The following is a 51,898-nucleotide window of genomic DNA, read 5'->3' on the forward strand; positions in this document are numbered from 1 at the left end:
GGTGATCCCCGGGGGTGGCGACACCCCGACGCTCGCCGGCCTGCACGACTACCTGGAAGCCGAGGGCGTCGCACGGGTGCTCTGGCCGGACCGGCTCCAGTTCGTCCGCATCCTGCCCAAGAACGCGCTCGGCAAGCCGCTGCGGCATCCGCTGCGCCAGCGCCTGGAGATCGCGGCGTCGGCGCGGAGCTGACCGGTGCGCTTCCGGATCCTCGGACCCCTCGAGATCTCCGGCGCCGGGCACACTCTGACGGTCACCGCGGCACGCCAGCGGGTGGTGCTCGGCACGCTGCTGCTCGACGCGAACTGCGTGGTCTCCACCGCGCAGCTCGCCGACGCGCTGTGGGACGACGCCCCGCCGAGCACCGCCCGTGGTCAGGTGCAGATCTGCGTGTCGGCGCTGCGCAAGACGCTCACCCGGCTCGGCCTGCCGGACCGGATCGTCACCCGCCCGCCCGGCTACCTGATCGAGGTGACCGACGGCGAGATGGACCTGCACTACTTCGACCGGCTGGTGCTGGCCGGGCAGCAGGCGCTGGCCGGGTCGCGGCTCGACGACGCCGCGGAAGCTTTCAGCGCGGCCCTCGCGCTGTGGCGTGGGTCTGCGCTGGCCGGCGTGGAGAGCCCGGCGGTGCGAGCCGCCGCGACCCGGCTCGACGAGCGGCGGCTCGCCGTCACCGAGGACTGGCTCGACGTCGAGTTGCACCGTGGGCGGCATCAGCACGTGGTCGGTGAGCTGCGGGAACTTCTCGCTGCCCATCCGCTGCGGGAACGGCTGCACGCGCAGCACATGCGGGCGCTCTCCGGCGCGGGTCGGCAGGCCGAGGCGCTGGCCGCGTACCGGTCGGCCCGGCGGACGTTCCTCGACGAGCTGGGATTGGAGCCCGGCGGCGAGCTGCGTCGCCTGGAGCGGGCCATCCTCACCGACGGCCGGGCCGACGAACCGGCCGACGACGCGCCCACGCCGCCGGCGGTGCCCCGGCTGCTCCCCGCCGACCCCGCCGAACTCATCGGGCGGGACGAGCCCCTGGGGGTGGTCTGTGCGGCGCTGGGCGACGGCGGCGGCACGTCGGTGCCGGTGGTGGCGATCTCCGGCCCGGTCGGCGTCGGGAAGTCGACGGTCGCGGTCCGCGCCGCGCACGCGCTCGCGCCGGCGTACCCGGATGGTCAGCTGTACCTGCGGCTGCTCGACGCCGACGGTCGTCCGGTGCCGCCGGAGGCCGCCCTGGCGCGGTTCCTGCGCGCGCTCGGCCTGCCGGGCGCCACCGTGCCGGCCGGCCTCGACGAACGTGCCGAGCTGTACCGGAACCGGATCGCCGGACGGCGGGTGCTCGTCGTGCTGGACGACGTGACCCACGAGCGGCAGGTTCTGCCCCTGCTGCCGGGCACCGGCGGCGCCGGTGTGCTCGTCACCAGCCGACGACGGCTCACCGGCCTGACCGGCGCCCGGTCGGTGCACCTGGACCCGCTCGGCGTCGAGGACTCGGTGCGGCTGCTGGCCTCCGCGCTGGGCTTGCCCCGGCTGACCGCCGACCCGGCCGGGTCGGCGACGCTGGCCGGGCTGTGTGACAACCTGCCGTTGGCGCTGCGGATCGCCGCCGCCCGACTCGCCGCCCGCCCGCACTGGACGGTGGCGCAGCTCGCTGGCCGGCTGCGTCATCCGAGCCGCCGCCTCGACGAGCTGAGCTTCGGCGGGTTGGACGTCCGGACCCGGCTGGCCACCAGCTACGCGGCGCTCGCTCCGGCCGCGCGGCTGCTGTTCCGGTCACTGGGCGCGCTGCCCGACGCGGACCTGCCGACCCCGCTCACCACCTGGCTGCCGGGCGCTCGGGAGGCGGATGTCGAGGACGCCCTGGAGGAGCTGGTTGACGCGCAGCTGGTCGAGGTCGGGGTCGGCCCGACCCGGTACCGGCTGTCCGGCCTGGCGCGGCTCTACGCGGCCGAACGGCTGGCGAGCGACGAGCCGACCGGACACGCCCCCGCCGAGTCCGCCTGAGGTCCGTTCGGCCGCCGGTCCCGCCCGGGCGCTGGTGCACGACAACCCGACGCGTTCGCGCCCGTCAGGGACTTGTCAGACGGGCGGGTGTCGGGTGGCGGGCCAGCACCGCGTCGGCAAGCACCTCGGTCACGTCGACCAGCGGCAGCGGCCCGGCCCCGCCGAGCGGCGCGATCACCGGCAGCTCCGTGCAGGCCAGGACCACGCAGTCGGCGTCGCCCGGCCACGGCCCGGCCGCGATCAGATCGGCCAGGCCGGCGCGCAGCGTCTCGACCGGCGCACCCCGCTTCACCCCGTCGATCAACCCGTCGAGGCGGCGCTGCGCCGCTGCCGTCGGGTACAGCGGCCGGGTCCCGGTGGTCAGGTGCGGCTCGTACAGCCGTAGCCGGGCGGTCGGTGCGGTGGCCAGGAAGACCGGCCGGCGCAGTCCCCGCCCGGCCAGTGCCGCGCCCACCTCGGCCAGCAGGTCCAGCACCGGTACGGCCACCGCCCGGGCCACGTCGTCCCGGAAGGCGTGCGTGGTCGCCGACGGGATGACCACCGCGTCCACTCCGGCGGCCTCCAGGTGCTTGGCCGCCCGCAGCAGCGCCGGCACCGGGCTGGGCCCGACACCGCGCAGGTACGCGATGCGGCTCGGCACCCGCTCCGCGACGAGCACCACCTCCAGGTGCTCGTCGTCCTCCACGGCCGGGGTGAGCTGGATGAGGCGCTGGTAGAAGTAAGCGACGGCCAGCGGGCCGACCCCTCCCACCACGCCTAGACGGCGGATGTCCAACCCCGCTCCCGCAACACGTCGGAGATCCGGGCCGCCAGCACGGCCGCGTGTGGCGCGTACACCAGGTCGTGGTGGTTTCCCGGCACCGGCACCACGTAGACCGGCCCACGGGTGCGCGTCCGCCAGCTCGCCGGGTTGACCGGTGGGTTCGTCAGCGTGGGATGCCTCTCGGTGGCCGTGAACAGGTGGATCGGGGCGCGGATCGGCGCGCGGGGCGCGTACCGGTCGGCGGCCCGGCCGTTCGCGGTGAACACCGCCACCATCCGGCGCAGCGTGGCGGTGTCCGCGCCGCGCGGCACCCGACCCCGCCTCTGCGCGTCGCGCAGCAGGATGGCCAGCGCCTCCTGCTCCTCGGCGGCGGCCAGCTCGGCGACCTGCGCCGGGTCCAGTTCGGCGATCAACCCGTAGCGTTCCAGCTCGCTGCGCCCGGTGAACCAGGGCTCCAACTCCTCCCGCCCGAACGCCCGCGCGTCCAGGACACCGAGGAAGTCGACACGCTCGCCGGCCGCCTCCAGAAGGGACGCCATCTCGAAGGCCACGTTGCCGCCGAAGGACCAACCGGCCAGTCGGTACGGCCCATCCGGCACCGCCGCCCGCATCTCGTCGACGTACCGCCGGGCCATCTCCTCGATGGCCACCAACGGCTGATCGTCGGTGTTGTAGCCGACCGCCTCGATGCCCTGCACCGCGCACACGCCGGCCAGATCCCGGGCGAGCTGCGCGTAACAGGCCACGTCGCCGCCCTGCGGATGGACCAGGAACAGCGGCGGCTGCGTGGTCGGCCCGTCGGCCAGCGTGACGAGCAACCGGTCGGTGGTGGCCGATGCGCTGCCCAGCACCGCGGCGAGCCGTTCCACGGTGGGGTGGGTGAAGACCACGCTGAGCGGCACGGCGACGTCCAACTCGCCGCGGATCGCCTCGACGAGGTCCACCGCCCGCAGCGAGTGGCCGCCGACGGCGAAGAAGTCGTCGCGTACGCCGATCGGGCCGTGACCCAGGACCCGTTCCCAGATCCGCACCAGGGCCAGCTCCAGGATGTCGCGTGGGGGCAGCGCGTCGGCGCGGGCCACCGGAGCCGGTGCCGGGAGCCGGGAGCGGTCCAGCTTGCCGTGCGGGGTCAGCGGCAGCGCGTCCAGCGCGGTCAGGCGGGCCGGCACCGACTGCTCGGGCAGCGTGTCGGCGAGCTGGTCGCGCAACCCGCCCAGGTCGACGTCGGGGCCGGCCACGACGTAGCCGGCCAGCTCCCCGTCGTGTACGGCCGCCGCCGCGGCGTGGACACCCGGGCAGGCGGCCAGCGCGGCCTCGACCTCGCCCAGCTCCACGCGCACGCCGCGGATCTTCACCTGCTGGTCGCGACGGCCGTGGAAGACCAGCCGGCCGTCGGAACGCCAGCGGACCAGGTCGCCGGTGCGGAACAGCCGGCCACCGGGCGGCCCGACCGGGTCTGGGACGAAGCGCTGCGCGGTCAACCCGGGGGCCCGCTGGTAGCCCCGGGCCAGCCCCGGCGAGCCCAGGTACAGCTCGCCCAGCGCGCCCGGAGGCAGCAGCTCACCGCGCGGACCGAGGACATAGCAGCGCACGTACGGAATGGGCCGTCCGATCGGCACCGCGCCGGCCTCGTCACCCACCTCGTGGTACGTCGAGATCATCGTGGCCTCGGTCGGGCCGTACTGGTTGACGAGCGCGATGCTCGGGGAGAGCTGCCGGGCGGCGCGGACGTGCTGGACGCCCAGCGCCTCGCCGCTGACCAGGCCGAGACGCACCGATCCCGCCGCATCCGGCCTGCCGGCGGCGGCGGTGGCCAGCGCGGTCAGCATCGGCGGCACCAGCGTCAACAGCGCAGTCACCCGGTGCCGCTCGATCGCGGCCAGCAGGGCGTACGGGTCGCGAGCCGCGCTGTCCGGCGGCAGCACCACCCGCCCGCCGACCACCAGCGGACCGAAGATGTCCCGGATGGACGCGTCGAACGAGATCGCCGCCAGTTGCAGCACCACCTCCCGGTCGGTCAACCCGATCGGCCCGCTCAGGTACGCCAGGAAGTTCGCGATGCCCCGGTGCGGGGTCGGTACGCCCTTCGGCGCCCCTGTCGACCCGGAGGTGTAGTAGATCGCGGCCCGGTCGTCGGGGTGCGGCGCGTGCTGAGGATCGGTGGCCGGTTCGGCGAGCACGGCAGGCCACTCCTCGTCCAGGAGGTGGACCGGTACGCCCTCGGTGGCGGCGGCCGGCCCGCGTCGGGCCAGCGCGTCGCGGCAGGTCAGGATCAGCCGGGGCGCGCTGTCCGCCACGAGGTGGGTGAGCCGCCCGGATGGGGCGGTCGGATCCAGCGCGACGTACGCGCCACCCGAGCGCAGCACCCCGAGCAGCGCCACCACGAGGTCGATCGAGCGGGGCAGCGCCACGCCGACCACGACGTCCGGGCCGACGCCGCGTCGACGCAGCCAGTGGGCCAGCCGGTTGGCCCGCCCGTCCAGCTCGGCGTAGGTCAGCTCCCGCGCCGTGGTGGGCGCGTCGTCGGGGGGCGCGGCCAGGCACACCGCGACGGCGTCCGGGGTGCGCGCCGCCTGCCGCGCCACCAGTTCCGGCAGCGACGGCCGCTCCGGCGCCGGTTCGCCGATCCCGCTCCACTGGGCGAGGAGTCGCCACTCGTCGGCCGTCGGGCCCAGTTCGGACAGTCGCCGGTCCGGCTCGGCCACCACCGCCTCGACCGTCCGCGCGTACGCGGCGGCGAACGCCTCGACGGTCGCCGCGTCGTACAGGTCGGTGGCGTACTCCACGGTGCCGCGCAGCCCCTCCGGGGTGTCGAGCACCGACACGTTCAGGTCGTACTTCGCGCCGCCCGGGCCGAGGTCCATCGTGTCCACGGTGACCCCGGGCAGCCGCAGCGCCGCACCGCCGCGCTCCTCCGGACGAAAGCCCACCTGGAACAGTGGGTTGCGCGACGGGTCCCGGGCGACCCGAAGCTCCTCGACCAGCCGCTCGAACGGCACGTCGCGGTGGGAGAAGTCGGTGGCGGCGGCGAGGCGCACCCGATCCAGCAGCCCGGCGAAGGTCGGGTCACCGCCGACGTCGCCGCGCAGCACCAGGGTGTTCACGAAGCAGCCGACCACCGGCTCCAGTTCGGCGTCGTCCCGGCCGGCCACCGGCGTGCCCACCACCACGTCGTCCTGCCCGGTGAAGCGGGCGAGCACGACCTGGAAAGCGGCGAGCAGCGCCATGAAGGTCGTCGCGCCGCAGCGCCGGGCCAGCTCCCGTACCGCCCGCGCGGTCTCGCCGGAGAGCGCGAAGTCCACCCGGTCACCCCGCCCCGACCAGGTGGCGGACCGGGGCCGGTCGGTGGGCAGGGAGCATCGCGGCAGGTCGGCGAGTCGGACCCGCCAGTGCTCGAGCTGGTCGGCGAACGCCGCCGGGCCGCGCTGCTGCTGCCAGTAGGCGTGGTCGGCGTACGTCAGCGGCAGCTCCGGCAGCTCCGGCGTCCGGCCGGCGACGAGGGCCGCGTACGCCGTGCCGACCTCCCGCCACAGCACACCGAGCGACCAGCCGTCCACCGCCGCGTGGTGCAGCACCAGCACCACCGTGTGGTCGTCGTCGGCGACCCGCACGATCCGCGCACGGGCCTGCGGGCCGCTCGCCAGGTCGAACGGTCGGGTGGCGTCCTCGCTGGCGAGCCGGAACACGGTGGAGTCCTCGACGCCGGGCAGGTCGGTGCGGACCACCTCGCACGGCGGGCCGGGGACCTGCCGGTCACCCACGCCGTCCGCGACGAACCGGGCGTTCACCGCGTCGTGCCGGGCCAGCACCGTGTGCAGCGCTCCGGCCAGCGCCGACGTCGACAGCGGTCCGCGCAGGCGCAGCACACTCGGCACCAGATAGCTGCCGTCGCCGGGGTTGAGGCGGTCGAGGAACCACAGCCGGCGCTGCGCGTACGACAGCGGGGCGACCGCCCCGGCCGGCCGGACGGTCAGCGGCGGACGGTCGGCGGTGGCCGCGGTGGCCCCGGCCTGATCGCCGCTGAGCGTGGTGCCCCCGGCAGTCAGCGCGGCGGCCAGGTCGGCCGGGGTCGGGTGGGCGAACAGGGTCCGCAGGGACACGTCCACGCCGGTCGCCGCACGGAGCCGGGACGCCACCTGCAACGCCCGCAGCGAATGCCCGCCGAGCTGGAAGAAGTCGTCGCGTACGCCGATCCCGTCCCGGCCGAGCACCGCCGTCCAGGTGTCCACCACGAGACGTTCCAGGTCGGTCCGTGGCGCGAGGTGCCCGGGCCCCGCCGGGCGTACGTCCGGTGGGGGCAGGGCGGCACGGTCCACCTTGCAGTTGGGGCTGAGCGGCAGCTCCAGCAGCTCGACCAGCAGGCTGGGCACGAACGCGTCGGGCAGGGTGCCGCGCAGGTACGCCCGCAGTGTCGCCACCTCCAGCGGCGCGGCGCGCCACACCACGTACCCGACGAGCTGCCGGTCGGCGTCCTCGCCCCAGGTGGTCACCGCCGCGCCGGCCACCGCCGGGTGGGCGGACAGCGCGGCCTCCACCTCGCCCAGCTCGATCCGGTTGCCGCGCACCTTGACCTGCGTGTCCGCCCGCCCGACGAACTCGATCGTCCCGTCCGGGCGCAGTCGGGCCAGGTCGCCGCTGCGGTAGAGCCGGCCGCCGGAGCCGAACGGGTCCGGTAGGTACCGCTCGGCGGTCAGCCGGGGTTGCCCGGCGTACCCGCGACCGACCCCCACCCCGCCGACGTACACCTCGCCGATGACTCCGACCGGGACCGGACGCAGGGCCGGGTCCAGCACGTACACCGTGTTGTTGGGCAGTGGCCGACCGATCGGCATCGGTCGGTCCGGTCGTACGGCGTGCACCTCGTACGCCGTGCACCACACCGTCGTCTCGGTCGGCCCGTACAGGCACCAGAACCGGGACACCCGGCCGAGCATCGCGGCGGCCAGCGCGCTCGGCACCGTTTCGCCGGACGCGCCAGCGCGCAGGTCCCCGCCGGTCCAGCCGGCGTCGACGAGCATCCGCCACATCGTCGCAGTGGTCTGCATGACGGTGGCCCCGCCGTCGGCCAGCAGCGCGCCGAGCGCCACGCCGTCGGTGACCGTCCGGCGCGACGCGAGCAGCACCGTAGCGCCGACGGTGAGCGGACTGAGCAGTTCCGGCAGCGACAGGTCGAAGGCGTGCGAGGCGACGGCGGCGACCACGTCGGCCTCGGTGACCTCGAAGAGCCGCACGAACGCCACCGTCAGGTTGACGATGGCCCGGTGCGGCACCATCACGCCCTTGGGCCGCCCGGTGGAGCCCGACGTGTAGATCAGGTAGGCCAGGTCGTCGGCGGTCGTGGCGGTGGCCGGTGGTGTGTCGGGCAGCCCGGCGAGCCGGTCGTCCGCCCGGTCCAGGCGCAGCAGCCGCGGGCCGGGCGGGGTGCCGAGGCGGTCCCACACGTCGCCGGTGGTCACCAGCAGCCGGGCTGAGCTGTCGGTGAGGACGTGCCGGACCCGGTCGGCCGGATGGTCCGGATCGACCGGCACGTACGCGCCGCCGGCCTTGAGGACGGCGACCAGCGTGACCACCAGCTCGGGCGTGCGGTCCAGGCAGACGCCCACCGTGACGTCGGGCCCGACGCCGTGGTCGACGAGCAGGTGCGCCAGGCGGTTGGCGCGGCGCTCCAGCTCGCCGTAGGTCAGCGCGGCGTCGTCGCAGCGGACGGCGACCGCGTCCGGAGTTCGTCGGGCCTGCTCGCCGATCAGGTCGGAGAGCAGCTCGTCGTACGGGTACGCGGCGGCGGTGTCGTTCCACTCGCCGACGATCCGGGCGTGCTCGGCGGACGGCAACACCGTGAGTGCGGCGACGGGGCTGCCCGGGTGGGCCACCGCGTCGGCGAGCAGGCACAGGTAGCTGTCGACCAGACGCGTCACGGTGGCCGGCTCGAACACGTCGGTGGCGTACTCGACGAAACCGGCGAGCCGGCCGTCGCGGCGGGTCAGCACCAGCTCGACGTCGAACTTGACCGTGCCGGTGCCGACCGGTACCGGCTCGACCACGCAGCCGGGCAGCTCGAACGGGGCGGTCTCCTCGTCCTGCACGGTGAACATGGCCTGGAACAGCGGATTGCGGGACAGGTCCCGGGCCGGGCGCAGCTCCTCGACCAGCCGCTCGAAGGGCACGTCCCGGTGCTCGTGGGCGTCGACGACGGCGTCGCGGACGTCGTGCAGCAGGGACGTGAACGGCCGGTCCGGGCGCACCCGGTTGCGGATCACCACGGTGGTGCCGAAAAACCCGACGACCGACTCCAGCTCGGGGTGCTCCCGGTCGGCGAAAAGGGTGCCCACCGCGAGGTCGGTACGACCGCTGAACCGGTGCAGCACGGCGGTGAAACCGGCCAGCAGCGTGTGGAACAGCGTGACACCGTGGCGGGTGGCCAGCTCGCGGACACCGTCGGCGAGCGCGTCGGGCACCGCGAAGTCGTACCGGTCGCCCCGGCCCGTGAACACCGGCGGTCGGGGATGGTCGGCCGGCAGCTCCAACGGCGACAACCCGGCCAGCCGCTGACGCCAGTAGTCGAGCTGCCGGGCCAGTCGTCCGCCGCGCAGCTGTTCGCGTTGGTGGTACGCGTGGTCGACGTACCGCACGGGCAGCTCCGGCAGGGCCGGCACGACACCCGCCAACAGAGCCCGGTACGCGGCGGCCAGCTCCGCCCAGAGCAGCGCCATCGACCAGCCGTCGACCGCGATGTGGTGGACCACCAGCACGACGTACCACTCGGTCTCGTCGGCGGTCAGCAACTCGGCGCGCAGTGGCAGGCCCGTCGCGAGGTCGAAGGGCTGCCGGACCAGTTCCCGGGCTCGGGCCAACGGGTCCTCGACCGTGCGGACGGCGACCGGCATCTCGCCCAGCTCGTGCGGCACCGGCCGGGGCCGACCGGCAACCTCCGGGTAGCTGGTGCGCAGCACCTCGTGGCGCTCCATCACGATGCCGAACGCGAGCCGCAGCGCGGCGGCGTCGAGCGGGCCGTGGACCCGCAGCACCTCGGCCACGTTGTAGTCCGGTGCGCCGTCGAGGAACCGGTCGGCCAGCCACACCGACTCCTGGGCGGGCGAGGTGACGAGCTGGTCGTCGGGGCAGCGGGGCAGGGCGGGCGACGGCGCGGCCCGGCTCGCCTCGCGGGCCGCGCGTAGCCGTTGGGCCAGCAGCTCCGCCGTGCTCGACACGTCAGGCCACGTCGTCCGGCGAGCCGTCCAGGTGCCGGCGCAGGCTCGCCGGGCGCATGTCCACCCAGACCCGCTCGACGTGGTCGAGGCACTCCTCGCGGCTGCCGGTGGTGCCCTCGGCCCGCCAACCCGCCGGCACCGGCCGTTCGGCCGGCCAGATCGAGTACTGCTCCTCGTGGTTGACCACGATGCTGTACGACAGCTCGTCGATGTCGCTCGTCACCGCGCTGCTCCCTCCAGGTCCGCCAGCACGAGCCGTTCCAGCTCGGCCGCGGACGCCGCGATCGTCGGGTGGTCGAAGATCAGCCGCAGCGGGATGTCCAGGCCGAAGGCCTGGCGCAACCGGCTGAGGACGCGCACGGCGAGCAGCGAGTGCCCACCGGCGGCGAAGAAGTCCGTGTCGACGCCGATCCGGTCGACGCCGAGCACCGCGCACCAGATCTCCGCGACGGTCTCCTCGGTGACCGTCCGGGGCGCCAGCAACGCGCCCTCGTCACCACCGGGCGCTGGCAGTGCCGCCAGCGCGGCCCGGTCGACCTTGCCGTTGGGGCGCAGCGGCAGCCGGTCGAGCACGGTGAGGTGGGTGGGCACGGCGTAGCTGGTCAGCACCGTCCGCAGGTGGGCGCGCACGTCGTCCACCGAGAGGCCGTCGGCCCGTCGGGGCACCAGGTAGGCGGCGAGGTGTTTCGTGCCGGTGCCGAGTGCGAGCACCACCGCGTCGGCGACCTCCGGATGGCCGCGCAGCGCCGTCTCCACCTCGCCCAGCTCGATCCGTACACCTCTGATCTTGACCTGGTGGTCGACCCGGTCGACGAACGTCAGCGTCCCGTCCGGACGTTGTGCCCCGCGGTCGCCGGTGCGGTACATCCGCGCGCCGAAGCCGTCCGGGTCGGGCACGAAGGCCGCGGCGGTGCGCCGTGGGTCACCCTGGTAGCCGCGGGCCAGGCCGACCCCGCCGATGCACAGCTCGCCGACGTCGCCGGCGCGGACCGGCTGGTGCCGGGCGTCGCGCACGGTGACCCGGTTGCCGGTCATGGGCTGGCCGACGGGCACGCTCGCGCCGTCCGCGCGGCCGTCGGCCGGCCGGCAGATGTGGTACGTCGAGTCGATCGACACCTCGGTGGCACCCCAGGTGTTGTCGAGCGAGACGCCGTCGGAGAACCGCGCGAAGAACCGTCGTACCAGCTCCGGACGCAGCGCCTCGCCGCTGCACAGGACACTGCGCAGGCGGCTCAGCCCGGCCACGTCGGCGTCGGTGAGCGTCTCCAGGAAGAGGTCGAACACGCTCGGCACGAACTGGAGGTGCACGACCTCGTGCCGGATCGCCGCGTCGATGATGGCCCGCGGGTCGCGGTGCGCGCCCGGGGCGAGCATGGCGACCCGACCGCCGACGAGCAGCGGCCAGAGCAGCTCGACCGCCGCGTCGTCGAAGGTCAGCGTGGTCTTCTGCAACACGGTCTCGCCGGGCTGGAGGTGGTGCCGCTCCTGCATCCAGCGCATCCGGTTGGCCCAGCCGCCGTGGGTGCAGGCGACGCCCTTGGGTCGGCCGGTGGAGCCGGAGGTGTAGTAGATCGCGCAGAGCTGGTCCGGGTGCGGCGACGTCGGTTCCAGCGGGACGCGGCCGGTGGGGGTGGCGTCGGGGACCACCGCGGTCCGGCCGGTTGCCCGTACCTCGTCGACCAGGGCCGGGCCCACCACGCAGACGGTCGCGGCGGCGTCGGTCAGGATCGCCTCCCGGCGGGCGGCGGGCGTCTCCGGCTCGATCGGCACGTACGCGCCGCCCGCGCGCAGCACGGCCAGCACGCCGGCCACCATGTGCGCCGACCGGTCCAGGATGAGCCCGACGGGTCGGTCGGCACGGACACCGGCGTCACGTAGTGCGGCTGCCAGGTCGCCCACCCGCCTGTCCAGCGTCGCGTAGTCGAGCGTCCCGTCGTCGTCCACCACGGCCGTCGCCGACGGTGTCCGGTGGGCCTGTCGCGCGAACATCTCGTCCAGTGACGTCACGGCACCTCCTCGCCGCCAGCCACCGTGCCAGAGTCCGCTATCGATGCGCTTTCGCCGCGGTATGTCGCGGACCGGCGAATATCGACAGGGGTTGTCACGTCGCTGCGGGCCTGGGTATGTTTCTGCGGCCGGCGCAACGGGGAGGCCGATCGTGAATACCAGCGCGCCGTCCGGTCTGACCGGGCGGATCGACGAGCCACCCGACCGGCTGCTCCACGACGAGGTGCTGGCGCCGCAGTTCCACTTCGAGGTCGAGCACCTGCTGCCGTCGTACGTGGCGGTCGAGAAGGTCCTGGCGCTGGAATACCAGCGGATGGGGCTCCTCACCGCCGACCAGGCGACAGCCGTGGCGGCCGGCCTGGACAGCGCCGGCCCGACCGCGCTCACCGCCGACCCGGTGGCCAACCTGTCGGATCTCGCGTTCGCCCTGGAACGGCACGTCGAGGCGGCGCTGACCGAGCCGCTGCCGCTCTGGCACGTCGACCGCAGCCGCAACGATCTCCAGGCCACCGCGCAGCTGCTCTTCGGCCGGCAGCAGGTGGTCGGGGTGGCGCAGGCGCTGCTCGGGCTGGGGGCCGCCCTGCACCGCCGGGCCGGCGCGTACACCACGACGCCGATGCCCGGCTACACCCACTTCCAGGCCGCGCAGGTGATCACGCCGGGCTTCCACCTGGCCGCGTTCTCCGGGCACGTGCTGCACACCCTGCGCCGGCTGCTGAGCACGTACGACGGGATCGACGCCTGCCCGCTCGGCGCGGGCGCGATGGCCGGTCAGGACCTCCCGTGGGACCGGGACCGGATGGCCCGGCTGCTCGGCTTCCGGGTGGCCCAGCCGCACGCGCTGACCGCGGTGGCGTCCCGGCGCTGGGTGCTGGAGGTCACCGCCGAGCTGTCCCTGTTCGGCGCGGAGACCAGCCGGTTCGTCACCGACCTGATCACCTGGGGTGGCAGCGACCTGGGCTTCCTGGACCTGCCCGACGAGTTGAGCGGCATCTCCTCGGCCATGCCGCAGAAGAAGAACTTCCCGATCCTGGAACGAATCCGGGGCCGTTCGGCACACCTGGGCGCCTTCCACACCGACGCGCTGCTCGGGCAGCGCAACACCCCGTACGCCAATCTGGTCGAGGTGTCCAAGGAGGCCGGCACCCACCTGCACTCCGCGATCGTCGCCACCCGGTCGCTGCTACGGCTGTTGACCGCCGTGGTGGACGGTCTGCGCCTGCGCCCCGAGAAGATGCTGGCCGCCTGCGAGCGCGAGTTCCTGGGCGGGTTCGCGCTGGCCAACCTGCTGACCCTGCGCGAGGGCGTGCCGTGGCGGCGGGCCCAGGTGCTCGCCGGCCGGTACGTGGTGGCCGTGGCGTCGGCCGGTCGGGCACCCCGGGACACCGACCCCGAGCTGCTGGCGGCGACCACCGCCGCCGAGGGTTACCGGCTGGTCGACCCGGCGACGTTGCTGCGCGAGGCGTTCGACGTGCACGCGGGTCTGGCGGCTCGGCGCACCACCGGCTCGACCCGCCCGTCGGCAGTGGTCGACCTGCTGTCGACGCAGGCGCACGAGTACGACGAGCTGCGGTCGCAGTGGGAGCGGCGGGCCGCGACCGACCGGGCGGCGATCGAGGAGACCGACCGGCTGCTGGGGCTGGCCCCGGCCGGCGTGGGCCACGGGATCGGCTGACGACATGGGCGAGGGGGCGTGCACGGCCGATCGGGACGCGCTGCTGGCGGCCACCGGCCGGCTCGGCGTCGGTACGGCGTTCGGCACCTTCGGCGAGCTGTTGCAGGGCGTCCTGCCCGACGCCGACCGGGACTTCCTGGTGACGTTCCCGATGGCCCAGTGGGCGACCGCCACCTTCTGGCCGACGAACGACCTCGACCACATCCGCGTCTTCCCCCGGCACAAGCGCAAGTCGGCCCGGCTGGCGGGCACCATCATGGAGCTGTTCGGCCTGTCCGGCGGCGGTGTGCTGGAGCTGGGCGGCGAGCTGGCCGAGGGCAAGGGCTTCGCCAGCTCGTCGGCGGACCTGGTGGCCACCGCGCGGGCGGTCGGGGACGCGTTCGGCATGCCGCTGAGCGAGCGCACCATCGAGTCGCTGCTGCGCCAGATCGAGCCCTCCGACGGCGTGATGTACGACGGGATCGTCGCCTTCTACCACCGGGAGGTGCGGCTGCGGGAGAGGATCGGCGTCCTGCCCCCGCTCACCGTGGTGGCGCACGACGAGGGCGGCGCGGTCGACACCATCCGCTTCAACCGCATCCCCAAGCCGTTCGACGACGCCGACAAGCAGGAGTACGCCCACCTGCTCACCGCCCTCACCGCGGCGGTACGCGCCGGTGACCTGCCCGCCGTCGGCCGGGTCGCCACCCGCAGCGCCGTCCTGAACGGCAAGCTGCGTCCGCGCCGGCACTTCGACGTGGTGCACCGGCTCTGCCGCGACGTCGAGGGTTACGGCCTGGTCATCGCGCACAGCGGCACCGCCCTCGGCGTCCTGCTCGCCGAGGACGACCCGGAACGCGCCGCGAAGATCGACCACGTACGCCTGGCCTGCGCCGCGCTGCCCGGCCAGGTGACCGTGCACCGGTCGCTCGGCGCCGACGAACTTCCCGGGAGCGGCTGATGCGCTTCGATGCGATCCGCGACGCCATCGGCCACACCCCGCTGGTCCGTCTGCGGATGCCCGACACGCCGGCCGTCGAGGTGTACGCGAAGCTGGAGCTGCAGAACCTGTACGGGATGAAGGACCGGGTCGCCCGCGCGATGATCATCGAGGCGCGTCGGCTCGGTGTGCTCGCCGACGGTGACCCGGTGGTGGAGAGCTCGTCGGGCACCATGGCCCTCGGCGTGGCCCTGGTCGGCCGCTCGCTCGGGCACCCGGTGCACATCGTCACCGACCCCCGGATCGACCGGGTGACCCTGGCGAAGCTGCGCGCCCTCGGCTGCGAGGTGCACGTCGTGTCGGCGATGACCTCGCACGGGTGGCAGAGCGCCCGGATCGAGCGGCTGCAGGAACTGCTGGCCGGGCTGCCCGGGGCGTTCTGGCCACAGCAGTACACCAACCCGGACAATCCCGGTGCGTACCGGTGGCTGGCCGACGAGGTGCTCGCCGACCTCGGCCCGTTCGACGTGCTGGTCGGCTCGGTGGGCAGCGGCGGGTCGCTCTGCGGCAGTTCCCGGGCGCTGCGCCGACGCCTGCCCGAGCTGTGGGTCGTCGGGGTGGACTGCGTGGGCAGCATGCTGTTCGGTCAGCCGGACCAGCCGGGCCGCCTCCAGAGCGGTCTGGGCAACAGCCTCCTGCCAGCGAACCTGGACCGCCGGCTGATCGACGAGGTGCACTGGCTCAACGACCACGAGGCGTTCGTGGCCACCCGGGAGCTGGCCCGCGAGCAGCAGATCTTCGCCGGCAACACGTCCGGCTCGGTCTACCGGGTGCTGTGCGACGTGGCCCGCCGTACCCCGCCCGGTGGCCGGGTGGTCGGCATCTTCCCCGACCGTGGCGACCGGTACGCCGACACCGTCTACGACGACGACTACTGGGCCGCCACCGGGCTCACCGCGCTGCCGCTGGCCGCCGAGCCGGCGGTCGTCGAGCCGGACACCGTGGTGACGTCGTGGTCGCGGGCGGCCCTCGCACCGCCGGCCGACCGGCGGCACCTGCTCTTCGTCGAGTCCAACACCACCGGCACCGGGATGCTCGCCCTGCGCCGCGCCGCCGACCTGGGCTTCCGTCCGGTGCTGCTGACCGCCGACCCGACCCGGTACGCCGGACTGGCTCAGACGGGGGCCGAGGTCCTGGTCTGCGACACCGCGTCGGTGCCGGCGCTGCGCGCGTTCGTGCACGCCCGCTACCGCCGCGAGGAGTTGGCCGGGGTGACGAGCACGAGCGACTTCTTCGTCCCGGCGGTGGCCGAGCTGACCGGCTGGCTCGGGCTGCCCGGCAACCCCGTCGACGCGGTGCTGACCTGCCGGGACAAGGGTCGGCTGCGGGTGGCGCTGGACGCCGCCGGGGTGCGCCAACCCCGCTACGCGATCATCGAGGAGGGCCCGGCCGCGACACTCGCGGCTCGGGTGGCGGCAGCGGTCGAGCAGGCGGGCCTGCCGTGTGTGGTGAAGCCGGTCGACGACTCCGGGTCCAACGGCGTCCGGCTCTGCGCCACCGTCGCCGAGGCGCTCGCCCAGGCCGAGCGCGTCCTCGCCGTACGCCACAACGTGCGCGGCCTGCCCACCGCCCGGCGGGTCCTGGTGGAGGCGTACCTCGACGGACCGGAGGTGAGCGTGGAGCTGTTCGGCACGGGCGAGACCCAGCACTGCCTGGGCATCACCGACAAGCGGGTCGACCCGCCGCCGTACTTCGTGGAGCGGCAGCACGTCTTCCCGGCAGGGCTGCCACCGGAGGCCGCCGCGGAGGTGACCGACCTGGTTCGCCGGGCGCTGACGGCGGTGGGCATGAGCGTCGGCGCGACACACACCGAGGTGCGGCTCACGCCCGCCGGGCCGGCCCTGGTCGAGATCAATCCGCGGCCGGCCGGTGGGATGATCCCCGAGCTCATCCGTGCCGCGACGGGTGTGGAACTGCTCGACGCGCAACTGCGCGCGGCGACCGGCCTGCCGGTGACGCTCACCCCGACCAGCAAGGGGTACGCGGGTATCCGCTTCCTCACCGCCGACCGCGCCGGCACCCTCGCCGGCGTGGACGGGGTGGAGGAGGCCAGCCGCTGCGCGGGAGTACGGGGGGTGACCGTCACGGCCGGCCCGGGCACGCCGGTCCGGCCGCCGGAGAACGCGTACGACCGGGTGGGGCACCTGATCGCCGTCGGGGACGACGCCGCGCAGGTGCTCGCCGTCCTCGCCGAGGCCGGCGACCTGCTCACGGTGCGGGTGGACGTGTCGTGATCGAGCTGCGCAGCGACACCTTCACCCTGCCCACCCCGGCCATGCGCGACGCGATGGTCCGCGCCCCACTCGGGGACGACGTGTACGGCGAGGACCCGACCGTCCGCGAGCTGGAGGAGTTGGCCGCGTCCACGCTGGGCAAACAGGCGGCGTGCCTCACCCCCAGCGGCACGATGGCCAACCTGGCGACGATCATGACGCACGCGCCACGCGGCGCGGCCATGCTCGTGGGCGCGGAGAGCGACATCTACATCTACGAGGCCGGTGGCGCGTCGGTCTGCGGCGGCGTGACCTACCAGCCGGTGCCGAACCAGCCCGATGGCCGTCTGCTGCTGAGCGACCTGGCCGCCGGGTTCCCCGACGACCCCGACGACCCGCAGTTCGCCGTACCCGCGTTGATCTGCCTCGAGAACACGCAGAACCGCTGCGGCGGCAAGATCCTGCCCACGGCCTACCTGGCCGAGGTCCGCCGGTTCGCCGACGAGCGCGGCGTGCCGGTGCACCTCGACGGCGCGCGGATCTTCAACGCGGCGGTCGGCGCGGGCATCGACGTCGCGGAGATCGCCCGGTACGCCGATTCGGTGCAGTTCTGCCTCTCCAAGGGGCTCGGCGCGCCGATCGGCTCGATGGTGGTCGGTGATGCCGACGTCATCGAGCGCGTGCGTCGGATCCGCAAGATGCTCGGCGGTGGGATGCGCCAGGCCGGCGTCATCGCGGCGGCCGGCATCATCGCGATCCGCGAACACGGCCGGCTCGCCGAGGACCACGCGAACGCCCGCCGACTCGCCGACGGGTTGGCCACCATCGACGGGATCGAGGTCGATCCGGCGTCGGTGCAGACCAACATCGTCATGTTCCGGGTGCCGGAGCACCGGCTGACCCGGGCGCGGTTCCTCGCCGAGGCCCACGCCGCGGGGGTGGCCCTGGCCGAGTTGGGGCACGGCCGGGTCCGGGCGGTCACCCATTCGGGTGTGACCGGCGCGGACGTCGAGCGCGCGCTGACGGTGATCGACGAGGTGCTCAGCCGGCCCTGAGCGCGGCCCGCACCTCGCCGGTCGTGGCGTCCGGCTGGGCCGTCACGACGTCGAGGACGCGGCGCAGGTCGGTCAACAGCCGCCCGCCCTCGGCCGGGCTCACCGCTTCGTCCTCGATCAGCAGACGTAGCACCAGCTCCGGGGTCGGTTCCACCACCAGGGTCAACGGGTAGCCGGTGCTCTCCACCACGTCGACCGGGGACAGTCCGGCCGGCAGGGGCGGGTGGTTCTGGAAGACCACGATGCTGTGGAACAGCGGTGTGCCCGGTGACAGGTCGCTGGTGCGGGTGATGTCGGTCAGCGACTGGTGTTCGTACTCCCGGCTGGCGACCTGCTGGGCCTGCACGGCCCGCAGCGTCTCGGCGAAGGGTGCGTCGGGGTCGAACCGCACCCGTAACGGCACCGTGTTGATCAGCAGGCCGACGATCGAGTCCGCGCCGGGCAGGTCGTCGGGTCGGCCGGCGACCGTCACCCCGACCACCACGTCGTCGCTGTCGGCGTACCCGGCCAGGACCAGCGCCCACGCGCCGAGCGTCACGGCGTACGGCGTCACGCCGGCGCTGGCGGCGCGGCCGGTCAGCGCGGCCCGCAGCCGGTCGGTGAGGGGCAGCCGTGCCACCCGGGTGCCCGGCAACCCCACCTGCCGTTCGACGGCGGGGGAGTCCGCGGTGGTGGCGCTGCCCGGCGCGGGCACCGGCGGTCGGGGCAGCGGGGTGGGCACCCCGAAGCCGGCGAGCAGCCGCTTCCAGTGGTCGGTCGCCCGGTCCGCCTCGGCCAGCCAGCGCAGGTGCCGCCGTGGCGGGACCACCGGCTCGCGTCGCCCGTCCAGCACCTCGGCGAGCAGGATGGCCAGGCTCCACCCGTCGAGCAGCAGATGGTGGAAGGTCAGCACGAGGTCGACGCCCCCTGTCGCCCGGCGGACGAGGGTCAGCCGTACCGGCGGCGCGGCGCCCAGGTCGAACCCGGCGTGGCGCTCGTCGGCCAGCAGTGGTCGCAGGTCGACCGGCCCGTCGAGCACCCGCACGTCGGGTGGGTACCCCTCGTGGACGAGCTGCACCGGCTCGGCGACGTCCGCCCACCGGACGGTCGTGCGCAACGCCGGATGCCGGTGTACCGCCTCCCGCCACGCGTCCGCCAGCGCGGCCACGTCAACCGGCCGGGTCAGCCGGTAGACGTGCTGCTGGAGGTAGTCCGCCGCGCCGGGGGAGAGCAGGGTGTGAAAGAGCATGCCCTCCTGCATGGGGGTCAGCGGGTACCCGTCGGCCGGTCGCGCCGGACCGCCCGGCGGACCGCTCAGCAGCGCCGGGTCGACCGGGCAGAGCGCGAACGGCGGGCCGTCCCGCAGCTCCGGCGTCGGACCGGCCACCTGGACGTGCGGTGTGAGCGCGGTGAGCGTCGGGTACGCGAACAGCTGCCGGGTGGTCAACCGGAGTCCGGACCGGCGTGCCAGCGCCACCACCCGTATGGCCAGCACCGAGTCACCGCCCAGGGCGAAGAAGTCGTCGTCGGGGCCCACCCGGCCCCGCTCGAGCACCTGTGACCAGAGCGCGGCCAGTCGGGCCGGCACGCCGTCGGCCGGTGGGTCCACCGGCTCCGGCCCGTCGTCGGGTGGCGCGGGCAACGCCCGACGATCGGTCTTGCCGCTCGGTGTGACCGGGAGGTGGTCCAGGTGCACGAACAGCGCGGGCACCATGTAGTCGGGCAGCCGGCGGGTCAGCCGGGCACGCAGCTCGTCCACCGGGGAACCGGGCGGGGCCACGTACGCGACCAGCTGGGGATGCCCGGAGGCGAGATGCCGTACGGTCACCGCCGCCTCGCGGACCCCCTCGTGCTCCAGCAGCGTCTGTTCGATCTCGCCCAGCTCGACGCGGTTGCCGCGGATCTTCACCTGCCCGTCACGGCGGCCCACGAAGTCGAACTCGCCGTCGGGTAGCCGGCGGGCCAGGTCGCCGGTGCGGTAGAGCCGGCCGGAGCCGCCCGGGTCGGGCACGAACACCTCGGCCGTCAACGCCGGGCGACGGTGGTAGCCGCGGGCCAGGCCGATCCCACCGATGTACAGCTCGCCGACGACACCGGTGGGCGTCGGGGTCAGGTGGTCGTCCAGCACGTGCAGGCTGACGTTGGCGATCGGGACGCCGATCGGCACGCTCGTTCCGTGCAGTGGCGGCCGGACCCGGTGTGCGGAGACGTCCACCGACGCCTCGGTGGGGCCGTACAGGTTGTGCAGGTCACCCGGGAGCCGCCGGGTCGCCTCCCGGGCCAGGGCGACCGGCAGGGCCTCGCCGCTGCACATCACCCGTCGTAGCGTCGGCATGGACGGCAGGTCGGGTTCGGCCAGGAACTGCGCCAGCATCGTCGGCACGAAGTGCAGCGTGGTCACGTTCCGCTGGACGACCGTCGCCGCCAGGTAGGCGGGGTCGCGGTGCCCGCCCGGACGGGCCAGCACCAGCCGGGCCCCGGCGACCAGCGGCCAGAAGAACTCCCAGACCGACACGTCGAAGCCGTACGGGGTCTTCTGCAGCACCACGTCGTCGGCGCGTAGCCGGTAGGTGTCCTGCATCCAGCGGATCCGGTTGACGATGCCCCGGTGTGGCACGCACACGCCCTTGGGTCGGCCCGTCGAACCGGACGTGTAGATGATGTAGGCGAGGCTGTCCGGGCTGGCGCGCCGGGGCGGTGGGGTGGTCGGCCCCGGCTGCGTCGACTCGTCGTCCACGAGGCACCACCGCGCCGGGTCGACGCCGGGAACCCGGTCGAGCAGGTGGCGTTGCGCCAACACGACCGGCGGATCGGCGTCGTCGAGCTGGTAGCCCAGCCGCTCGGCGGGCAGGTCCGGGTCGAGCGGCACGTACGCCCCGCCGGCGACCAGTACCCCGAGCAGCGCGACGACCAGGTGGACCCCACGTTCGGCGACGACCCCGACCGGAGTGTCCACGTCGACCCCGCGAGCGCGCAGGCGATGGGCGAGGTGGTTGGCGCGGGCCACCAGGTCGGCGTAGCGCAGCACCCCGTCGTCGGCCAGCACGGCCACCGCGTCGGGCATCCGGGCGGCCTGCTCGGTCACCAGGTCGTGCAGGCACGTCTCGTCGGCTCGCGGCACGCCGGTAGTCCAGCACAACGCGCTGTCGGCGAGCTTTCGATCGGCTATCCCCACGGCCGACGCATGGTCCGACACCGGGGCGTTTGTCGCTAACCGGACAAGACGGTAAAGCCCCTGGTAGAGCACGCTTGGGGCAGGTGAGGAGACAGCGGATGTCGGGCCACATCCCCACTCTCCGGAGACACCCTCCATCGCGGGCGACGTCGCCCAACCGGCGCGTCGCCCACGTGCCCGACAACCCCACGCACCGTGGCTCCCCGCCCTGTCCGGCGTCGCTCATCCGCGCGTCCGACCGGGCGACCGAAGCAGAGAGGCCCTGTCATGGCGGCTCCTACCGCGACCGCAGCCCTGAACGCATCCGTCTTCGCGCCGGGTGACCAGATGCTGCTGACCGTCACGTACTCCGACGCCGACACCAAACCGCTGACCGTCACCATCGTGGTCACCGACGCGCAGGGCAACAGCAGCGCGCCGGTCAAGGTCACCGCGGTCATCGACCCGCTCACCGTGAGCGTCTCCGACAACTCCGGGCGTACCTGGACCCGGGTCTCCGACAACGGCTCCGTGGCCGTGTACCGGGCGGTGGCGTGATGCCCCGGGTCACCGTCCAGGTCCGTGACTCGGCCGGCAACACGGCGACGACCGGTGTCGACTACAGCCTGCGCCAACCGGTGCTCGGCGGCTACTACCTGTCCGGCGGGGCCGACCCCACCGCCGACATGGCCGGCGGCAACTTCCGCTCGCTGACCCAGTACCGCAGCTTCGCCGACGGCTTCATCTTCCCGGGCTACAACCGGCCGTGGCTGGTCAACCTGGGCAAGGCCGGCGTGCAGATGAACATGGTGCTGGAGTTGAAGCACTACGGCGCCGGCGACGCCGGGCCGCAGACCTTCACCGTGGACGGCGTCACCTACACCGTGCCGGCCCCGGCGATGACGATCCAGCAGCGCCCCGGCACCACCTGGCCGAAGGCGTACGGCTACACCCAGGTGCTCAACGGCCAGTGCGACGGGTTGTTCGCGCGTGCTCTGTCGCAGTACCGGGCGCTCGGCTTCGGGGTGAACATCCAACTCGCGTCCGAGTTGGACACCGACCACGAGTTCGGCACGACCGAGGCCGGCAAGGCGTACACCTGGGCCGAGTCGGACGCGCGGGCGGTGCAGGCCGTGACCTACATCGTCACCTGGTTCAAGGCCCGGACCCTGCCCACCGGGACGACCTTCTCGGTCGGTCTGGGCGGCTTCGACCGGGCGTGTTTCCAGCGCACCCACCCCGAGTCACTGATGTCGCGGCTGGACTACCTCCAGTGGAACGCCTACGCGACGGCCGTCGGGCAGACCGCGCTGGCCCGCTTCCGCCGGACGAAGGACTGGGCGGTGGCGGATCTCGGCCCGGTGGCGCTGTCCCGGCCGGTGATCATCGCGGAGTACGGGGTGCGCGCGGCCGAGATCCCCAACCAGCCAGCCTGGATCGCCACAGTTCCGGCGGCGATCGCCCAGCTCAACGCCGAGCGTGGGCCCCTCATCGCCCGGACCAACTACTTCAACTCCGGGTGGGGCACCCTGTCGCCGAAGTCGGCCGGGTTGGCCGCACTGCGCACCGCGTACGCCACTCGGCCGTACGTCTGACCGGGGCCGCCGGTCACTCGGCTTCGAGCTGATCGGCGTACGCGTCACGCAGTGCGGGCCAGCCGAAGTCCTTTGCCTCGGCGCCGCGGATGGGGCCGACCGGGTCGCCGTCGAGCAGCCGGTCGGCCACGTCGAGGCAGAGGTGCCAGCCGGCCGCGACCATCGGCAGCCTGCCCCGCTCGGCGACGGTGTGCCGCAGGGTGAGCCGGGTTCCGGCGCCCAGTGGGGTCAGCTCCCAGCGCAGCAGGTCGTCGCCCCAGGTGTACTCCAGCAGGTGGGGCGGCTCGGCTCGACGTACCCCCGCAGTCTGCTCCACGGAGGTCTCGCCGTCGACGAGCGTGAGCACGGCGGCGCCGGGGTCAGGCCCATCTCACTGCTCCTGACTGTCGAGGTGCTGTTCGAGGGCGTCCAGGTGCTGGCTCCACAGCTCGCGGTACGGGTCGAGCCAGCAGTCGACAGCTCGCAGCGGGCCGGGGTCGAGGCGGTAGATGCGTTGCCGGGCGGCCACCCGGCAGGAGACGAAGCCGGCCTCGCGCAGCACCCGCAGGTGTTTGGAGACGACTGGCTGACTCATGCCGAGCCCGTCGACCAGCTCGTTGACGCTGCTTTCGGCGTCGCGGAGCGCGTCGAGGATCCGGCGTCGGGTGGGCTCGGCGAGGACGGTGAAGGCGTCGGTCGACACCGACTCAATACGTCCCTGTCGCCATATGCGTTTCAAAGCATATGGCAGTGACCTCCGTCCCGGAGCGGCAGCCGAGGCGGCTATCTATGCTCGGAGCATGGAACTGCGGATCTTCACCGAACCCCAGCAGGGTGCCACGTACGACCAGCTTCTCGCGGTGGCGCGCCATGCCGAGGACGCCGGCTTCGGCGCGTTCTTCCGATCCGACCACTACCTCAAGATGGGCTCGGTGAGCGGCGACCCCGGCCCCACCGACGCGTGGACCACGCTGGCCGGACTGGCCCGTGACACCAGCCGCATCCGACTCGGCACGCTGATGACCGCCGCCACCTTCCGGCTGCCCGGCCCGCTGGCGATCACGGTGGCGCAGGTGGACCAGATGAGCGGCGGTCGCGTGGAGCTGGGCATCGGCACCGGCTGGTACGGCGACGAGCACACCGCGTACGGCATCCCGTTCCCGGCCCTGGGTGAGCGGTTCGACCGGCTCGAAGAGCAGCTCGCGATCATCACCGGGATGTGGGACACCCCGGCGGGCGAGACGTTCAGCCATCCGGGCCGGTACTACCCGGTCAGCGACTCCCCGGCCCTGCCCAAGCCGGTGCAGCAGCCCCGCCCTCCGATCCTGCTCGGCGGGATGGGGCCGAAGCGGACGCCCCGGCTGGCCGCCCGCTACGCGGACGAGTTCAACCTGCCGTTCGCGTCGGCGGCGGACTCGGCCGCGCAGTTCGACCGTGTCCGCGCGGCGTGCGGCGAGATCGGCCGCGACCCGGCGGAGCTGGTCTGGTCCAACGCGCTCGTGCTCTGCTGCGGCCGCAACGACGCCGAGGTGTCCAGCCGGGCCGCCGCCATCGGCCGCGACGCGGACGAGCTGCGGGCCAACGGCGTCGCCGGTACGCCCGACGAGGTCCTGGACACCATCGGCCGGTACGCGAAGATCGGCAGCCAGCGCATCTACCTCCAGGTGCTGGACCTCGGCGACCTGGACCACCTCGACCTGGTGGCGAGCGAGGTGCTGGCGAACCTGTGAGCCGGACGGCCGGTCAGGCGCGGTGCTGCGCGTGCCGACGCGGGTCGCCCAGCACGGTGTCCAGCCGGCCGTCGCGGTCACTGTCCACATAGGTGATGTCCGGTACGCCGTCACCGTCCACGTCGATCTGGACGATGTCGGCGACGCCGTCACCGTCGAGGTCGGTGACCACCTCGACCGACCCGTCCAGGTGCCGCGTCACGATCGACCGCGACTCGCCGACCGGCTCGCGGGGCGGTGGCCCGGGCGCAGGTACGGGCGTCGGCGCGGGCGCGGGCGCGGGTGTCGGACGGGGGCCGGGCGTGGGTCCCGGGTGGTTCGGCAGCCGGACGCCCGGCGGCGCGCTGGCCTGCCCGACCACACTGCCGGTCGGGTCCAGCTCCTCCTCGGAGGGGAAGACGTCACCTCGTGCGGCCGGATCACGGTAGCTGCTCATGGGCGTAGGGTTCCCCGACGACGACGAGAACAACCGTGCCCGATCGACCGGTGTCCCTGGTGCCCGGTTCGGCGGAAGATGTCGGGACCTACGCCACGGTCATGAAACGGGGGTCCGAGCGTGGAATTGCGCCGGAATCGGGGAGCCCGTGCGCTCGCCCTGGTGTGCGTACTCGGTGGAGTGCTTCTGTTGGTCTATCCCAGCGACCGCGCCCTGCTACGGACGATCATCGCGGTGGGCGCGATCGCGCTCGGCGCGGTGGCGCTGGTCAGCGCGTTGCGGCCGTTCCGGTTCGGAATCCACGCGGACGGGCTCAGCATCCGACGACCCGGTCTGCGCCGGGAGTTCCGGTGGGCCGAGGTCGAGACGGTGGTCCTCGACGAGCCGCCTCGGCGCGACGGTTACCCGACGCCGCCGAGGCTGTTGCTGGTGCCGGCACAGGCTCTGCCGCGTGAGCTGGTGACGGCTCGACACCCGCTCGACGGCCGGCCGGCCATCGAACTGCTCGTCCTCGACCAGGTCCGCGAGCAGCCCGAGCAGGTGGCCGAAGCGCTCACCCAGCATGCCGGAGACCGCTTCGTCGACCTGCTCGCCCGGCGGCGCGCCGCCTTCGCCATCCCGGATCTCACTGTCGGCCTGCGCGGTTATGCCATGGACCGGGTCGATCGGCTGATCCGGCGCGGCCAGGACGCCCTGCTGTCCGGCGACGCGGCGGCCCGGCAGGCAGCCCGGGGTGAGATCGAACGAGCCACCGCGGCCGGTCTGCCGATCGCCCAACGTGGTTACAACACGTCCCAGACGGATACGGTTCTGGACGCGCTCGTCGCCGCCCTGGCCGACCAGCAGTCCACCGATCGGGAGACCGCCACGTGACCACCCCGGGACCGAACGCCACCTCGACCGCAGCTCCCGAGGTGCCGCGCCGCAACTGGGCCGGCAACGTCCGCTACGCGGCCCGGGCGTTCCACCGGCCGACCTCGCTCGACGAGCTGCGCCGCCTCGTCGCCGGCAGCCGGCGCGTTCGCGCGCTGGGCACCGGGCACTCCTTCAACCGCCTCGGTGACACCGACGGCGACCTGGTCAGCCTCGCCGGCCTGCCCGAGAGCGTCGCGGTGGACCGCGAGCGCGCCCAGGTCACCGTGAGCGGCGCGATGCGCTACGGCGACCTCGCCCGACACCTGCACACCCAGGGGTACGCCCTGGCCAACATGGCCTCGCTGCCGCACATCTCGGTCGCCGGCGCGGTGGCCACCGCCACCCACGGCTCCGGCCCCACCCACGGCAACCTGGCCAGCGCCGTCGCCGGCCTGGAGCTGGTCACCGCCGACGGCGACCTGCTGCGGGTCGACCGCGACACCGACACGTTCGCCGGGATGGTGGTGGGGCTCGGCGCGCTCGGCCTGGTCACCCGGGTCACCCTGGACCTGGTGCCGACCTTCGAGCTGCGCCAGTACGTACGGCTCGACCTCGACCCCGACGCGTTGGACGAGGCGTTCGACTCGGCGTACAGCGTGAGTGTCTTCACCGACTGGCGTACGCCCCGACTGCGGGAGGTCTGGCGCAAGCAGTTCGCGGACCAGCCGCCCCCGGAGGCGGACTGGCTCGGCACCACCGCCGCCGCCCAGCCCCGGCACCCGGTCCTCGGCATGCCGTCGGAGAACTGCACCCCGCAACTCGGCGAGCCGGGCCCGTGGCACGAGCGGCTGCCGCACTTCAAGCTCGGCTTCACCCCGAGCAGCGGTGACGAGTTGCAGTCCGAGTACCACCTGCCGCGCAGCGCGGCGGCCGACGCCCTCGCCGCGCTGGCCGACGTGGCGCACCTGATCGCCCCGGTCCTGCACGTCTGCGAGCTGCGGACGGTGGCCGCCGACGAGCTGTGGCTCAGCCCCAACCACCAGCGGGACAGCTTCGTCGTCCACTTCACCTGGATCGCCGACACCGACGCGGTGCTGCCCGTGCTGGCGGCGGTGGAGGAGCGCCTAACGCGGTTCGCGCCGCGCCCCCACTGGGGCAAGGTCTTCGTCACCGACCCGACCGAGCTGGCCGCCCGCTACCCCCGCCACGCCGACTTCACAGCCCTGCTGACCACCCTGGACCCCAAAGCAAAGTTCCACACAAACCAGCTAGACCACTACTTCCCCCACTAACCCCCACTGCCCCCCCACTGCCCCCCCTGACCCCCCCACTAACCCCCACTGACCCCCGGTGATCATGAAGTTGTTGCCTCCGGGCGCGGCGTGTCGGCGCAACAACTTCATGATCACCGCGAGGAGGCGGGGGTGCGCAGGGTGGCGCGTTGGGCCGCGCGGGAGATGTCGCTGGGGGAGACGATTCCCGTCAGGCGGCCGTCGTCGCCTACCACCAGCGCTCGGCCGTCGGCGCATTCACTGAGCCGGGGGAGCAGGTCGTTGAGCTGTTCGCCCGGCTGGGCGAGTACCAGCTCGTCGGCCCGGCAGGCCACCTCGGCCAGCGTGGTCGACGCCCGTCGCTCGGCGGGTACGCCCCGCACCCGGTCGACGGTGACCAGGCCGCTCGGACGGCCCTGCTCGGTCAGCGGCAGCGCCGAGTGCCGGTACGCGAAGAGGTAGTGGTCGACGAAGTCGGCGACAGTCATGTCCGCCGAGGCGGTCTGCGGCTGCGGCGTCATCACGTCGACGACCCGGATTCCGCGCAGCGCGGTTCCGGTGCGGGCCTGCCGCTCCTCCATCCCGGCGGCGCCGATCAGGAACCAGCCGATCAGCGCCAACCAGAGCCCGCCGAAGCCGACCCCGGACAGGAACTGCCACAACCCGAGGCCGATGAGCAGCGCGCCGAGGACCCAGCCGGCCCGTGCGGCGACCACGGACGCCCGGGTCCGGTCGCCGGTGGCCCTCCACACCGCGGCGCGCAGCAGCCGGCCACCGTCCAGCGGCGCTGCCGGCAACACGTTGAAGATCGCCAGCAGCACGCTGATACCGGCCAGCCACGCGACCGCGCCGAAGAGCAGCCCACCCTGCCCGGCGAGCGCGATCAGCAACGCGATGGCGCCGAAGAACGCCCCGAGCAGCAGGCTGACCAGCGGGCCGACACCCGCGATGCGCAGTTCCGCGCCGGGGTCGCGTGGCTCGCCCTTGAGCTCGGCCACTCCGCCGAACAGCCACAGGGTGATGCCGTCGACCGTCAGCCCGTTGCGCTTGGCCACCACGGCGTGCGACACCTCGTGGGCGAGCAGGCCGACGAAGAAGACCACCGCCGCCGCCAGACCCGCGAGTGTGTACGCCACGGGTGAGCGGTCCGGGTACGAGCGGGGGAACTGGTTGGCGGCCAGCCCCCACGCGATCAACGCGAAGATGACCAGAACGCTCCAGTTGACGCCGACCGGCACCCCCGCGATCCGACCGAGCCGAAAACTCGCCCTCATCCTCGGCTCATACCCCCGGCTGGGCGAGCCATGCGACACGCGTCGCTCAGATCGTCGTTCCGACGTGTGCAGCCGCGGCCGTGGGTGCCGGCGAGCGGTATGACACAGAGTAATATTTAGACCTGTGTGTCATACCGCTCTACGTCGAGCTGCCCTGCCGGTCAAGGTGGCGGACTTGGCTGAGATCACCTGTCGGCAGGTATCAGCGTCGGGGCGTTTCGCTGGCGATCGTCGCCTCCCGGGGCAGCGCCGCCGCCCGCACCGCCCAGTCCAGCGCGTAGTCGGCGATCGCCTCCCAGCCGGGCGCTCCGACGGTGAAGTGCGACCGGTCGGGGAACTCCTCGTACGCGGTGAGCGCCCGGGACTTCTGGTAGAGCCCCGCGTTGGCGCGGACGACCGACGCCGGCACCACGTGGTCCTGCCCGCCGGCCATCAGCAGCAGCGGCGCCCGGTCGACGCGTCCGGTGTCGACGCGGGCGGGTGAGCGCGGGTCGACGTTGGCGAACGCGCCCTCGAAGAACACCCGTCCCGCGCCGGGTACGGCGTAGCGCTGCCAGGCCCGGTCGGACTCCGCACGGCTGAGCGTGTTGCCGAAGGTGTAGGCGAAGTCGTCCGGGGTGAACGGCACGGCCTTGCCACGGTTGGCGGGGTTGCGCAGGATCGGGAAGCCGGAGCGCAACTGGCTCAGCGGCACCTTGAGTACTCCCTTGATCGCCGCCGGGTGCACCCCCACGACCGCGGCGCCGAGCCCCCGGTCGGCGAGGACCTGGGCGAACAGCCCACCGAACGAGTGACCCATGATGATCGGTGGTCGTGGGAGCGCCCGGATGATCCGGTCGTAGTGGGCGACGATCGTGGCCATGCTCTGCTCGGCGATCGGGCTCGGATCGTCGCGCAACTGCTCCACGGACCGGTCCATCCCGGGCCAGGACGGCGCGATCACGTGCATCCCGCGCTCGGTGAAGCGGTCGGCCCACCCGTCCCAGCTGCGCGGGGTCATCCAGAGCCCGTGGATCAGCACGACCGTGTCGACCTGGCCCTGCGGTGTGGCACCCATCGCGTCCTCCCGGTGTCGCGGCGTCCGGCGGCGCGCTTACCCGGTGCCGCGCTGGGAATTCCTCGTGGCACGCCCCTGACAAATGTCACGGCCGGAACATGACGGCCGCTTCAGGAGTCGAGGTCCGCGACACCCGAGCATTTATGGCATGACGAGTACGGATCCGGCCGTCGAGCTGAACGGCCTCACCAAGACCTTCGGTACGGTCACCGCGGTCGACGGGCTGAGCCTGCGGGTGCAGCCCGGCGAGGTGGTGGCGTTCCTCGGCCCCAACGGGGCGGGCAAGACCACCACCATCGACATGCTGCTCGGCCTGGCCCGTCCGGACGCGGGCACGGTCCGCGTCCTGGGCGGCACCGCCGACGACGCGGTGGCCCGGGGTCGGGTCGCCGCCGTACTCCAGACCGGTGGGCTGCTCAAGGACCTCACCGTCGGCGAGACGGTACGGATGACCGCGCACTTCTACCGGCACACCCGGCCGGCCGCCGAGGTGCTGGAGCGCGCCGGGATCGCCGACATCGCCGACCGGGTCGTCGGGCGGTGCTCCGGCGGTCAGCAGCAGCGGCTGCGCTTCGCGTTGGCGCTGCTGCCGGACCCGGACCTGATGGTCCTCGACGAGCCGACCACGGGGATGGACGTCGAGGGCCGCCGGGACTTCTGGCAGGCCCTGCGCCGCGACGCCCGCGACGGCAGGACCGTCATCTTCGCCACCCACTACCTCGACGAGGCGGACGCGTACGCCGACCGGATCGTGCTGGTCCGGCAGGGACGGATCGTCGCCGACGGCACCACCGCGGAGATCAAGAACCTGGCCGCCGGTCGTACCGTGCGGGCCACCCTGCCCGGCGCGGACCAGGCCGTGCTCGCCGCGCTACCCGGCGTGGACGCCGTTGAGGTGCGCGGCGACAGCGTGCTGGTGCGTACCGGCGACTCCGACGCGATCGCCCGTCACCTGCTCACCCGGACCGCAGCCCGGGACGTGGAGATCACCTCCCGCAACCTCGAGGACGCCTTCCTCGCCCTGACCACCGAGCGCATCGGAGCCTGAGATGTCCACCCTGCCGGCCACCCCCGCCGCCACTCGCGCCGACCGTCCCGCCCCGCCCGATCGCCGGCTGCCCGCCCTCGGTGGCTTCGCCCCGGCCGTCCTCGGCATCGAGGTGCGCCGGGTGCTGCGCAACCGTCGTACCCTCGCCTTCACGCTGATCATGCCCGGCGTCTTCTTCCTCATCTTCGGCCTGCCGCAGCGGGGGCAGACCCTGGACAACGGCCGACCCGTGACGGCGTACGTCATGATCAGCCTCGCCGTGTACGCGGCGATGGTGGCGACGACAAGCGCGGGCGGCGCGGTCGCCACCGAGCGGGCGTTGGGTTGGAGCCGGCAGCTACGGCTCACCCCGCTGCGGCCGACCGCGTACGTGGCGACGAAGGTGGCCACCGCGATGACCCTCGGCCTGATCGCGGTCGTCATCGAGTTCGTGGTGGGCGCGGCGGCCGGCGTCCGCCTTCCGCTGGACGTCTGGCTGCTGGCCGGGCTGGCCGCGTGGATCGGCTCGCTGGTCTTCGCCGCGTTCGGCCTGTTCATCGGCTATCTGGTGCCGGCCGAGAACGTCATGCAGTTCATCGGGCCGATCCTGGCCGTGCTCGCCATGTTCGGCGGGCTGTTCGTGCCGGTGGAGGTGCTGCCGCACGTGCTTCAGCAGGTCGCGAAGTTCACCCCGGTGTACGGCATGGGTGAGCTGGCCCGCGCCCCGCTGACCGGCGCCGGCGTGAGCATGGCCGGTGTGGCCAACATGGTCTTGTGGACCGTGGCCTTCGGTGTCGGCGCGACCCGGCTGTTCCGCCGGGACACCGCGCGGGTCTGACCGGTCCGACCGCTAGCGTGAACCCGATGGACCTTCCGACGGGGCAGCCCCGGCCGATGCACCGCCACTGGCGGTACATCGGCTGGCTGCTGGCCGCCGTGTGGTTGTTCTTCCTCAACGTGCCGATCTCCACGGCGCTGCACCAGCCGGAGTTGTGGCGGCGGGTCGTCGGTGTGACCGCTCTGGTCGGCTTCGGCCTGGGCTACGTGCTGCTGTTCCAGTGGGCCCGCCGGCTGCGCCAGTTGCTGCTGCCGATCCCAGCCGGGCGGGCGCGGGTGGCCCTGCTGTTGCTGCTCGCGGTGGGCCTGGTCAGCATCCCGGGCACCGACGGAGACTGGTTGGCGATCCTGGTCTACGTGGCCGCGGCCGGGGTGTTCCTGCTGCCGCTGTGGGAGGCGCTGGCCACCGTGGCGCTCTGCGCCGTGACCCCCGCGCTGGCGTCCCGGCTGGTGCCGGGGTGGGAGTCGGAGAACGGCATCGTCTTCGCGGTGCTGCTCGCCTCGTTCGCCATGTTCGGCGTGTCCGGGCTGGCCCAGCGCAACAGTGAACTTCAGGCCGCCCAGCGGGAGATCGCCCGGCTCGCCATCGCCGAGGAACGGGCTCGTGCCGCTCGTGACCTGCACGACATCCTCGGGCACTCACTGACCGTGGTGGCGATCAAGGCCGAGTTGGCCGGACGGCTCATCGAGGTCGACCCCGGCCGGGCCGCCCACGAGATCGCCGAGGTGGAGCAGTTGGCGCGGGCGGCGTTGGCGGACGTACGGCAGACCGTCGGGGCGTACCGGGAGGTCACCCTCGCCGGTGAGCTGGCCGGCGCCCGATCCGCGCTCGCTGCGGCGGGCATCGCGGCGGAGGTGCCGGCCGAGACGCCGGAGCTGCCGCCCGAGTGGGACCGGCTGTTCGGCTGGACGGTGCGTGAAGGGGTGACCAATGTGGTCCGACACAGCGGGGCGCGGTGCTGCACCATCCGGGTGCACCCGGACGGGGTCGAGGTCGACGACGACGGTCGGGGGCCGTCCACTCCCGAGTCCGCCGGATACGGGCTCGTTGGTCTGCGAGAGCGGGCCCGCCGGTTGGATGCCGTGGTGAGCGTGGGTCGGCGGTGGGACGGCACCGGTTTCCTGCTGCGGGTGCACGCTCCGGTGGAGGTCCGGTGAGCGGCTCGGCCACGCCGATCCGGCTGCTCCTCGCCGACGACCAGGCGCTGGTGCGTGGCGCGCTGGCCGCGCTGTTGTCGCTGGAGCCGGACCTGACCGTGGTGGCCGAGGTGGGTCGGGGCGACGAGGTGGTGCCCGAGGCCCTGCGGCACACGCCCGACGTGGCCCTGCTGGACGTCGAGATGCCCGGCCTGGACGGGATCGCCGCCACCGCCGCGCTGCGGGCCGCCCGGCCAGCGTGCCGGGTGCTGGTGGTGACCACGTTCGGTCGGCCCGGTTATCTGCGTCGCGCGATGGAGGCCGGTGCGAACGGCTTCGTGGTCAAGGACACCCCGGCCCGGCAGCTCGCCGACGCCGTCCGTCGGGTGCACGCCGGCCTGCGGGTGGTCGACCCGACGCTGGCTGCGGAGACCCTGGCGACCGGGGCGAGCCCGCTGACCGAGCGGGAGACCGAGGTGCTGCGCGCGGCGCGGGGTGGCGGCGCGGTCGCCGAACTGGCGAGGGCGCTGCACCTGTCCGAGGGGACCGTGCGTAACCACCTGTCCGCGGCGATCGGCAAGACCGGCGCCCGCAACCGGGCCGCGGCCGTCCGCATCGCCGAGCAGAACGGGTGGCTGCTCGGCGACTGAACCGCCCGATCAGGCGGTCGGCGGTGGCGTGGCGAGCTGGTCGACGACCACGACGGTGCTGCCGGGCAGGACCTCGGCGAGCAGTTCGCGTTGACCGCTGCGGGTCACCCGGATGCAGCCGTTGGTGGTGTTCTCACCCAGGTCGTCGTCGTTGTACCAGGTGTGCAGACCGATGTGCGCGCCCTTGAGGCCGGTCGGTACCGCCTCCGGGTCGTCCGGCACCGAGCCCAGGGCGTAGATGTCCACCCCGCCGTAGACCTCCTCGGGCGGCGGGGTGCGGCCCAGGATGAAGGTCCGCCCGAGCGGCGTCTCCTGCCCCGACTGGCCGAGGCTCGTCTCCCAGGAACGCACCGCCTTACCGGCCCGGTACCAGGTGAGCCGGTGTGTCCTGCGCTCCACCACGATCTGGTCGCGCAGGGCGACGGTGTCGAAGCCGCCCGGTGGCAGCCAGGCGAGTTGCCGGTTCGCCGACGGCAGCAGGACGGCCGTCCAGCCGGCCCGCCGTTGGGCGATCGGTACGGTCAACTCGACACCGGCGAGCGTCGGCTCGACGAACGCCAACGGTCGGCCGCCCGGGGAGTCGTACGCGGCGATCCGGCGGGTCGGGTGCACGCCCTCGGTCAGCGGGGTGGTGTCCATGGTGGCCGGGTCGGCGGGGAAGCCCTTGGGCGCGGGGTCGTAGTCGAGCACCGGCAGCCCGGCCGGGGCGGGCGCGGCCGGGGGGACCGACTCCTCCGGACTCTGCTCGACGCTGCTCGGCGTCGGATCGGCGGCCACCGCCCGCTGGCCCTCGGGGGCCGTCGAGCGTGGCGTGAGAGCCTGCCCGACCAGCAACGCGACGACCAGCAGCACGGGTACGGCGACCGCGCCAGCGATCCAGCCGGCGCGACGACGGGACGGGGACATTCGGTCAAACGGCACCAAACCACTCTATGGCGGTGGACGCCTCGGGACTCCCGGTTCGGCGATACCCGCCCACCGGAGGTCCCGGGGTCGGTCAGACCCGTGCGCCGATGTGGATGGCCACCGCGTCGTGCGCCGGCACGTTCGCGGCGTGTTGCAAGGACTGTCAATCCATGGACATTCGTCACTGTGTGTCACCTGAGGTGGGTATCCACAACGCATCGCGGTGCCACTCGGTTCGATCGCGGCCGAGAATTTTTCGCCCACTGGTGATCCGCCGGGCCCGCCGTTCCGTACTGGATGGGGGAGCAGGGGTCGGCCGGTGGTGCGCCGCCGCGAGACGATCGAGGAGCAGATGGCCCGGGCAAAGCAGAACCAGAAGGCCACCGAGGTCCGGACCAGCACCAGCAGTCGGGGGGTGCGGACCCGGTCCCGCTCAGCGACCATGTTGCTGATCGCGTCGATGCTCGCCGCGTTCTGGGCGGCGACCATGCTGACCGGCACCGGTCAGATGGCGTACGCGTACGGCTTCTTCTTCACCGAGTTCTTCGCCGGGGTGATCGCCCTGGTGTCGCTGAGTCTCACCGTGATGCTGGGTCTCGTCGCCACCGACCGGCTGGTGCTGAACATCTCGCACCGCGTGCTGATGCAGTCCGCGCACCGCGCCACCGGCGTCCTGGGCGTGGCCGGGCTGTTCTTCCACGTCCTCACCAAGATCGCCACGGGTCGGGCGGCGGCGACCGACTCGCTCGTGCCGTTCATCGGTGGCCGGGGGCTCTACGTCGGCCTCGGCACGGTGGCCGCCCTGCTGATGGTCAGCGTGATCTGGACCGGCATCATCCGGGCCCGCTTCGCCGGCGTCGGTCCCAAGTGGCTCTGGCGGGCCCTGCACTCCGCCGCGTACCTCGCCTGGCCCTTCGCGATCATGCACGGCCTCAACGCCGGTCGGGCCGCCGCGTCCTGGGTGGTCCTCAGCTATTTCGCGTGCGTCGTGTTGGTCGTGCTGGCGCTGCTGGTCCGACTCTCGGTCACCATCGGTCGGCGCAGCCGTGAGCAGCACCAGGCCGCTGTGCGCAACGCGGCGCTGGCCGGGCGGGGCACCGAGGAGGGCCGCGGGCGTTTGCTGCTGGCCGGCCTGGGCCGCCGTCGCGAGACCAGCGAGGACAAGCGCCCGGCCTGGGCGGAGGCCACCACCGCCACCTGGACGGCCCCGGCCGGCCCACGGCGGCGCGACCCCGAGCGGTTCACCGTTCCGGTGGTGCCCGAGCCCGGCTCGCTGGTCGAGCCGACCCGGCCCAGCCGGCGTCGCCGGGACGAGGAAGCCGCCCGGCAGAACCGTCGCGAAGAGATGGAGACGACGGCGACCCGCCGCTCCGCGCGCCGCAGCGCCGAGGAGGAGATGGAGACGACGGCGACCCGCCGGCGCGCCTCGCGCAGCCGCGACCGGGACGAGGAGACCGCCCCGACCCGTCGCCGTCGCGCCGAGGAGCCGGCGGCCGAGCGGAGCAGCCGTCGGTCCCGTTCCGAGGACGAGGACGCCCGGTACTCGGCACCGCCTCAACGGACCCTCGCCGAGCCCGAGGAGCCGTGGGACAGCCCGCGCCGCTGGCAGGCCGCCGAGCCGATCTCGGCCGGTCCGGTCTCCGCCGAGCCGATCTCGGCCGGTCCGGTCTCCGCCGGTCCGGTCTCCGCCGGCCCGATCTCCGCCGGCCCGATCTCCGCCGGCCCGATCTCCAGTGGTCCCATCTCGGCGGCGCCGCGTAGCGGCAGCGGCCGGCACAGCGCCGAGGGCGACCTCCCGGAGGAGCCCGACTACTGGCGCCCGCCGGCCCGGTACGTCCCCGAGGAGGTGCCGCCGCCCGTCGACGACACCCCGACCCTCGTCGACCTGGCGTCGCGGCGGGCCCGGCGGGCCGCCGGCGAGGGCCGTTCCGCCAAGCGCCGCAAGGCCAGCGCGGACGCCGTGGACGGGGCGTACTGGGCCGGGCTGCGGGGTGAGGCGAAGTGATGCGGACGACCGTGCCTCCGGTGGCCTGCGTCGGTGAGCCTCGGCTGACCGCCGGCTTCGCCGAGTTCGGTCGACTCGACCTGGCCGCGCACGAGGAGGTGCACGGCCCGATCGGCCCGATGGAGCCGGCGCAGCTCCTCCAGCTCGCCGAGGGCATGCAGCTCAAGGGCAAGGGCGGCGCGGGCTTCCCGTTCGCCCGCAAGCTGCGCGCGGTGCTCGAGTCCTGTGAGCGGCAGGACCTCGCCGCGGTGGTGGTGGTCAACGCCACCGAGGGAGAACCGGCGAGTTGGAAGGACAAGGTGCTGCTGACCCGCGCTCCGCACCTGATCCTCGACGGCGCGGCGCTGGCCGCGTACGCGCTGGACGCCGACGAGATCGTCATCGGCGTGGCGGACGACGGGGTCGGCCGGGACTCGCTGATGGAGGCGCTCGACGAGCGCCGGATGCCGGTGCCGACCACCATCGTCACCGTGCCGCACCGGTTCATCTCCGGCGAGGGCGGTGCCCTGGTCAACGGGATCAACGGGTTGCCGCACATCCCGCCCGGCACCAAGAAGCGTTCCAGCGACTCCGGGGTCAGCGGGCTGCCGACCCTGCTGTCCAACGCCGAGACGTTCGCCCAGCTCGCCGTCGGCGCGCGGCTCGGCCCGTACGAGTACGCGGCGCTCGGCACCGACGACGAACCGGGCACCGTGCTGCTCACCGTGACCGGCGCGGCAGCCCGTCCGGCCGTGGTGGAGTGCACCGCCGGCATGCCGCTGCGTGACGTCCTCGACCTGTGCGAGGTGCCGGACGTCCAGGGCATCCTGATGGGCGGCTACCACGGCAAGTGGATCACCGCTGAGGCGGCGGAGAAGGCCGAGGTCTCCCGCAAGGGCCTGGCAGCGGTCGGCGGCACCCTCGGCGCGGGCATCATCATCCCGGTCGGGGTCGACACCTGCCCGCTCGGTGAGGCCGCGCAGGTGGTGCGTTACCTGGCCGGGGAGTCCGCCGGCCAGTGCGGCCCGTGCAAGATGGGCCTGCCGGACCTGGCCCGCGCGGTCGACCTGGCCGTCGCCGGCAGCCAACCGGCCGACGTCGTCCGGGCCGCCGCTGGCGAGGTCAAGGGCCGGGGCGCGTGCAGCCACCCGGACGGTACGGCCCGGTTCGCCCTCTCCGCGATCGAGGTCTTCGCCGACGAGCTGCGGCTGCACAGCACCGGCGACGGCTGCGGCCGGCGGGTCAAGGGCGTCATGGGGCTGCCCGGCGCACCCGACCCCGACCCGCAGAGGCTCACCCTGGACTGGTCCCGTTGCGACGGGCACGGGCTCTGCGCGCACGTGGTGCCGGACTTCATCCGGCTCGACGGCAACGGCTATCCGGCGTTCCCGGCCACGCCCGTGCCGACCTGGCTGCGCGAGGGCGCCCTCAAGGCCGTCAAGGTCTGCCCGGAACTCGCCCTGCGCCTCGCGAAGGCCGAGTAGGGAAAGGCACCGACCACCACACCCGTCGAACGGAGCAGCGGATGCGCAAGCGGATCGGGCGGACAGTCATCGTGGGGGCGCTCGTGGGCCCGCTGCTGCTCGCGCTGACCGCCGGCATGCTCGGGGCGGTCAACCCGTGCGGCTTCGCGTTGCTGCCCGCGTACCTCTCGCTGCTTGTCGCCGGGGCGACGGACGCCCGCGGCGCGGTCGGTCGCGCGCTCACCGCGGCGGCCGGGCTGACCCTGGGGTACGTGGTGGTCTTCGGCGCCTTCGGTCTGGCGCTCGCGCCGCTGGCCGGCTGGCTGCGGCCCCGGCTGCCGTGGCTGACCGTGGTGCTCGGGCTGCTGCTGGTCGCGGCCGGTTGCTGGCTGCTCGCCGGCCGGCGACTGCCCGCGCCGGGCTGGACGGCGCGCGCGCCCCGGCTGACCAGGTCGTGGCCGTCGATGGCGCTGTTCGGCGCGGCGTACGCGCTGGCCTCGCTCGGCTGCGCCATCGCACCGTTCCTGGCCATCGTGGTGACCAGCCTCCAGGCCGGCTCGACCGGGCGCGGGCTGGCCCTGTTCGGCGCGTACGCCCTCGGGATGGGCCTGGTGGTCGCGGTCGCCGCGCTCGGCGTGGCGCTGCTGCGCGACTCGCTGGTGGCCCGGTTGCGCGTCGCCGGTGCGCTGGTGCCCCGGCTCAGCGGCCTGGTGCTGCTGCTGGCGGGCGGCTACGTCGCCTGGTACGGCCGGTACGAGCTACGGCTGGCCGCCGGCCGGCGAGAGGCCCTCGAAGACCCGGTCATCCAGGCAGCCTCGCAGGTGCAGCATGCCCTGGCCGACACCGTCGACAAGCTGGGCCCAACAGTGCTCCTGGCCACCCTGGCGGCGCTGCTGATCCTGGCAGCCCGCACCGCACGCTCCCGCCGTCCACACCCACCCACCCAGCCCCCACCCACCCAGCCACCCAGTCCCCACCCACCCAGCCCTGTCGATCATGAAGTTATTGCCCTGACACGCCGAGGTGAGGGGCAATAACTTCATGATCGACAGGGGGCGCGGGCGGGGACAGGGGGAGGGGGCGGGGGCGGGGACAGGGGGAGGGGGCGGGGGGCGGGGACGGGGGGGCTGTTAGCGGGGGGTGAGGCGGTTGGTGCCTAGGCGGTCTTGGAGGACTTCGGGGATCAGGACGCTGCCGTCGGGCTGCTGGTTCTGCTCCAGGATGGCCGGGAAGAGGCGGCTCGTGGCCAGGGCGGAGCCGTTGAGGGTGTGCACGAAGCGGGTCTGCTTGCCGCCCGGCTCGCGGTAGCGGATGGCCGCCCGGCGGGCCTGGTAGTCGCCGGCCCAGGAGACCGACGAGACCTCCTTGTACTTGCCGGTACTCGGCATCCACACCTCGATGTCGAGGGTCTTCTTCATCGACGCGCTGGCGTCACCTGCGGACAGCAGCGTGCGCTGGTAGTGCAGGCCCAGCCCCTCGACCAGGCTCTCGGCGTGGGCGAGCATCTCCTCCAACGCCGCGTCGGCCTGCTCCGGCAGGGTGAACTGGAAGATCTCCACCTTGTTGAACTGGTGCCCGCGTACGGTGCCGCGCTCGTCCGAGTGCGACCCGGCCGACTCCCGGCGGTAGCACGGCGTGTACGCGAACGCCTTCAACGGCAGCTTCGCGGTCTCCAGGATCTCGTCCTGGTACGCGCCCAGGATCGCCGTCTCGGACGTGGGCAGCAGGAACTGCCCGCGCGGCGCGGAGGCGGCGTCCAGGTGGTAGACGTCGTCGTAGAACTTGGGGAACTGACCGGCGGCGAAACCGGCCGAGTCCAGCAGGAGGTGCGGCGGAAGCAGGAACTCGTACCCGGCCTTGATGTGCTGGTCGACGAAGTAGTTGAGCAGCGCCCACTCCAGCCGCGCGCCGACGCCCGTGTAGATCCAGAAGCCGGAGCCGCCGAGCTTGACGCCGCGCTCGTAGTCGACGAGACCGAGCGCGCGGGACAGCTCCACGTGGTCGCGGACCTTCTCGATCGCCGGGGGCGAACCGAAGGTCTTGACGACCCGGTTGGCCTCCTTGCCGCCGGGGAGGATGTCGTCGGCGGGCAGGTTCGGCAGCTCGCTCATCGCGTCGCGCAGCCGGGCCTGCACCTCGTCCAACTGGGACTCCAGCTCGGCGAGCTGCTTGCGCTCCGCCTCGGGGGCGGTGACCTGCGGTTCGGTGCCCGCGCGCTTCGCCTGCGCGTACGCCCGGGCCTCGGCCTTGCGGCGCTGCCGCTCATTGTCGATCTCCGTGATCAGGGAGCGGCGTTCCTGATCGAGTCGCTGGATCTCGTCCAGGGAACGGGTGACCTCGGCGGGATCCAGTCGCTTCGCCAGTGCGGTCGCCACCGCCTCGCGATCCTTCCGGATCAACTCCATGTCGAGCATGCTGCTCCGTACGCCTCCGTCCGGGGTTCACTGGTGAACCATCAGATGCTACCGTCGCGCACGTTTCCACCCGACTACGGGGAGCGCGACCGGTTTCTACAGCCGGATCGGCATCAGCACGGAGTAGGTGTCCTCGTCGTCCGGGCGTCGGACGGCCAGCGGGGCGATCGGCCCGTCCAGCTCCAGGACCAGTTGCGGTCCGCCGGCCGCGTCCAGGGCGTCGAGCAGGTACTCGCCGTTCACCCCGAACCGCAGCCCGGCTTCCGGCCCAGTCACCAGGCCGGTCAGCTCGGCGGGGTGCAGCAGTCGCAGGTCACCCGAATCGTCGAGGCCCAGGACGGAGATCGCCAGCGGCGTGCCGGCGTACTCGCGGGCCAGCGTGGGGGCGGCCGGGTCGCGCAGCGCGGCGCGCAGAGCCACCACGTCCACCGGGATGCGGTACGCGGCCGGCCGCGCGCCGACGGCCTCGCGCAGCAGCCGCCGGTAGTCCGGAAAGTCGTACGGCAGGGCGGTGCCCGCGAGCGTCCGGCCGGCCACCGTCACCCGCAGCTCTGTGCCGGCCACCGTCAGCCGTACCGGCCCGTCGTCGGTGTCCAGCAGCCGGCGCAGCCGGTCGACGAGGTCCACCGGCACCAGTACCCGCGCGGGCGGCCCGTCGACGGCCGCTCCTGCCCGGGCCAGTGCGAGGCGGTGCCGGTCGGTGGCGACCAGGCGCACGCCGTCCGGCTCGATGTCGAGCAGCATCCCGGACAGGGCCGGTATCTCCGGGTCGACGCCCACGGCGAAGCGCACCGCGTCGAGCGCGGCGGCCAGCTCGGCGGGGGAGAGGAGCAGCGTGGTGACCACGGCTCGGACCGGGTCGACCAGGGTCCGCAGCCGCGTGATCTCGCGGCGGGCGTCGGCGAGCCCGTCGGCCAGTCGGCGCAGGTACGCGTCGAGCAGCCGGTGCACCTCGGCCGGCTCGGCGCGTACGGCGGCGGCGATGTCCGGTACCGGCACGCCGACCCGACGCAGCCCCGCGATCAGCCGGGCCGGGGCGATCTGCTCGTCGGTGTACCAGCGGTAGCCGGTCACCGGGTCGACCAGGGCCGGCGTCAGCACGCCCGCCGAGTCGTAGAAGCGCAGCGCGCTGACGGTCAGGCCGCTGGCCCGGGCCAACTCGCCGATGCTGTGCAGGTCGCTCACCACGTCGGGCATCCTGCCCCCTCGACCTGGTCGAGGGTCAAGCGGCCGGGTGCGCCGGGGCCGTCTCGTCCCGCTCGAGCACCCGGAAGGTGAGCCCGGCGCGGACCAGCCGGTCGAGCAGGGCGTCCCCCATCGCGCTGACCGGGGTGAGCTGGCCGGCGGTCGGCGGCAGGTCGTCGAGCGCCAGGCACAGCGCCGACTCGGCGAGCATCTTCGCCGTCTCGTCGTAGCCCGGGTCGCCGCCCGCGACCTCGGTGACCACGCGCTGCCCGCCGCCGACGCCGACGAACCGGACCCGGAACCAGGACGACGCCCGTTGCTGCGCGGTGGGCCCCTGCCCGGAGGCGAGCCGCCCGAGCAGCCACCGCCGGGTCGGCGGCACCTTCACCAGGCCGATCAGCGCGCCGAGCCCCACCGCGCCGACGAGCACGGTCGGCAGCCGCTTCAGCGCGGCGAAGTGCCGGTAGCGGAAGTCCGGGCCGTACTCCGGGCGGGCCGCAGCCGACCGGCGGACGACCTGGGGGTCGATGGTCGGTAGCGGCACGGTCCAGATGCCCAGCTCCGCGCTGCGGGCCAGCCGGCCGGGCACCGCGCGCACCCGGCGGTCGGTGGGGCGCGGCTCGACCGCCCGACGGGCCCGGGCGGCCCGGCTGGCCTCCCCGGTCCGGGCGAACGCCGTGAGCGCCGAGTGGTAGGTGCCACCGGAGAAGCGGGCGCCGGCTCGCACGTAACCGTCCACGGTGATCGGTTCACCGGCCGGCAGGTGCTTGACGGTGAACCAGACGCCCAGGTCGTGCGGGACGGAGTCGAACCCGCAGGCGTGCACCAGCCGGGCACCCGTGCGGGTCGCCTCGGCGTGGTGACGGACGTACATCAGGTCGACGAACTCCGGCTCGCCGGTGATGTCCAGGTAGTCGGTGCCGGCCCGGGCGCAGGCCCCGACCAGCGGCTCGCCGTGGTGGACGTACGGCCCGACGGTGCTGGCGACCACCCGGGCGCTCTGCGCCACCACGCGCAGCGAGTCGGCGTCGGTCACGTCGGCGTGCAGCAGCGGCAGGTCGACAAGCGTGGGGTCGATCGCGGCGAGCCGGTCGCGCACGGCGGCGAGGCGACCGGGGTCGCGGCCGGCCAGCGCCCAACGCAGACCGGGCGGCGCGTGCCGGGCCAGGTATTCCGCCGTCAGCCCGCCGGTGAAGCCGGTCGCGCCGAACAGCACCACGTCGTACGTACGCTCGCCCGTCATCGCCCGAGTCTGCCACCCGTCATCGCCCAGCGCCGATCCCGCTGACGCGGGTCACGGCGTGAACACGGCCCGCACGCATCCGTCGGCGCGGTCGGCGAACAGCGCGTACCCCCGTGCGCCGTCGCCAAGGGGGAGCCGGTGGGTGGCCAGGTGTTCGGTCCGCAGCTCGTCGCGGGCCATCCGGTGCAGCAGCATCGGTACGTCCCCCAGGTCCGGCCGACGTGCCCCGCGCACCGTGAGTCGCCGGTCGGTGACCGCGCCCAGGTCGAACGCGTCGACGAACCCGCCGGTTCCACCGAGCACCACCACCACGCCGTCCTTGCGGCAGGCGTGCACCGCCTCGCGCACCGCGTCCGGACGGTCGGCACCGGTGAACCGGTCGGCGACCGAGCGGGGCCGTGGCGGGCCGACCGCGACCACGCACACGTCCGGGCCTCGCCCACCACTGCGTTCGCACAGCTCCGCCGCCACGTCGGTGCGGCGGTAGTCCAGCGGCTCCGCCCCGGCGTGCCGTTCGGCCATCCGCAGCCGTTCCTCGTGCCTGTCGACGACGAGCACCCGGGCCGCCCCGCGCAGCACGGCGGCCCGGGCGGTCAACTGGCCGACCGCCCCGGCGCCCCAGACCGCCACCACGTCGCCGGGCCGTACCTCGCCCAGCTCGGCCGCCAGCCAGCCGGTCGGCGCGGCGTCGGCGGCGAACAGCGCCCGGTCGTCGTCGACCGCGTCCGGCACCCGGAACGCGCCCACGTCGGCGTACGGCACCCGCACGTACTCCGCGTGCCCGCCGGCGAAGCCGCCCGCCGCCCGGGGCCGACCGAAGCAGCCGGCGTCCGAACGGCCCCAGCCCGGATCGACGCTCGCCACGTCGACGCCGGCATTGTCGCAGCACGAGTGCCGGCCTCGGCGGCACTGCCAGCAGCCGCCGCACGCGACGCTCGCGCCGACCACCACCCGGTCGCCGACCCGGTGCCCCCGGATCGCCGGCCCGACCTCGACCACCTCGCCCACGAACTCCGCCCCCAGCACGTCACCGGCGCTCAGCAGCGGGTCCCGTCCCGCCAACAGCGGCAGGTCGCCGCCACAGGTGGCGCTGCGACGGACGCGTACGATGACGTCCCGCTCGTTGCGCAACTCCGGGTCGGGCACCTCGCGTACCGCCAGTTCGTCGGCGGCCACCCAGCACAGCGCCCTCACCCGCGGACCCTCGGGCGGTCCACCGCCGAGCGGTCCGCACGCAGCACCTCACCGGCCTCCACGCGCTGCTTGACCTGGCGCAGGGTCCGCCGGACCAGCATTCGCGGATCGTCGCCGACCAGGTGGGCGGCGAGCCCGGCCGTCGCGGTGGCACGGGGCAGTGGGCGGGCGGCGAGCTCGGTGCCCCGGTCACCCGGGGCCTGCCGCACCCGCACCTCCACCACACCGTCCAGGCGGCGCAGCGGCTCCGGCCACCGGCCGCCGGGAAGCACCTGCTCGGGAGGCCGATCCACCGTCACCACCTCCCACCCGGCCGCGGTGGCGTCCCGGTCCGCGCCGGTCCGGCCACCCCGTCGGGGTACGCGCAGAAGCCGTGCCGCCCCGGCCCGCGCGCCGCCGCCGAGCGCCGAGCCCGCCCGCATCAGCCGTCTCGTGCGTCCCATCCGTCCTCCCGGTCCACGTCTTCCGATCGTCGGCCGGGTCTGGGTGAAGCGGGCTCGCCCGGAAGGGGTGAACCGGTCCGCTCCGGGTAACCGCTCGCCGACCGGGGGTGGAACGCGGCGGCGGGGGTGGGGCCGGGTGCCGGAACAGCAGGATCACGCGCGGGTCGGCACGGCGGTGGGGCGACGGGGCGGGCAGCCCCTGCTCTCGTCCCGGCTGACGCCGACCGTGCCGCCCGAACCGGTGGTGGCCCGACCCCGCCTGCTGCGCCGCCTCGACGAGGGCGGCGCGGGGCCGGTCACCCTGGTCGCCGCACCCGCCGGGTGGGGCAAGACCACGCTGCTCGCCTCCTGGGTGCGGCTGACCGAACCCGAGTACGCGTCCGCGCCGGCGTGGGTCTCGGTGGAGGCCGGCGACGACGGCGACCGGCTCTGGGCGTACCTGGCGGCGGCGCTGCGCACGGCCACCCGCGCGGCGGACGACGACCTGGTCACTCCGCTGCCCACCGGCCCGCCGCGCCCCGACCAGCTGGAACTGCTGGCGGCCGGGCTCGCCGCCGCGCCGCGGCCCGTGCTGCTGGTCCTGGACGACCTGCACCGGATCACCGACCCGGCCGCGCTGAGCGGGCTGGAGTTCCTGCTGCGGCACTCCGAGCAGCGGCTGCGGCTGGTGGTCGGTGCACGGGCCGGTCTGCCGCTGGCCCTGCACCGGCTCCGCCTCGCCGGTGAACTCACCGAGATCGGCCCGGACGACCTGGCCTTCACCGACGACGAGGTGGCCGACCTGCTGACCGCGCACGGCGCGCCGCTGCCGACCGAGGCGGTACGCCGGCTGCGCGAACGCACCGGAGGCTGGCCGGCCGCGCTGCGAATCGCCGCGCTGGCGTTGCGGGGACAGCCCGACCCGGAGCGCTGGGTGGGGCAGTTCGGCGGCGACCAACCGGAGATCGCCGGCTATCTGCACGAGGAGGTGCTGGCCGCGATGGACCCGGCCGACCGGGACCTGCTGCGCCGCACCGCCCTCGCCGACACCGTCTGCGCCGACCTGGCCGAGGCGTTGACCGGCCGCACCGATGCCGGGCAGGCGCTTGCCGACCTGGCCAGGGCCGGTGGCCTGCTGCGCCGGGAGGACAGCCGCCCGCCCTGGTACCGCTGCGACCCCCTGCTCGCCGATCTGCTCCGCGCCGAGCTGGCCCGGTTGCCCGACGACGAGGTGCGGGAGCTGCACGCGCGGGCGTCCGACTGGTACGCCGACGCGGAGCGACCGGCCGACGGGCTGCGGCACGCCCTCGCCGCCGGGCGCTGGGACCTGGCCGCCGACCTGTTCGTCGCGCACTGGCCGGAGCTGACCCGCTACGACCACGATCCGGTCGACGGTCCGCCGCCGCCGTCCCCGCCTCCGGACGCGGTCGCCGCCGATCCGGAGGTGGCGCTGGCCAGTGCCGCCGAGCGGGCGTACGCCGGTGACCTGGGCGCCGCCGCCGGCCACCTGCGCACCGCCGCCGGGTACGCGGACGCGCTGCCGGTGCCGCGACGGGACCGGTTCCTGCGGTTGGCCACAGCGTTGGAGCTGACCCTCGCCCGGCTCGTCGGCGACCTGCCGCAGGCCCGGGCCGCCGCCGCCCGGCTGCTGCGTACCCGCGCAACCGCCGCCCCGCCGTCCGGCTCACCGGTCGGCCCGTCGGTCGACCCGGCGGGCGGGTCGCCGACTGGGGTGTCGACTCGGGATTCGACGGTCGAGGACGCCGACCTGCGGGCGTTCACCGGGACCGCGCTGGGTCTGGTCGAGATGTCCGGCGGTGGGCTGCCCGACACACGGTTCGTCCGGGTCCGGGCGGCAGCCCGGGAGGCGGGCCGACCGCGTACCGAGCTGGTCGCCGCCAGCCGCGCCGCGCTGCTGCTCGCCGTCCGCGGCGACCTCCGCTCCGCCGAGCAGGCGGCCCGCGACGCGCTGGGCATGCCGCCCTGGCGGGGCTGGTCCTGCCGCCTCGACTGCGGCTACGCGTACCTCGCGTTGGCGGTGGTGGCCCTGCACCGCGACCAGCCCGAGGAGGCCGCCGCGAACCTCGCGCTCGCCGGCCCGGCATTCGGCGTGCCCGACGTGCCGGAGGCGGTCGGCGAGCCGGTGGCCGGGGCCGTCTTCGCGCTCTGCCGTGCCGCTCTCGATCGGGACTCGGGTGACCCGGCGGCCGCTCAGCGGCTGCTCGTCCGCGCCCGGGAGGCCCTGCCCCACGAGCCCGCCGCCACCGAACTGTCGAGCCTGCTCCGGGCGGCCGAGGCCGAGACGCGGGCCGAGCGGGGCGACCTGGACGGCGCCCGGGCCCTGCTGGCCGGTGCGACGGGCGACGCCGGCACCCCGGCGCTCGACGTGGCCCTGTCCCGGCTGTCGCTGCGGGCCGGCGACGTCGGAGCCGCCGGGCGGGCCCTGCCGGACTGGCAGGCGTCGCCGGCCACCGCCTGGCCCCTGCCGGTACGCCTGGACGCCGGCCTGCTGGAGGCGGTGCTCGCCGAGCGGGCCGGAGACGTACGCCGGGCCGGCCGCGTCCTGGAGCAGGTGCTGGACCTGGCCGGCCCGCAGGGCTGCCGTCGGGCGTTCACCCGGGCCGAACCGTCGGTGCGGGACCTGCTGGCCGCCCGTCTCGACGCGGGCACCGCGCACTTCGCACTGGTCAGCGACCTGGTCCGGGGCGTCGAGGAGAGCACGCCCCGCCCGGCGGTCGTGCCGGTCGGGCTGCTCGACGAGCCGCTCACCGAGCGCGAGCTGACCATCCTGCGCTACCTGCAGAGCATCCTGTCCAACGTGGAGATCGCCAGTGAGCTGTCGCTGTCGGTCAACACGGTCAAGACGCACGTGCGCAACATCTACCGCAAACTCGGCGCGACCCGCCGGCGTGAGGCGGTCCGGCGGGCGCGCGAGCTGCGGCTGATCTGAACGGCGGGACCGCCGCCCGGACCAGCCGACGCGGATCAGGCGTTCGCCGCCGCGTCCACGGCGGCCAGCAGGTCGGGCAGGTCGTACCCGCCGTCGTGCCGGACGTCGTTGACGAAGAGGGTCGGCGTGCCGTTGACCCCGCTGCGGATTCCGCCGACGAAGTCGCGGCGCACCCGGTCGGCGTACGTCCGGCGCTCCACCTCGCCGTTCACCTCGTCCGTCGGCAGCCCGAGCTGCTCGACGCCGAGCGAGAGGTGCACGGGGTCCAACTGGTCCTGGTGCTCGTACAGCCAGTCGTGCATCTCCCAGAACTTCCCCCGCGCCGCGGCCGCCTCCGCCGTCTCCGCGGCCCGCTCGGCGTACGGGTGGACGTTGGCGATGGGGAAGTAGCGGTAGACCAGGCGTACCGTGTCGGCGCGTTGGCGCAGCAACTCGTGCAGGTTCGGGTACGCGGCACCGCAGAACCGGCACTGGAAGTCGCCGTACTCGATGATCGTCACCGGCGCGTTGGACGGCCCGCGGACATGGTCCTCGACGGTCACCGGTTCCCGCAGCCGGGCGGTGACCTGTAGTGGGGTGGTCATCCGGCCATCACCTTCCGCTCTCGATCGAGGTTGTCGAGCGCGTCGAAGATCCCGTCCGCGCCCGGGTTGACGTCCATCGGGGAGAGGTAGCTCCACGCCACCGTCCCGTCCTGGTCGAGCACCACGAGCGCGCGGGCCGCCTCGCCCTGCGGGGCGTACGCGCCGTACCGGCGCGCCACCTCGCCCTTGGGCTCGAAGTCGGACAGCAGCGGGAAGGTGATGCCCCGGTTCTCGGCGAACGCCCGGTGCGACCAGATGCTGTCCACCGAAATGCCGAGCACCATCGCCTGGTACTGCTCGAACACCGGTGCCGCCGCCTGGTAGAGCGACATCTGGTCCCCGCAGACGGGGCTCCAATCGGCGGGGTAGAAGACGAGGACGACCGGGCGACCCCGGAACTGCTCGGGCCCGGTCCGGCGCCCGTCCGGAGTGCTCGCCAGGGTGAAGCCGGGCGCGGGACGCCCGGGTTGGATCAGCCCGTTCGGATCACTCATGCCCCCAGCCTGTCCCCGGGGCGGGTGAGGCCGGCTCACCCGTCCCGGGTGGTACCGCGCTCAGCGCAGGACCGGCGCGACCGCGATGTGGTTCTGGACCTCCCGGATGCCCGGCGCGGACCAGGCCACCTGCTCGACCTCGGCCCGTTCGGGCATGGAGTGCACCAGTCCGGCGAGCACCGCGGTGTCGCCGTGCACCCGCACGGTGACCCGCTCCGCCTCGGTTGCCCCGGCCCGGGCCAGCGCGTCCACGATCTTCTCGGCCAGGTTCACCCCGTCCGGCGTCGCGTTCGGCTGGATGGTGATGCCGTTGCTGACACCACGGACGCCGGTCAGCCGGCAGACCGCCCGTTCGGCGGCCCGGCGCTGGTACTCCCACTCGACCTCACCGTGCAGCGTCACCCACCCGGCCGAGACGGTGACGTCGAGCTTCTCGATGGGCACGAACGCGTCCCATTCCAGGGCGTTGCCGGCCGCGGCGGCCAGGTCCGGGTCGGCACGCTCGTCGCTGCCGGTCAACTGCACGGTCAGGTCGTTGGCGACCGCCCGGACGCCGGTGACGCGGTGCGTGGCGCGTTCCCCGGCCCACTTCTTGGCGTAGCTGTCCACCCGTCCGGTCAGCGTGACGACGCCCTCGGCGACTGCCACGCCGATCTCGTGCGGCTGCACCCGGGGTTCCCAGGTCAACTCGTCGAGGACGGCGGACTGGATGTCCTGGTCGGTACGCGCGATCGTCGCGATGGCCATCTGTCCCTCCCTTGCGCTCGCGTGCCCTTCCGGCGGCCCGGGATGAGGGCCGTGGCCAGTGGGCCCGCCGAGGTCCGATCCTGCCGGTCGTGCGGGTGACCCGACCTCACCCGGTGCGGGCGACGGGCCCGCGCGGACCTGCACGGGACGGCTGCTGGCGGGCACTGATGGGAGCGCTTCCATAGCGGCGTCGAATCGGTTAGGGTGAGTGCGTTCCTCGATCGCGGGAGCCTCGCGTCGGGTGGTTGGAGCCAGGGCAAGCTCCGATCCGTTCCCTGCGTCGTCGTCCGTCCCCCGGGCCACGACGCATCACCTTCCGATCGACCCGTCCCCGCGTCGCCGTGCTCGTCCCCCGGGCCGCGACGCCATCCCCGGTCGATCCCGACTCCCGGGTCCCCACCCCCGAGAGGAACGCAGATGCCCAGATCACTGGCCGGTGCGGTCGTGTCGGCGTTGGCCGTCGCCACGGCCGTCGTGGCGGTCCCGATCACCGCCGCGGGCTCGGTGCCGGCTCCGGCCGCCGCCGAGGCGTACACCTGGCGCAACGTCCCGGTCGGCGGCGGTGGCTTCGTGCCCGGCATCGTCTTCAACCCCACCGAGAAGAACCTGATCTACGCCCGCACCGATATCGGCGGGGCCTACCGCTGGGAGCAGTCCAGCCAGTCCTGGACGCCCCTGCTCGACTGGGTCGGCGCGGACCGTTGGGGCTACAACGGCGTGGTCAGCATCGCCACCGACCCGGTGCAGACCAACCGGGTGTACGCGGCCGTCGGCATGTACACCAACGGCTGGGACCCGAACAACGGCGCGATCCTGCGCTCGACCGACAAGGGCGCCACCTGGCAGGTCACCGAGTTGCCGTTCAAGAACGGCGGCAACATGCCGGGCCGGGGCATGGGCGAGCGGTTGGCCGTCGACCCCAATCGGAACAGCACCCTCTACTACGGTGCCGAGGGCGGCAACGGGCTGTGGCGCAGCACCGACTACGGGGCGACCTGGGTCCGGGTCACGGCCTTCCCCAACGCCGGCAACTACCGGGCCGACCCCAGCGACCCGAACGGCTACAACGGGCAGAACCAGGGCCTCACCTGGGTCAGCTTCGACAAGAGCACCGGCACCGCCGGCGCCACCACGCAGACGATCTACGTGGGTGTGGCCGACAAGGACAACCCGGTCTACCGCAGCACCGACGGCGGTGTCACCTGGTCGCGCATACCCGGGCAACCCACCGGCTACCTGGCGCACAAGGGCGTCGTCGACCCGGTCGGCGGCCACCTCTACATCGCCACCAGCGACACCGGCGGCCCGTACGACGGCGGCAAGGGCGACGTCTGGAAGTTCACCCGGTCGACCGGGGCCTGGACGCGGATCAGCCCGATCCCCTCCACCAGCGGCGACGACTACTTCGGCTACAGCGGCCTGACCATCGACCGGCAGCACCCCAACACGCTGATGGTGGCCACCCAGGTCTCCTGGTGGCCGGACGCGATCTTCTTCCGCAGCACCGACGGTGGCGCGAGCTGGACCCGTATCTGGGACTTCACCAGCTACCCGCAGCGGTCCAAGCGCTACACGATGGACATCAGCTCGGTGCCCTGGCTGACCTTCGGCACCAACCCGGCGCCACCCGAGGAGACGCCCAAGCTGGGCTGGATGAACGAGTCGGTGGAGATCGACCCGCACGACTCCAACCGGATGATGTACGGCACCGGCGCCACCATCTACGGCACCACCGACCTCACCAAGTGGGACACCGGTGGTCAGTTCACGATCCGGCCGATGGTCCGCGGCCTGGAGGAGACCGCCGTCCTCGACCTCGTCAGCCCACCCAGCGGCGCGCCGCTGATCAGCGCGCTCGGCGACGTCGGCGGCTTCCGGCACGTCGATCTGGACACCATCCCGTCGATGCTGTTCACCCAGCCGGTCTTCACCAGCACCACGAGCCTGGACTACGCCGAGAGCAAGCCGGCCACCCTGGTCCGCGCCGGTAGCTTCACCGACTCCGACCGGCCCAACGACAGCCACGTCGCGTTCTCCACCGACGGCGGGGCCACCTGGTTCCAGGGCACCGAGCCGTCCGGTGTCAACGCCGGCGGCACGGTCGCCGCGGCCGCCGACGGCAGCCGGTTCGTCTGGTCGCCCGGCGACGTGGGCCAGCGGGTGGTCTACTCGGTCGGCTTCGGCAACTCGTGGGCGGCGTCCAGCGGCATCCCGGCGAACGCGACAATCGAGTCCGATCGCGTCGACCCCAACCGGTTCTACGGCTTCAGCGGCGGGCGGTTCTACCTGAGCACCAACGGCGGTGCGACCTTCACCGCGACGGCGGCGACCGGCCTGCCCGCCTCCGACGTGCGGTTCAAGGCGCTGCCCGGCCGCTCGGGCGAGTTGTGGCTGGCCGGCCCGGGTGGACTCTGGCGGTCCACCGACTCCGGTGCCAGCTTCACCAAGTTGGGCGGCGTCAGCGCCTCCGGCAACGTCGGCTTCGGCAAGGCGGCCCCCGGGCGGACGAACCCCGCCGTCTTCCTCTACGGCACCGTGGACGGCCAACCCGGCGTGCACCGCTCCGACGACGGCGGCACGACGTGGGTACGCATCAACGACGACCGCCACCAGTACGGCAACCCGACCGAGGCGCTCACCGGCGACCCCCGGGTCTACGGCCGTGTCTACCTGGGCACCAACGGTCGCGGCATCCTGGTCGCCGACCGCACCGGCGGCACACCGACGACCCCGCCTCCGACGACCCCGCCCCCCACCACGCCGCCGCCCACCACGCCGCCCCCGACGACCACGCCGCCCCCGGTCGGTGGCTGCGCGGCGACCTACCGGGTCACCGGCTCCTGGTCGGGTGGATTCCAGGCCGAAGTTGTGGTCAGCAACCCCGGCACCAGGCCCATCGCCGGCTGGACGCTTGCCTGGACCTTCCCCAACGGCCAGCGCATCAGCCAACTGTGGGGCGGCACCCACACCCAGAACGGGGCGGTCGTCTCGGTCGTGGACAGCGGCTGGAACGGCGCGCTCGGCGCCGGGGCCAGCACCACCATCGGCTTCCTCGCCTCCTGGACCGGCACCAACTCGCCGCCGACGGCGGTGACCTGCACGAGTCGCTGACCCGGTGGCCCGGCGTCGTCCGGGCCACCCGAGAACACCGGTCCGCCGGGGCTGCCTGAGGGGTCCGGCACCTCGGCGGACCGGGCACAAGCCACCGGCCCAGCACCGCCACCCGATGCGAGTGGGCCCCGCCGACGCGATGTCGACGGGGCCCACTCGCGTACCGTTCGCCAGGCGTGTGTCAAAGCCCCTGGCCGGCCTCGGCTCGACCGCCCGTATGAAACAGGCCCTAGTGTCCTGCGCCTGAAATTCGTTTGCAATATCTGGCGAGGGAGTCGAGGATCTCCTCGGCGGTCTTGGTCCACACGAACGGTTTCGGGTTGT

The 51,898-nt window shown here is 73.8% G+C and carries 39 protein-coding genes (1 of these 39 running past the window's edge); 20 read left to right on the forward strand and 19 right to left on the reverse strand.

What is annotated here, in order from left to right:
* Together ACGFH9_RS10660 and ACGFH9_RS10665 are read left to right on the forward strand one after the other, a co-directional pair.
* On the forward strand, window positions 1-193 hold the final stretch of the coding sequence (locus ACGFH9_RS10660) for an AMP-binding protein (RefSeq protein ID WP_393217315.1). The gene continues 1,457 nt to the left of window position 1, outside the view; the window shows 193 of its 1,650 coding nt (coding positions 1,458-1,650); its start codon lies beyond the left edge, outside the window; its stop codon occupies window positions 191-193.
* A gap of 3 nt (window positions 194-196) precedes the next feature.
* On the forward strand, window positions 197-1,996 hold the full coding sequence (locus tag ACGFH9_RS10665; RefSeq protein WP_393217316.1) for a BTAD domain-containing putative transcriptional regulator: 1,800 nt from the start codon (window positions 197-199) through the stop codon (window positions 1,994-1,996).
* A gap of 64 nt (window positions 1,997-2,060) precedes the next feature.
* Here the strand turns inward: ACGFH9_RS10665 and ACGFH9_RS10670 are convergent, their stop codons facing one another.
* Genes ACGFH9_RS10670 through ACGFH9_RS10685 form a run of 4 tightly spaced genes read right to left on the reverse strand, consistent with a single transcriptional unit; the run spans window position 2,061 to window position 11,974 of the window.
* The gene (locus ACGFH9_RS10670) at window positions 2,061-2,750 is read right to left on the reverse strand and encodes an aspartate/glutamate racemase family protein (RefSeq protein ID WP_393217317.1); all 690 of its coding nucleotides are present in this window, start codon (window positions 2,748-2,750) and stop codon (window positions 2,061-2,063) included.
* A gap of 2 nt (window positions 2,751-2,752) precedes the next feature.
* Complete coding sequence (locus tag ACGFH9_RS10675; RefSeq protein ID WP_393217318.1) at window positions 2,753-9,967, reverse strand: amino acid adenylation domain-containing protein; 7,215 nt, start codon at window positions 9,965-9,967, stop codon at window positions 2,753-2,755.
* Between the two features lies 1 nt (window position 9,968).
* Window positions 9,969-10,190: an MbtH family protein gene (locus ACGFH9_RS10680; RefSeq protein ID WP_393217319.1), complete on the reverse strand. Its 222-nt coding sequence runs from the start codon at window positions 10,188-10,190 to the stop codon at window positions 9,969-9,971.
* Window positions 10,187-11,974, reverse strand: a complete 1,788-nt coding sequence (locus ACGFH9_RS10685) for an amino acid adenylation domain-containing protein (RefSeq protein ID WP_393217320.1) — start codon at window positions 11,972-11,974, stop codon at window positions 10,187-10,189. The genes ACGFH9_RS10680 and ACGFH9_RS10685 overlap by 4 nt, the downstream gene beginning before the upstream one ends.
* 151 nt (window positions 11,975-12,125) lie before the next feature.
* Here ACGFH9_RS10685 and ACGFH9_RS10690 point away from each other — a divergent pair, with 151 nt between their 5' ends.
* Genes ACGFH9_RS10690 through ltaE form a run of 4 tightly spaced genes read left to right on the forward strand, consistent with a single transcriptional unit; the run spans window position 12,126 to window position 17,896 of the window.
* Window positions 12,126-13,649, forward strand: a complete 1,524-nt coding sequence (locus ACGFH9_RS10690) for an argininosuccinate lyase (protein WP_393217321.1) — start codon at window positions 12,126-12,128, stop codon at window positions 13,647-13,649.
* A 4-nt stretch (window positions 13,650-13,653) separates the two neighbouring features.
* Window positions 13,654-14,589, forward strand: a complete 936-nt coding sequence (locus ACGFH9_RS10695) for a kinase (RefSeq protein WP_393217322.1) — start codon at window positions 13,654-13,656, stop codon at window positions 14,587-14,589.
* Window positions 14,589-16,862 carry a pyridoxal-phosphate dependent enzyme gene (locus ACGFH9_RS10700; protein ID WP_393217323.1) on the forward strand — a complete coding sequence of 758 codons (2,274 nt, stop codon included), beginning with the start codon at window positions 14,589-14,591 and terminating at the stop codon, window positions 16,860-16,862. The genes ACGFH9_RS10695 and ACGFH9_RS10700 overlap by 1 nt, the downstream gene beginning before the upstream one ends.
* The gene (gene ltaE / locus ACGFH9_RS10705) at window positions 16,859-17,896 is read left to right on the forward strand and encodes a low-specificity L-threonine aldolase (RefSeq protein WP_393217324.1); all 1,038 of its coding nucleotides are present in this window, start codon (window positions 16,859-16,861) and stop codon (window positions 17,894-17,896) included. Before ACGFH9_RS10700 ends, ltaE begins: the two co-directional genes overlap by 4 nt.
* On the opposite strand, the gene ACGFH9_RS10710 is transcribed toward ltaE, so the two are convergent.
* Complete coding sequence (locus ACGFH9_RS10710; protein ID WP_393217325.1) at window positions 17,883-20,996, reverse strand: amino acid adenylation domain-containing protein; 3,114 nt, start codon at window positions 20,994-20,996, stop codon at window positions 17,883-17,885. The genes ltaE and ACGFH9_RS10710 overlap by 14 nt on opposite strands.
* Window positions 20,997-21,317: 321 nt before the next feature.
* Between ACGFH9_RS10710 and ACGFH9_RS10715 the strand changes: the two genes are divergently transcribed.
* On the forward strand, window positions 21,318-21,587 hold the full coding sequence (locus ACGFH9_RS10715) for a hypothetical protein (protein WP_355246326.1): 270 nt from the start codon (window positions 21,318-21,320) through the stop codon (window positions 21,585-21,587).
* Window positions 21,587-22,624: a hypothetical protein gene (locus ACGFH9_RS10720; RefSeq protein ID WP_393217326.1), complete on the forward strand. Its 1,038-nt coding sequence runs from the start codon at window positions 21,587-21,589 to the stop codon at window positions 22,622-22,624. Before ACGFH9_RS10715 ends, ACGFH9_RS10720 begins: the two co-directional genes overlap by 1 nt.
* A 13-nt stretch (window positions 22,625-22,637) precedes the next feature.
* Here the strand turns inward: ACGFH9_RS10720 and ACGFH9_RS10725 are convergent, their stop codons facing one another.
* On the reverse strand, window positions 22,638-22,940 hold the full coding sequence (locus tag ACGFH9_RS10725; RefSeq protein WP_393217327.1) for an SRPBCC domain-containing protein: 303 nt from the start codon (window positions 22,938-22,940) through the stop codon (window positions 22,638-22,640).
* A gap of 54 nt (window positions 22,941-22,994) precedes the next feature.
* Window positions 22,995-23,306: an ArsR/SmtB family transcription factor gene (locus tag ACGFH9_RS10730; protein WP_393217328.1), complete on the reverse strand. Its 312-nt coding sequence runs from the start codon at window positions 23,304-23,306 to the stop codon at window positions 22,995-22,997.
* A gap of 97 nt (window positions 23,307-23,403) precedes the next feature.
* Between ACGFH9_RS10730 and ACGFH9_RS10735 the strand changes: the two genes are divergently transcribed.
* Window positions 23,404-24,333, forward strand: a complete 930-nt coding sequence (locus ACGFH9_RS10735; RefSeq protein ID WP_393217329.1) for an LLM class F420-dependent oxidoreductase — start codon at window positions 23,404-23,406, stop codon at window positions 24,331-24,333.
* 13 nt (window positions 24,334-24,346) lie between these two features.
* On the opposite strand, the gene ACGFH9_RS10740 is transcribed toward ACGFH9_RS10735, so the two are convergent.
* Window positions 24,347-24,769 (reverse strand): hypothetical protein, encoded by a 423-nt coding sequence (locus ACGFH9_RS10740; RefSeq protein WP_393217330.1) that lies wholly within the window; start codon window positions 24,767-24,769, stop codon window positions 24,347-24,349.
* Window positions 24,770-24,889: 120 nt separating this feature from the next.
* On the opposite strand from ACGFH9_RS10740, the gene ACGFH9_RS10745 reads away from it, so the two are divergent.
* Both ACGFH9_RS10745 and ACGFH9_RS10750 read left to right on the forward strand, forming a co-directional pair.
* Window positions 24,890-25,642 (forward strand): hypothetical protein, encoded by a 753-nt coding sequence (locus ACGFH9_RS10745; RefSeq protein ID WP_393217331.1) that lies wholly within the window; start codon window positions 24,890-24,892, stop codon window positions 25,640-25,642.
* The gene (locus ACGFH9_RS10750) at window positions 25,639-26,916 is read left to right on the forward strand and encodes an FAD-binding protein (RefSeq protein ID WP_393217332.1); all 1,278 of its coding nucleotides are present in this window, start codon (window positions 25,639-25,641) and stop codon (window positions 26,914-26,916) included. Before ACGFH9_RS10745 ends, ACGFH9_RS10750 begins: the two co-directional genes overlap by 4 nt.
* A 113-nt stretch (window positions 26,917-27,029) precedes the next feature.
* Here the strand turns inward: ACGFH9_RS10750 and ACGFH9_RS10755 are convergent, their stop codons facing one another.
* Entirely contained in the window at window positions 27,030-28,169 is a 1,140-nt protein-coding gene (locus ACGFH9_RS10755) for a site-2 protease family protein (protein ID WP_393217333.1), read from the reverse strand.
* A 202-nt stretch (window positions 28,170-28,371) separates the two neighbouring features.
* Window positions 28,372-29,226, reverse strand: a complete 855-nt coding sequence (locus ACGFH9_RS10760; RefSeq protein ID WP_393217334.1) for an alpha/beta hydrolase — start codon at window positions 29,224-29,226, stop codon at window positions 28,372-28,374.
* A 148-nt stretch (window positions 29,227-29,374) separates the two neighbouring features.
* On the opposite strand from ACGFH9_RS10760, the gene ACGFH9_RS10765 reads away from it, so the two are divergent.
* The 4 genes from ACGFH9_RS10765 to ACGFH9_RS10780 are packed head-to-tail and all read left to right on the forward strand — an operon-like array spanning window position 29,375 to window position 32,877.
* Entirely contained in the window at window positions 29,375-30,274 is a 900-nt protein-coding gene (locus ACGFH9_RS10765; protein ID WP_393217335.1) for an ABC transporter ATP-binding protein, read from the forward strand.
* A gap of 1 nt (window position 30,275) precedes the next feature.
* Window positions 30,276-31,091: an ABC transporter permease gene (locus ACGFH9_RS10770; protein ID WP_393217336.1), complete on the forward strand. Its 816-nt coding sequence runs from the start codon at window positions 30,276-30,278 to the stop codon at window positions 31,089-31,091.
* Window positions 31,092-31,117: 26 nt separating this feature from the next.
* The gene (locus tag ACGFH9_RS10775) at window positions 31,118-32,248 is read left to right on the forward strand and encodes a sensor histidine kinase (protein ID WP_393217337.1); all 1,131 of its coding nucleotides are present in this window, start codon (window positions 31,118-31,120) and stop codon (window positions 32,246-32,248) included.
* Complete coding sequence (locus ACGFH9_RS10780) at window positions 32,245-32,877, forward strand: response regulator (protein WP_393217338.1); 633 nt, start codon at window positions 32,245-32,247, stop codon at window positions 32,875-32,877. The genes ACGFH9_RS10775 and ACGFH9_RS10780 overlap by 4 nt, the downstream gene beginning before the upstream one ends.
* Before the next feature lie 9 nt (window positions 32,878-32,886).
* Here ACGFH9_RS10780 and ACGFH9_RS10785 read toward each other — a convergent pair whose 3' ends face one another.
* Window positions 32,887-33,798, reverse strand: coding sequence for a L,D-transpeptidase (locus tag ACGFH9_RS10785; protein ID WP_393217339.1), 912 nt, complete (start codon window positions 33,796-33,798; stop codon window positions 32,887-32,889).
* Window positions 33,799-34,102: 304 nt separating this feature from the next.
* Between ACGFH9_RS10785 and ACGFH9_RS10790 the strand changes: the two genes are divergently transcribed.
* Genes ACGFH9_RS10790 through ACGFH9_RS10800 form a run of 3 tightly spaced genes read left to right on the forward strand, consistent with a single transcriptional unit; the run spans window position 34,103 to window position 38,267 of the window.
* Window positions 34,103-35,788, forward strand: coding sequence for a hypothetical protein (locus ACGFH9_RS10790; protein WP_393217340.1), 1,686 nt, complete (start codon window positions 34,103-34,105; stop codon window positions 35,786-35,788).
* Window positions 35,785-37,251, forward strand: coding sequence for an NADH-ubiquinone oxidoreductase-F iron-sulfur binding region domain-containing protein (locus tag ACGFH9_RS10795; RefSeq protein WP_393217341.1), 1,467 nt, complete (start codon window positions 35,785-35,787; stop codon window positions 37,249-37,251). The genes ACGFH9_RS10790 and ACGFH9_RS10795 overlap by 4 nt, the downstream gene beginning before the upstream one ends.
* Before the next feature lie 41 nt (window positions 37,252-37,292).
* Window positions 37,293-38,267 carry a cytochrome c biogenesis CcdA family protein gene (locus tag ACGFH9_RS10800; RefSeq protein ID WP_393217342.1) on the forward strand — a complete coding sequence of 325 codons (975 nt, stop codon included), beginning with the start codon at window positions 37,293-37,295 and terminating at the stop codon, window positions 38,265-38,267.
* A 93-nt stretch (window positions 38,268-38,360) separates the two neighbouring features.
* On the opposite strand, the gene serS is transcribed toward ACGFH9_RS10800, so the two are convergent.
* The 5 genes from serS to ACGFH9_RS10825 form a co-directional block, all read right to left on the reverse strand.
* Complete coding sequence (gene serS, locus ACGFH9_RS10805) at window positions 38,361-39,644, reverse strand: serine--tRNA ligase (protein ID WP_393217343.1); 1,284 nt, start codon at window positions 39,642-39,644, stop codon at window positions 38,361-38,363.
* A gap of 96 nt (window positions 39,645-39,740) precedes the next feature.
* Window positions 39,741-40,841, reverse strand: coding sequence for a MerR family transcriptional regulator (locus tag ACGFH9_RS10810; protein WP_393217344.1), 1,101 nt, complete (start codon window positions 40,839-40,841; stop codon window positions 39,741-39,743).
* Between the two features lie 25 nt (window positions 40,842-40,866).
* Complete coding sequence (locus ACGFH9_RS10815) at window positions 40,867-42,072, reverse strand: saccharopine dehydrogenase family protein (RefSeq protein ID WP_393217345.1); 1,206 nt, start codon at window positions 42,070-42,072, stop codon at window positions 40,867-40,869.
* A gap of 51 nt (window positions 42,073-42,123) precedes the next feature.
* Window positions 42,124-43,266, reverse strand: coding sequence for an alcohol dehydrogenase catalytic domain-containing protein (locus ACGFH9_RS10820; protein ID WP_393217346.1), 1,143 nt, complete (start codon window positions 43,264-43,266; stop codon window positions 42,124-42,126).
* A complete protein-coding gene (locus ACGFH9_RS10825; protein ID WP_393217359.1) occupies window positions 43,263-43,688 on the reverse strand; it encodes a hypothetical protein in 426 nt (141 codons plus the stop codon). The genes ACGFH9_RS10820 and ACGFH9_RS10825 overlap by 4 nt, the downstream gene beginning before the upstream one ends.
* Before the next feature lie 88 nt (window positions 43,689-43,776).
* On the opposite strand from ACGFH9_RS10825, the gene ACGFH9_RS10830 reads away from it, so the two are divergent.
* Window positions 43,777-46,638 (forward strand): LuxR C-terminal-related transcriptional regulator, encoded by a 2,862-nt coding sequence (locus tag ACGFH9_RS10830; RefSeq protein ID WP_393217347.1) that lies wholly within the window; start codon window positions 43,777-43,779, stop codon window positions 46,636-46,638.
* Between the two features lie 35 nt (window positions 46,639-46,673).
* Here the strand turns inward: ACGFH9_RS10830 and ACGFH9_RS10835 are convergent, their stop codons facing one another.
* The 3 genes from ACGFH9_RS10835 to ACGFH9_RS10845 are packed head-to-tail and all read right to left on the reverse strand — an operon-like array spanning window position 46,674 to window position 48,463.
* Window positions 46,674-47,222, reverse strand: a complete 549-nt coding sequence (locus ACGFH9_RS10835; protein ID WP_355241184.1) for a thioredoxin domain-containing protein — start codon at window positions 47,220-47,222, stop codon at window positions 46,674-46,676.
* Window positions 47,219-47,716: a redoxin domain-containing protein gene (locus ACGFH9_RS10840; protein ID WP_393217348.1), complete on the reverse strand. Its 498-nt coding sequence runs from the start codon at window positions 47,714-47,716 to the stop codon at window positions 47,219-47,221. Before ACGFH9_RS10840 ends, ACGFH9_RS10835 begins: the two co-directional genes overlap by 4 nt.
* Window positions 47,717-47,776: 60 nt before the next feature.
* Window positions 47,777-48,463: a BON domain-containing protein gene (locus ACGFH9_RS10845; RefSeq protein WP_393217349.1), complete on the reverse strand. Its 687-nt coding sequence runs from the start codon at window positions 48,461-48,463 to the stop codon at window positions 47,777-47,779.
* A 417-nt stretch (window positions 48,464-48,880) separates the two neighbouring features.
* Between ACGFH9_RS10845 and ACGFH9_RS10850 the strand changes: the two genes are divergently transcribed.
* The gene (locus ACGFH9_RS10850) at window positions 48,881-51,574 is read left to right on the forward strand and encodes a cellulose binding domain-containing protein (protein ID WP_393217350.1); all 2,694 of its coding nucleotides are present in this window, start codon (window positions 48,881-48,883) and stop codon (window positions 51,572-51,574) included.
* Window positions 51,575-51,898 lie beyond the last annotated feature (324 nt).

Origin of the sequence: Micromonospora sp. NPDC049102, from assembly GCF_043197485.1 — a bacterium.
GTDB lineage: Bacteria > Actinomycetota > Actinomycetes > Mycobacteriales > Micromonosporaceae > Micromonospora.

Coding starts and splice junctions, on each gene's coding strand:
- ACGFH9_RS10695 (WP_393217322.1), top strand. CDS start 13,654: ATGGGCGAGGGGGCGTGCACGGCCGATCGGGACGCGCTGCTGGCGGCC.
- ACGFH9_RS10700 (WP_393217323.1), top strand. CDS start 14,589: ATGCGCTTCGATGCGATCCGCGACGCCATCGGCCACACCCCGCTGGTC.
- ACGFH9_RS10715 (WP_355246326.1), top strand. CDS start 21,318: ATGGCGGCTCCTACCGCGACCGCAGCCCTGAACGCATCCGTCTTCGCG.
- ACGFH9_RS10720 (WP_393217326.1), top strand. CDS start 21,587: ATGCCCCGGGTCACCGTCCAGGTCCGTGACTCGGCCGGCAACACGGCG.
- ACGFH9_RS10735 (WP_393217329.1), top strand. CDS start 23,404: ATGGAACTGCGGATCTTCACCGAACCCCAGCAGGGTGCCACGTACGAC.
- ACGFH9_RS10740 (WP_393217330.1), bottom strand. CDS start 24,769: ATGAGCAGCTACCGTGATCCGGCCGCACGAGGTGACGTCTTCCCCTCC.
- ACGFH9_RS10755 (WP_393217333.1), bottom strand. CDS start 28,169: ATGAGGGCGAGTTTTCGGCTCGGTCGGATCGCGGGGGTGCCGGTCGGC.
- ACGFH9_RS10760 (WP_393217334.1), bottom strand. CDS start 29,226: ATGGGTGCCACACCGCAGGGCCAGGTCGACACGGTCGTGCTGATCCAC.
- ACGFH9_RS10765 (WP_393217335.1), top strand. CDS start 29,375: ATGACGAGTACGGATCCGGCCGTCGAGCTGAACGGCCTCACCAAGACC.
- ACGFH9_RS10770 (WP_393217336.1), top strand. CDS start 30,276: ATGTCCACCCTGCCGGCCACCCCCGCCGCCACTCGCGCCGACCGTCCC.
- ACGFH9_RS10775 (WP_393217337.1), top strand. CDS start 31,118: ATGGACCTTCCGACGGGGCAGCCCCGGCCGATGCACCGCCACTGGCGG.
- ACGFH9_RS10800 (WP_393217342.1), top strand. CDS start 37,293: ATGCGCAAGCGGATCGGGCGGACAGTCATCGTGGGGGCGCTCGTGGGC.
- serS (WP_393217343.1), bottom strand. CDS start 39,644: ATGCTCGACATGGAGTTGATCCGGAAGGATCGCGAGGCGGTGGCGACC.
- ACGFH9_RS10810 (WP_393217344.1), bottom strand. CDS start 40,841: ATGCCCGACGTGGTGAGCGACCTGCACAGCATCGGCGAGTTGGCCCGG.
- ACGFH9_RS10815 (WP_393217345.1), bottom strand. CDS start 42,072: ATGACGGGCGAGCGTACGTACGACGTGGTGCTGTTCGGCGCGACCGGC.
- ACGFH9_RS10825 (WP_393217359.1), bottom strand. CDS start 43,688: ATGCGGGCGGGCTCGGCGCTCGGCGGCGGCGCGCGGGCCGGGGCGGCA.
- ACGFH9_RS10835 (WP_355241184.1), bottom strand. CDS start 47,222: ATGACCACCCCACTACAGGTCACCGCCCGGCTGCGGGAACCGGTGACC.
- ACGFH9_RS10840 (WP_393217348.1), bottom strand. CDS start 47,716: ATGAGTGATCCGAACGGGCTGATCCAACCCGGGCGTCCCGCGCCCGGC.
- ACGFH9_RS10845 (WP_393217349.1), bottom strand. CDS start 48,463: ATGGCCATCGCGACGATCGCGCGTACCGACCAGGACATCCAGTCCGCC.
- ACGFH9_RS10850 (WP_393217350.1), top strand. CDS start 48,881: ATGCCCAGATCACTGGCCGGTGCGGTCGTGTCGGCGTTGGCCGTCGCC.